Below are 57,671 nucleotides of genomic sequence, written 5' to 3' on the forward strand. Positions count from 1 at the left end.
CGTCATCATCAGCGGAGCCGTCGGCGCCGATGCGATCGAGAAACTGTCCAGTGGTGGGTTCAACGACCCCGGATCGGAATCCGTGCACGCCGACCGGCAATTGCGCGACACCTTCGGCATCGCGGTGCCGACCTTCGTACTGCTCGGGTCCGCCGACGCACCGATCGACTCGCCCGAGGTCGCTGCAGCAGGACGTGAACTGGTGGACCGGCTTGCGCACGCGCAAGGCGTCGAGCGGGTCGACTCCTATTGGACGTCAGGTCAACTCGGTTCGACACTGCTGAGCAAGGACGGCCGGAAGGCGCTCATCCGCGCCCAGCTCGCCGGCGACGACAACGAACTCGCCAAACTAGGACGGGCTCTGGCGGCAGAGTTCGGTGGCACACGCGGCCCGCTGCACGTCGAGGCGACCGGCTACGCGGTGTTGCTCGCCGAAACAGAGGACATCGCAAAACAGGACCTGGTCAAGTCGGAGGCCATCGCGATACCGCTCACGTTCATCGCACTGTTCCTGATCTTCCGCGGTGTGGTCGCCGCCCTGCTACCGGTCGGGATCGGCGTCTTGTCGATCGTCGGAACGACATTCGCGATGCGCGTGCTCGGCGAGGTCACCGACGTGTCGATCTTCGCGATCAACCTGGCGTCGGCACTCGGGCTGGCCCTCGCCATCGACTACAGCCTGCTGATCGTCGAGCGCTACCGCGAGGAACTCCAGGAGCGCGACGGCCCCCCCGACAGACCCGGAGCGATTCTCGCCGCGTTGACCACCGCCGGACGTACGGTCGTCTTCTCCGCCGCGACGGTCGCTTTGGCGCTGTCGGCACTCGCGGTGTTCCCGATGTACTTCCTGCGATCGTTCGCCTACGCGGGGATCTGCGTCGTCGCGATCGCTGTCGTCGGCGCCGTCGTCGTCCTGCCCGCCATACTCGCCGCCGTCGGACCCCGCATCGACGCGTTCTCCTTCGCCCGGCAGCGCAGGCGGATGCCACCGGGCACCGGGCGCTGGCACACGATCGCGACGGTGGTGATGCGCCGGCCCGTCCCGATCACGATTGCGTCCGTCGGCGTGCTCGCGGCGCTGGCGGTGCCGTTCGCGGGCGCCAAGTTGGTGTTTCCCGACGACCGCAACCTGCCCGCGTCGTCGGCCGCCGCCAAGGCGAGCAACGAGATCCGGGCGGATTTTGCACTGCCCGAGAATGGCACGCTTGCGGTATTCGCCGACGGATTCACCAGCGCCACAGACGATTATGGGGTCAGGCTGTCTATGGTGCCCGGCGTCACCGCGGTCCACGGTCCGGACGGGACGTTCCAGGACGGTCAGCGCACCGCGCAGCGCTCGTCGCTCGAACGCGCCCATTTCGTCAAGAACGAGCATGCGCGGTTCGCCGTCGAGACCGACGTCGAGCCGTTGTCCCCGCAGGGTGAGGAGCTGGTTCGTGACGTGCGGGCGGTGCCATCGCCGTTCACGACGGCAGTCACCGGGCTGGGTGCGCAGACCTATGACGGCAAGGAAGCAATCGTGCACCGGCTACCGGTGGCCTTGGCGATCATCGCGATCACGACGTTCGTGATGCTGATGTGGCTCACCCGCAGCGTGTTCCTGCCGGTCAAGGCGATCGTGTTGACCACGCTGAGCCTCACTGCCGCCTTCGGCGCGCTCGTGTTCGTCTTCCAGGACGGCCATTTGCGTTGGCTCGTCGGTGATTTCACCGTCACCCACACGCTGAATACGCTCGGGCCGCCGCTGCTGTTCTGTGTCGCCTTCGGCCTGTCGATGGACTACGAAGTCTTCATGCTCGCTCGCATCAAGGAGGAGTACGACCGGCTCGGGGGCGACAGTGCGGCCGACAACACCGCCGCAGTGGCGCGTGGACTCGAGGCGACCGGTCCGATCGTCACCGCAGCAGCGGTCGTCATGGCGATCGTGTTCGTCTCGCTCGCCACCTCCGGACTCACCACGGTGAAGTCGCTCGGCGTCGGGCTTGCGATCGCGGTACTCATGGACGCGACGATCGTGCGCGCCCTGCTGGTACCTGCGTTCATGCGCCTGGCAGGCAGGATCAACTGGTGGGCGCCTCGCTGGTTGCAACAGCGAGAGCGAGAGAAGGTCGCAGTCGCCACATGACCAAACAGCCGACCGCGATGAGGCCGCTGGCATACCGGCTGCTGGCCTGGGGAAATGAGCGGTTCGGGCCCGCACCCATCCTGCTGTACTTCCTGCTGTACCTGGCCGGAATCCTGTACGCCCGAGCCATTGCCGGTGACCCGAACCCCTCGGTCTCGACGCTCGATGTCGTCGCCTTCAGCGCGGTCTTCGGCTACTTCCTGCTGGTTCGGGTGCTCGACGAGCACAAGGACTACGACAAGGACTGCATCAATTTCCCCGACCGCGTCCTGCAGCGCGGCCTGGTCACGCTCGACCAGTTGAAAGTGATCGGCGCACTCGCCCTGGTACCGCAGATTGTGGTGTCGATACTGGTGGACGGCGGGATCGGACCGGTCACGCTTGCCTGGCTCGTGCTGTTCGGTTGGACGATGTTGATGTTGAAGGAATTCTTCGCGGGTCAGTGGCTCGAGCCGAAGCTGGTGCTGTATGCGATCACCCACCTCTTCGCCGGACCGCTGGCGCTGATCTGGATCGCCCTGATCGGTGCCGACGGCAAGCACCTGCCTGCGAGCGTCGGGTGGCTGGCGCTGATGGCGTTCCTCGTCGGGGCGACACTCGAGGTCGGACGTAAGCTGCACGCTCCCGAGGACGAGCGGGAAACCGTCGCGTCCTATACGAAGTCGTTCGGCGGACCGGCCGGGGCGGCTGCCGTGCTGACGGTCCTGATCATCGGGACCGTTGCCAACTGTGCAGTGCTGCTGGCGGTAGTTCGTGCGGACACGGTCGTGACGACGACGATCTTCGTCGTCGTCACCGTCGCCGCTGTCGCCATGACGGTGCAATTCGGGTTGCGGCCCAGCGCGAGATTCACCAAGATCGCTGAATTGGCGAGTGCGCTCGCAGTTCTCGTGTCACTCATCGTCGTGATCACCGGCGTGTTGACCGTAGTGCGCCCATGACCGTTCTCGACATGACCGAAGCAGCCGACGCCGAACGCATCGGCGGCAAGGCGGCCGGACTGACCCGACTGGCTGCCGCCGGTGTTCGCGTGCCGTGGTGGATCGTCGTGGTCGCCGAGGAATTCGAGCGCCACATCGCCGGGATTGACCCCTGCCGACCGGCCGCGCAAGTGCGTGCGCAGATCCTCTCCAGGCCGGTCGACGACGAACTCGCTGCGACACTCACCGACCGGCTCGCCGGCCGCGGCCCGTTCGCCGTGCGCAGTTCGGGGGTCGGTGAGGACAGCGACACCCGTTCTTTTGCGGGTGCTTTCGACACATACCTGTATCTCGACGCCGACGCCGTGGTCGACGCCGTGCGCCGATGCTGGGCGTCGGCGTTCAACGACCGGGCCGTGGCCTACCGCCGCAACACTGCCGCAGCCACCGCACCGCCGGCAGTGGCCGTGATCGTCCAGGAGATGGCCGAGGGCGATGTCTCCGGCGTTTTGTTCACCCGGAATCCGTTGTCTGGCCGGGACGACGAGATTGTGGTCAGTGCCAGCTGGGGTCTCGGCGAAGGCATCGTCTCAGGGCAGGTCGACACCGACCAGTACATCTGGTCGCACGCCGGCGTCGAGCTGTCGGCAACGATCGCCGATAAGGCGACGAGGGTGGTGCGGCGTCCGGGCGGGCACCGCACGCACGAGGCGCCGGTGCCGCCGGACCAGCGTTGCGTGCGGTGCTTGAGTCACGACCAGTTGTGCGCATTGACATCTGCCGCAATGCGGGTCTCCCGCTATCTCGATGCGCCGCAGGATATCGAATGGACCGCGCGCGGCACCGACGTCGTGCTGTTGCAGACACGCCCGATCACTGCGTCAGCCACGGCCGATCCTGTCGGCGAATGGCGAATCGTCTGGGACAACAGCAACATCCAGGAGAGTTTCAACGGCATCACCAGTCCCCTGTCGTTCTCCTACGCGGTTGCCGTGTACGACACCGTTCAGCGGCACTCGCTGCGGATGATCGGCGTTCCCGAGGCGACGCTCGAGGAATACCGGCCGGTGCTGCGCAACATGATCGGCCTCGTCTCGGGCCGGGTCTACTACAACATCAACAACTGGTACCGCGTCCTCAAGTTGTTGCCGTCGTTCGACCGCAACAAGGAGGATCTCGAACACATCATGGGCGTCGAGCATCCGGTCGACTTCGTGACCGACATCTCGCTGTCGCGCGGCGAGAAGCTGCGCCGGCTGCCGTACATGTTGCGCGTCGGTGCACGGCTCGGCTGGAAGATCTATCGGCGCCCTGCGCTGGTCGAGGAGTTCCAGACCCAGATCCCGCAACTGATTTCGCAACTACACGTCGAACTCGCCGCGGCGCAGAGCCTGCAGGACGTGCTCGCGCTGGCCGAGCGCGGCCTACGCGTGTTCGACCTCTGGACTGTGCCGACGCTCAACGACTTCTACATGGGCACTCAGTCCGGCCGTGCGCGGCGCATCGTCGCCAAGGTCGCCCGTGACGCCGAACACATCGTGGCCGGACTCCTGGGTGCCGAGGAAGCTGTCGAGTCGCTCGAGCCAACAAGGCATCTCATGACGCTCGCCAAGCACATCCAGGACGACCCCGACCTGACGGAGGCGCTGACGGTCGGCGCCCCGGCGGCGGCGGTGGCGGTCCTGCGCGAGCGCTCGACCTACGTTGCCGCGTCACTCGACGACTACCTGGCCCGTTACGGCGACCGGCTTGCCGGTGAGCAGAAGCTGGAAACCGTGTCGCTGCAGGATGATCCGTCCTTTCTGGCGATCGCGTTGCGCAACTTCGTTGCCGACGAGCACCTGTCGCCGATCGATCTCCAGGATCGCCACCTCGGGCGGCGCGCCGAGTTCGAGCGCGAAGTCATGGACAAGTTGACCGGGCGCGATCGCCGCAAGCTGCGGGGCGTGCTCCGCCGGGTCCGGTCGGCGGTCGAGGCTCGCGAGAACATGCGGTTCACCCGGACGCGGTTGCTCGGTGCGATGCGGGCGATCTACACCGACGCCGGCAGGCGGATGGCCGCTGCCGGATTGCTGGACGACCCGCGGCAGATCTTCTACCTCACCATCGACGAATTGCACGCACATGCCGAGGGCCGTTCCGTCACCGCCGATCTCGCGGCGCTCGCCCGGCAGCGGCACGAGGAGTTCACCGCCTACGCTGCCGAGGAGCCGCCGAACCAGTTCGAGACCTACGGCCTGCCCGGCACCGGACGCCGGGTGACTCCCAAATGCGCACGTGCGACAGCTGCAACGGCGGTGCTGCGCGGAATCGGTTGCAGCCCGGGCGTCGCCGAAGGCGAGCTGTGCGTGATCCGAGATCCGAACGACGACGTCGACGTGAAGGGCAGGGTCATCACGGCGATCCGCACCGATCCCGGATGGGGGCCGTTGTTCCCCAGCGCCGCAGCCATTCTCGTCGAGCGTGGGAGTCCGGTTTCGCATTCGGCGATCCTGGCGCGCGAACTGGGAATCCCTGCGGTGGTGGGGATTCCGGGGCTCATCGACGCCGTGCGCAACGGCGAGCGGGTTCGCCTCGACGGTCGCACCGGCACCGTCGAACGCCTCGAGGTCCGGCAGTGATCGACACCGCGCTGCCGGGCCCGCCACCGGAGGGATTTCTCGAGCTACCTGAGATGGTCTACGCCGACGATCCCGGATGGTTGCCGGAGGAGCCCGAACGTATCGCGCTGCTGTTCAGTTCGCCCAACCCGTGGCTGGCGCAGGTCGACGCACATGCGTTCTGCGTCCCGGGCGGGGTGCGTGCCGCGGTGTTCGCCCGGCCCGGATATGTGCTCGACGGGCGCAAGGCCGCGTGGTTCGGTTACTGGGAGAGCACGGGCGACCGCGCGGCCGAGGAGCTCGTCATGGCCGAGGTGCGCCGGTGGTCGCGCACAGCGGGCGCGCAACTGCTGCTGGGCCCGATCGATTTCTCCACCGTACTGCACTTCCGTGCATTACTGTCGGCGGAGCCCGGGGCGATGCCGTTCGTCGGCGAACCGTGGAACCCGCTGCGCTACGGGCCGTCCTGGCAGGCAATGGGATTCGAACCCTACGTGTCGTACGTATCGATCGTGCTGGATCGCGACGACATCGTCGCCCTGGTCGCCGACAAGACGCATATTCGACAGAACCTCGCTGCGCGCGGCTACGCGTTCGAAGCGTTCGATCCTACGACGTGGACGCAGCGCACCGACGAACTGTTGGGGCTCGCCAACGCGGTATTCGCCGACAACGTGGCGTTCATGCCCATCAGCCGGCCGGAGTTCGAGCAGTACATGGTCCCGGGCCTGGCCACGACGGTCGATCCCGGCCGGAGCGTACTCGCGTTCGGGCCGCACGGCGACGTGGCAGGGTTCATTCTGATGTACCCGCACTACGCTCCGCTGTGCCGCGGCGCCGACGCAATCTCGGTGAGCAGCTTGCGCTTCGAGAAGCATGCGGTCGCGGCGCCGCCGACGATGGTGCTCAAGACCGGCGGTACAACGCCGATCCACCGGCGGATCGGACTTGCCCACGCAATGGTGTCCGTGGCGGCGGAGCGCGCCCTGGCGGCGGGCGTCGAGCAGCTGTTCGTCTCGACGATGCGCGCCGACAACCGAAGCCGGCTGTTGTTTCCGCGCTATCGCGACCAGCGCTGGTACGGCATTTTCGCGAGTCCGTTGTAGTTAGCGAGATGGAAGGTCACCATGTCCGACGATTTCACTCGATCCGCCCCACTCGACCTGGTTCGATATTCGCAGGTCTGGGAGGATCACTGCCTCCTCGAGCGCGCATTCGAACTCGGCCCTGGGACGGATGCGTTGATCATCGGCAGTGCGGGCGACAATGTGGCGGCTCTGTTGCTCGCCGAGGCCGACCGAGTCGTCGCGGTCGACGTCAACCCCGCGCAGTGTGCGCTGATCGAGCTGAAACTCGCGGCGTTACACGAACTTTCGGCATCGGACACCGCTGTATTGCTCGGCGCGTTACCCGGTGACGCCGCAGCTGTCTACCGACAGATCGCGCCTGCGTTGTCGACGACAGCGCGCGAATTCTGGAATCGCCACGACGATCTGCTCGCGGCGGGACTGGTCGGCTGCGGTCTGCTCGAACGCTACGTCACGGGATTTCGCGACCACTGGTTCGTCCCGCTGGCCGATCCGGTGCGGAGGTTGTTCGAGTGCGCCGACCTCGATTCGCAACGTGCAGTGTTCGAACGCGAAATCTATTCGCCAGCTCTCGAATCGGCGTTCCGCGCGTATTTCGGTGCACGGATGGCGGGCCGTGGCCGCGACGTCTCGCAGTACAAGTACGTCGAGCAGGATCCGGGAGCACATCTCTGGCGAGGGCTTCGGCACGCGTTCACCGAGATTCCCGCACAAGGCAACTTCTATCTCGAATGGTTGCTGACCGGTCGGTTCGGCGACCTTGCGTGCGGTCCGCCGCTGCTGCGGCCGGCCGCAGCAGAACGGTTGCGCGGCTTGGTGGACCGGGTCACCGTCGTGTGCGCAGAGCTGTCGGAATATCTCGGCGCGTGCGCCCCGGGCACCTTCGTCGCCGCGGGCATGTCCGACATCTTCGAGTATCTCGATCCGAAGTCGTCCGACAAATTGTTCGCCCAGCTTGCGCGCGCGATGCGGCCAGGCGGGCGGATCGCACACTGGAACTTGATGGTGGACCGACGGGCACCGGCCACCGTCACCAGGCCGCTGTCGGAGCTGTCCGCCGTCCTCCACGCAGCGGACCGAACGTTCTTCTACAGCGACTTCCTCGTCGACGAGGTGATCTGACTGGGCCTCGAAACCGGCATGGTGTCGCTTTTTTCGGCACGGGCCGGTGAGCATCCCGACCGGCCCGCACTGGTGGTCGTCGAACCCGATAGCGGCATCGTCGAATCCGCGACCTACGGTGAGCTTGCGGCGCGCGCAGCAGCGATCGCCGGCGGCTTGCGCCGAGCCGGGTTGTGCGACCAGGCGCCCGTACTCCTTGCCGGCCCCTTGGCGGTCGATTTCTATGCGCTCGCGCTCGCCCTGGCGGGCTCGGGCGGTGTTGTCGTCTTGCTCGACGGCGCGATGTCGCGAACGCGATTGCTGCGGGCGCTGCGGACCGCTCGGGTGGCCGCGATCGTTGGACCGGCACAGTTGTTGCGGCGGTGGTGGATGATCCCGCCCCTATGGCGGGTTCGCCGCTACGCGGTTGGCGGCAGACCGCGCGGTACGCGTCCGTTCGCGGAACTGGTCGGCGCCGTGACAGAACTACGCGACGGTGCGCCCGATGCGGTAGCGAACATCAGCTTCACATCCGGCAGCAGCGGCCACGCCAAGGGGGCGGTACGCACCAACGCCATCCTGGCGGCGCAAGAGCGCGCGCTGGCCGCGGAGTTGCCTGCTCGCGACGGCGATGTGGACATGACGGCCTTTCCCGCCGCAGTCTTCCCGAATCTGTGCACGGGGGTGACAACCGTGATTCCGCCCGTGGACCTGCGTGATCCAGCCTCGATCGATCCTCTGGCCGTGCTGGCATCGATGCAGGCTCATGCGGTCACGACCGTGTCGGCGGCACCCGCGTTCGCCCGGCGGCTGGCCGCGCACATCCACGCGACCGGGGCGCGGCCGCGATCGGTGCGGCGGGTGATCGTCGGCGGCGCCCCGGTGAGCCGAGCCCTGTGCGGCATGGTCGCCTCGGCGTTCCCGGATGCCGAGACGCTGGTCGTCTACGGCTCGACCGAGGCCGAACCGGTCGCGCACGTGCGGATGGCAGAGGTGCTCGATTCCGTCGGCGACGGGCTGCTCGTCGGCAGGCCGGTCGACGCCGCGGACGTGGCTGTCGTGGAGCTGCCCGAGCGCATCGACGGACCTCTGGCCCGGCGCGCGCTTGAAGCCGCGCACCGCAGCGTCGGTGAAGTGATCGTGCGCGGCGCGCACGTCGGCCGTGAGTATGTCGGCGATCCGGATGCCATGGCAACCAACAAGATTTGCATCGAGGACGGAACGGTCTGGCATCGGCTCGGTGATGTCGCCCGCCGCGACGAGCGCGGGCGCCTGTGGTTGCTCGGGCCTCGCGGCGGCACCGTCGTGCACCGCGGCACCGACGTTTACCCGTTCGTGGTCGAGGAGCGGATTCGTAGGGTAGCGGGTGTGCTGGACGCCGCCTTCGTCGCACACCGCATGGCCCCGGAGGGCGAACTTGCCGTCGTACTCGACGACGAACGCGCGGTCGCCGGTATCGGCGGCGTCCTGCGGGAACTTCGGCTCGACGTGCCGATTCGCCGACTCGGCGCACTTCCCGTCGACGCCAGGCACAACAGCAAGATCGATCGCCCGGCCCTCGCGCGGCAGCTCGAGCGACGACGTTGTTACGAACCCGTTGGGGGATCGAATCGGTGGTCGCCGACAGTGGCCAAGTCACTTGAGAAATGGCACTCAATTTGAGAACAAACCGCGGGAACGGTGCGCAACCAGCAGAGGTGGTGGACGGTTCGGTCGATGAACCCGGGATTCCCGAACTTCTCTCGTTCGCAGTCGGCGACGAAAAGGACCGGCTCAACCACGCTGTTCAGCGATACCGCGAGGAACCCGTTAGGAGGCTTCTCGTCGCCGTCGCCGAGCAGCGTCCGATAGGGATTCTCGGATATCAGTTGACCGACGCCGAGGCCACCGTCCTGCATGTCGCAACGGCGCCCAATGTGCGAGGAACTGGCATCGGGACGAGCTTGTTGAAGGGCTTGCAGCGACGGATCCCGGCCGGTGTGTCGATAGTCGCAGAAACCGACGCGGAGGCCGTCGGCTTCTACCGATCAAATGGTTTCTCGGCTACGTCGTTGGGCGAGAAATACCCCGGCGTAACGCGGTTTCGCGCCACGCTCGACCCGTATTCCACTTCTTGATCACGGCGGCGGGCGCCGACGGTGCCGCCATGCGGCAGGCCGGCGCCGTCTGCGGACTCCTTGTCGTCGTGTCACCCCTCATGCCGATTGCGAAGCTACGGATCCGCAAGACCCACGATTCGCTTGTGCTCACAAGCCGCGCATACTGCGATTTCGAGGTTTTGCGCATTGTGCTCGGCGGGCGGGTACGCTCTCTGCCCATGGCGGGGATCGGCCGTATCGACATCCGTCTCGCGACTCAGGTGCTGGTGCTGCAACTTGTCGTGGTGCTGTTCACGCTGGTTGTCGCGTTCGGCTTGTTCGCCGTGTTCAGCCACCAACGCCTCGCCAACGAGTACGGGATCCGCGCCCTGGACATCGCACGGGTCGTGGCCGCCGCCCCCGCCGTGCGCGCCGACGTCACCGACTACGACGAGACCCCGTTGACGCCGAGCGCGGCACTCACCGATCGACTCGCACGGGGCCCGCTGCAGACGATCGCCTCGGAGGTCCAGAAGCGCACCGACGTCTTGTTCGTGGTGATCACCAACAACCAGGGCATCAGACTCGCCCATCCGCACCGGGACGAACTGGGCAGGCACGTCAGCACCGATCCGTCAGAGGCGCTGGCCGGCCGCGAGGTCGTGCTGCACCAGTCCGGTACCCTCGGTCGGTCGGTGCGGGCCAAAGTTCCTGTCCTGGCGCCTGATTCAGAGCGCGTGGTGGGTGAGGTCAGTGTGGGTATCTCGACCGCCGAGGTCCATGAGCAACTACTGCGCAACCTGCGCACCTCGGCGGTGCTGGGCGGCGTGGCCCTGCTCGTCGGAGCCCTCGGCTCGGTACTGCTGGCGCGGCGCTGGCGCGGGCTGACGCTGGGCCTGCGCCCGACCGAGATGGCTGAGCTGGTGCGCAGCCAGGCCGCGGTGCTGCACGGCATCGGCGAGGGTGTGCTTGCCGCGGACACCTCGTGGAAGACGACATTTGTCAACGATGAGGCGTGTCGACTGCTGGAGATCGGCAACGAACCGGGCAGGCCGGTCGAGGAGATCGGGCTGACCACGCGTGTACTCGAGGTGTTCAAGGCGGCGGACCCGACGCCGACCCTCGCGACCGCGGGCGACCGCATCGTGGTGGTGTCGGCGCGAGCGGTGTCACGGGAAGGGCGGGAGCTGGGCACCGTGCTGGTGGTGCGCGACCGCACCGACGTCGAATCACTCACGCGCCAACTGGATGCCGTCCAGTTGATGAGCACCGTGCTGCGCGCGCAGCGCCATGAGTTCGCCAATCGCCTGCACCTGTTGAACGGCCTGCTGCACAGCGGCCACGTCGAAGAGGCGTCCGAGTACCTGGCGGAACTGCTCGGATCGGGTCCGCTCGGATCGGCACTCCCGGGCATCGACACCATCCGTGACGCCTACCTGCAGGCGTTTCTGGCCGCTAAGGCGGCCGCAGCCCGCGAGGCGGGGGTTTCCCTGACGGTGGGTGAGAACACCTGGGTGTCAGGGCGACTCACCCTTCCCGTCGACGTCACCACCGTGCTGGGCAACCTCCTGGACAACGCGATCGATGCCGCACGCACTGCCGCCGCCACCAACAAAGAGGTGGAAGCCGAACTGTTGCAGGATGGTTCGACGCTGCACATCACCGTTGCCGACAGCGGCGACGGGGTGGCGCCCGGCTTCGTCGACGACCTGTTCACCGAGGGAACGTCGACGAAACCCAATTCCGGCCTTCCGGGTGGACGGGGCATCGGGCTCGCACTGTCCCGCCAGATCAGTCGCTCACTCGGCGGCGACCTCTGGCTGGCCAGCCCCGGCGATCCCGCCGCCAGGCTGTGCGGCGCCGAGTTCATCGCTCGGCTGCCGGGTGTGATGGTTGAGGAGGGAGCGCAATGGCCGGACCGGAGCTGACCGTACTGGTGGTCGACGACGACTTCCGAGTCGCCAACATGCACGCCGGAATCGTCGGAGCGCTACCGGGATTCAGGGTGACCGCCACCGCGAACACCTTGGCGGGCGCACGCAAGGCCGGCCCTGTCGACCTGGCCCTGGTCGACGTCTACCTGCCGGACGGTTCGGGAATCGACTTCGTCCGCGAACTCGACGGCGACAGCATGGTGCTGACCGCGGCAACGGAGGCGGCGACGATCCGCGCAGCGATGTCCGCGGGCGCCTTGAGCTACCTCGTCAAGCCGTTCCCCCCGACGGACCTGGCGGCCCGGTTGGCCGGCTACGCCCGGTATCGAAAGATCCTCGCGGGCACGAACCTCGGTGCGGACGACGTCGACGCCGCGCTGGATGCGCTGCGCCCCAGGCTTGCCGCGTCGCAGGCCGCCACCGTCGCACCATCTCCCACCAAACAGCTTGTGCTGCAGGCCTTGCGGACCTCAGATAGGCCGATGTCATCGGCCGAGGTCTCCGCGGCGATCGGCGTGTCACGGGCGACGGCGCAACGCTACCTCGCCAACCTGGCCGGCTCCGGCGAGGTGACGATCGGCCTGCGCTACGGCACGACCGGCAGGCCCGAGCAGGAGTTCGCGGCGACGGTCGGGCCGAAGGATGCGGGCGCGTGAGCGATATCGTCGTCGTCGGGGCCGGATTCGCCGGGCTGTGGGCGGCGCTGGGTGCCGCACGGCGTCTGGATGAACTCGCCGTGCCCGCGGGTGCGGTGACGGTGACCGTCCTGACCAGCAAGCCCTTTCACGACATCCGGGTTCGCAACTACGAGGCCGACCTGGCCGGTTGCCGCCTCCCGCTTGCGACGATCCTGGACCCCGTGGGCGTCGCACACGTCACCGTCGAGGTCACCCGGATCGACACAGCAGTGCGGACGGTCACCGCGGTTGATGCCGCCGGTCGGTCCACATTCCACGGATATGACCGGCTCGTCCTGGCGCCGGGCAGTCACCTGTTCAAACCGGACATCCCCGGACTCGCGGAATTCGCCTTCGACGTGGACACCTACGACGGCGCCGTCGCACTTGCCCACCACCTGGCCGAACTCGCCGGCGGCGACGTCACGTCCGCCGCGGCCACCGTCGTGGTGGTGGGCGCGGGATTGACCGGCATCGAAACCGCCTGCGAACTTCCGCGCAGACTCGACGCCGCGTTCCGAGGACGCGTCACACCCCGTGTCGTGTTGATCGATCACAGATCACCGGGCTCCGATATGGGCGAGGCGGCACGTCCGGTCATCGAAACTGCGTTGTCGGACAACGGTGTCGAGGTGTTGGCCGGTGTGCGGGTCGCGGAGATCGACGCGCAGGGTGTGACATTGTCGTCCGGTGAACGGTTGGGCGCCCCGACCGTGGTGTGGTGCGCGGGGATGCGGGCCAGCGCACTCGCGGCCCAGCTGCCCGTGACACCGGACCGCCTGGGACGGGTGCCGGTGGATGACTACTTGCGTGTCGTCGACGTGCCCGACGTCTTCGCGGCCGGGGATGTGGCGGCCGCTCGGATGGACGACGACCACCTCTCGGTGATGTCATGTCAGCACAGCCGGCCGATGGGTCGCTACGCCGGCTACAACGTCGTCGGCGACCTGCTGGGTGAACCCATGTTGGCATTGCGAATCCCGTGGTACGTCACGGTGCTCGACCTCGGACCCGCCGGCGCTGTCTACACCGAGGGCTGGGATCGGCATCTGGTCACGCAGGGTGCGGTGGCCAAGGCTACCAAGACCACAATCAACACACAGCGCATCTATCCCCCGCTGACCGGAGATCGGGCAGCACTGCTGGCCGCCGCGGCGCCCGAGTTGCAGGCCCGTCCCGAGGTGGGGCGCTGACGCGGAGCGTTGAGCTCCTCATGCCCCCGAATCGGGTGTTTCCCTATGCTGATCGGCGATGCCCGCCATTCGCCTGCCGAGTTCGGCCCGGGAGCGGATGCCGAGTTTTCGGTAGGCGCGGGACAGATTCACCTCGACGGTCTTCGGGCTGACGAACATTGCCGCGGCCACCTCGCGGTTGGTCATTCCCGATGCGGCGAGTTCCGCCACCCGTTGCTCGGTGGGCGTGAGTTCGCATGCCGAATCGGCACCGGCGTTGATCCTGGCAAGTTCGTTGCGAGCGCGGTCGGCCCACAGCGGAGTTCCCATCTCCTCGAACGCATTCAGCGCCGAGTTCAGAGTCACCGATGCTGCCACCTTGCGGCGGCGGCGTCGCTGTAGCTGCCCGAGGAACAGTTCAGTTCGTGCCCGCTCGAACGGCATTGGCAGCCGGTCGTGGTGAATCATGGCCTGAGTCGCGGCGCCGTGGGCCGCCTCGAAGTCCCCACACGCGGCCAGTTGCATTGCGCGGCAACGGGCCCCGACCGCCTGTAGCCATGCCCGCTCCAGGCGGTCGCCGTGGTGTTGTAGACGTGAGATCAGCGGCTCGGTTTCGTCGAGGCGTCCAAGCGCGATCAGTGCCTCAACCGCGTCCGGGAGAAATGAAGCGAGCATGAACTCGCAGGCGTTCGGCATGGCCTCCAGGCCTGCCCGCAACGGCTCGATGGTGGCCACCGCGGCCGCGTGATCGCCGACCGACAACTCGAGAAACCCGAGATTGGCGATCGTCATCGGGAGCAGGGTGGTTGAGCTACACCGCTGGGCTGCGGAGATCGCATCAGCGGTGTCACGACGTGCCTGCTCCACCCGGCCCACATAGCTTGCCGCAGTCGCCCGGGCCGTCAGCGCCGCAAACAAAGAGACGTCCCCACCGAGTTGCCTCGCCCTGTCGACGATATCGTCCACCTGCCGCACAGCATCGGTGAAGCGGCCCCTCCACACGTCGATGAGGACGTCGTAGACCTCCGCGAAGAACTGCTCGCTTTCCTCGCCGCGCTCCAGACAGCCCTGAAGCACCACGGCCATTTCCTCGTGGGCTTGGTCCACCTTCCCAGTCCACGCCAGCAGCAGCGGCTTCTGCATGCTCGGCCGAAACGCCGACGGCATCGAAACTGCGGGATCCTCCAACTCCACCGCACGCTGCAGGCTCACCTCGTCGAGGCCGTCTCCGCGTGTGAAACGTTCAAGAACACGGATTCCCAGCGCCTGACTGAGGAGCTGAGGCCGGTCAATCTGTTCTGCGAGAGCGATCGCATCGTCGACGTGTCGTGCGGCGGCATCGAGATCACTGGAATTCAGACATGCGATGGCCAGCCCGATCAACATCCGAGTGCGCAACAATCGATCGTCACCCGACTCCGTCAATGCGCGCGTCAACACGTCGATGGCTTCCAAATAGTTGTTGTCCCACATCGCCACCGTGGCCAAGAGATTCAACGCCTGACCCCGTAGCGAATCGGCGACCGGGCCGGCGATCACGTCTGTGACCAGGGTTCGGGACTGCTGGACATTGCCCGCGTCGAAATTGTATCGCGCGCAACGGATTCGACGCTCCGCTGTGTCACCACCCAATCTGAGCGCCATGTCAGCCAGTTCCGCCGCGGCGGCGGGCGCACCCCGAAACCTCGCGGCTGCCGCGGCATCGTCGAGGGCCGACAGCGTCACGGGATCACCGAATACCCCGGCTTGCGCCAGGTGCCGGGCTCGAAGCTCTGGATTGTCAACGATTGCCGCGAACCGTCGGTGCATCGTCCGGCGCAGCGCTGAATCGGCCCGGTCGTACGCACCCTGCGCCAGGAGCGGGTGCGTGAACCGAAGGCGGTTGCCTTCGATCGTAACGATCCCCTGGCGTTCGGCAGACTCAAGCTGTCGAACAACCTCCTCGCCGTCGACTTGGAGGACGCCTGCGACCATATCCACGGTGGGTGTCGCGGAACAGGCCATGGTGAACAACGCGGTATGCGTTTCTGGGCTCAAGTCGCCGATTCTGGCGCGCACCACGTCGCTGAGCGTGTTGGTCAGCTCGATGGTCACACCGCTGTCGGCGGTCACCGCTCGAGCGAGTTCGAGAGCATACAAAGGGTTTCCGGCCGAGACCTCAAGGATGCGATGCAGCGTCGGCCGCGGAAGGGACCGGCCCAAATGTTCCGAGATGACCGCGTGCAACACTCTCAGGCTCAACGGCTTTACGCGAGTTCGGCGCAGCCCCTCGGGATGTCTCAACTGCAACCACGATGCGGACTCCGTACTCTGCTGGTCGCTGCGGACCGTCCCAAGCACGCCGACACGGCTCGACAGTCGGCGCGCGACGAAGCCCACCACAAAGGCGCTGGACTCGTCGACCCACTGCAAATCGTCGACGGCGACCAGCACCGGAGCGCCGGCCGCAAGATGGCCGAGGACGGCCAGGATCGCGGCACTGACCGCACGCCGATCGCTCGGCACACCGTCATCGTTGGTGCGCAACATAATTCGGTCGAGCGCCTGCCGTTGCGGCTTGGGTAGCGCCGGATAGTCCGCGTCGTCCAGCGCGCTGAGCAGATCGGTCAGTCCTGCGTACGCCAAGACGGACTCGGACGCGGCCGCTCGTGCGGACAAGACACGAAAGCCCCGCGCTTCCGCAATCGCGATCGCGGCTTCCCACACGGTGGTCTTACCGATGCCCGGGTCGCCTTCCACCACCAGGGCGCACGGCCCATCAACGGCGGCAGCCAGGAACCGGTCCACCCCGACCTGCTCAACCTGATGGTGCCGAACGATACCGCTCCCCACAGGGGAAGGATGTCAGTGGTTTGGTCGTGGCGCGACCGCAGATGGACCCGATGGACCCCTGGGGTCACCCGCGTCGTCGCAGGCGCATGCGGGCGCGGGCCGGTGCGGGGAGCGGCGACGGGAAGAATGCGGGTACTTCGGCGGCGTAGGCGCGGTAGGCGGCTCCGAAGCGAGCGATCAGGTCGCGTTCCTCGAGGAACGTGCCCAGCACGATGTAGCCCGTCATTCCGGCCGCCCACAGCAGATGCCCGGCCGTCATGGTGCTGGTGCTCCAGAAACACAGCAGCAGACCCGTCATCAGCGGATGCCGCACCAGGCGGTAGGGGCCGTGCACCTGCAGCCGATCGGAGGTTGGATCGGGCACCTGGATCACGTAGGCGCGGTAGGCCTGGGAGAGTCCAAGCAGGTGAAAGTGATTCAGCAGCAGGGTCGCCGCGTACACCAGCACGAAGCCGAGCCAGAATCCGGCGTCGAGTGCCACCCCGAGCGGGCCGTCGGCAAACCAGATCCGTTGCGGGAGCGGTTGCCAGCCCAGGCACAGAACCCACACCGCCAGGCAGACCATGGCGATGTACACGGTGCGTTCGAGCGCGTCGGGCACGCGCCGGGTGAGGAACGCCTTGAACGACGGCCGGGCCATGCCCGAGTGCTGCAGCCCGAAGAGCGCGAGCAGCGCCACATTGATCACGATCGACGGGCCCGTCGACAGATGCGGCCCGGTGTCGACCGTCTTCGGCAACCACCAGCCCCCGGCGAACAGCAACAGCAACGGCACCGTCACCCCGGCGAACGCATACACGGAGAATGCCGCGAGGACAGGGACGAGCCGACGGCGGTCCGTCACCGTCTCCCGAACATGCTGTGCCTTAATCACACCCACACGAACCAGGGCAGAAATCGTGCGCGGACGTCACCCTGGTCGAGGCGCGTCTCCAGCTTGGCTTTCCAGCGCTCGCCGTACGAGGTGTCGAGGAACCCGTCACGCACGAACAGCCGCCATGTCGAATTCAGCGTCATCCAGTACGGCACGACGACGCCGGCGTCGACCTGCCGCATGAAGTCGAGCTTGTCGGGAATCTGGCTCCAATGGATGCCAGGATAACGGTGGTGCACGCTGTGGTAGCCCTGGTTGAAGATCCAGAAGTTGAGCCAGTTTCCCACGGTGTTGATCGACTTGCTCGGGTCGTTGTCGAAGACCCGAGCAGGCGCGTGGGTCATCCAGGCGAAGTAGCCCGAGTTCACCTGGGTGAGCGCGAACGGAATCACGTAGAACAGCACGAACCGGATGTTGTCGGCGAAGTAGGCGGTGACGCCGAGGAACGAGATGAGCAGCGTGACATCGAGCAGGTGCTGGTGGCGTCGTTTGCGCCGGTCGGCCGACGGGCGTGGGGCGAAAACCGTTCGCAGCGTATGGATATGGATGATCGTGGTGTACCGCAGCCAATACCAGACCGCGGGTAGCCCGTGTTCTCGCCCCTCGGTGGAGGTGACGTCACGGGGGCCATCGTTGAAGCGATGGTGGTTGAGGACATGCGCCTCGCGCATGACGACCCCGGTGAGCGCGCCGGGAAGGCAGCAGAGCAGGTCGGTCACCCGGTTCATCCGGCGCGATACGAACAACGGCCGGTGGGTGTGCATATGGAGCACGCCGATGGTGATCGACAGGTTCAGCAGCGAAAGCAGGATGATGAGCGGCGCCGCCACGAACCAATTCGTGGCGGCGGGCACCAGCAGACCGACGGCCAGCAGTGCGCACCACAGCGCTATGTGAATCAGCGGGCCGACGTTCGCCGGGTGTTCGAGCTTCAACACCCTTCTGCTGAACGGTGGCCGTTCGGCCCGACCGACGGGTGTTCGGCTTCCCGAGCGGGTCGGTTGGGCGGTCATCGGTGGTCCCCTCGGGTGGCGGCGTGCTGGAACTGGGCGGCAAGAGCGGCAAGACCGTCGGCGTCGCGGGGCCGCAACCATTCGACTGCGCCGAAGGCCAGGTGGTCGGCGAACATCATGCTGCGAACCTGGGCGACCGGCAGTTCGCCGGTCAGTGGTGCTTCGGGCAGGGATTCAACGAGATCGGTTGTGGTGCCAACGATCAGAGGGCTCAGCCGCGGCGCCATCGGCCGTGCGAGCCCCATCGTCCGGCCGTCGGCGGATCCTTCGGATCTGGCCACCAGGCGCGGGTCGGACAACAGCGGCGGAGAATCGGCGAGCACCTGGCCTATCGCCCCGTCGACGGAACGCCGCACCCGGTTCATCATCGCCGTCCAACGTGCGGGCGAGCTCGCGGCTAGCATGGCCGCGCCCAGCCGCAACCGGCGATGGTAGGCGGCGGACGCGCCAACCGCGGTACACAGGAATGCGGTGGTGGTGATCGCCATGTGCGCCATCGCCGCGCGGGCACCCCAACTCGGGGTACGTGACCCGAGTTGGGTGAGTAGCGCGAAACCGCCGAGCGCAGGCGCCAGCAGCCGCACCGTCACCGCATGGGTGAGTTCCTCGCGGTCCCCGACACCATAGAGGCCCAGTTCCCGGTCGCGCAGATCGTTGGCCAGTTGCGCGATGACACCCAGACATCCGGCGAGCTCCGCCGGATCGGTTTCGTCACAGGCGTCTTCGGCGATCAGCCTGCACACGTAGAGCACCACCCGCCCGAGGACCCCCCGTCCGTACACAGCCCTCGGCAGGGGCGAATCGACGTTGTGGGCCATCACGCCGCCGACGTCGACGAGCATCTCGCCGACGCGTCGCCGACCGTCGCCGGGTAGCGCTGACAGCAGCGCCCGTACGTCCTGGATGCGCTCGGCCAGGACCAGGTCGACCGCTTCGCTGTCGCGCACCGCGATCGCCTCCGGCGGTGGCGGAGGTGTGTCGACGTCACCGTTGAGGTACGTCACCGCGGTCAGCACCGCCCCCGCCGCCAACGACCGGTCGGCAAGGTCCTCGTAGGCATCGAGCACCCGGCAGGCCAGCAGCGCGGCGGTCACCTCAGACCGTAGCTTCACGGGCAGGAATCCCGCTGAGAGGCCGAGGTTCCTGGCCGCCGGGATTATCGCCAGCCGCGCGAGTTCATCGGGTGTACCGGCCGCGCGCAGCGCGGCGAGATCCGGCGCCCGGCGAAGATGGCGCAGCCCGTGAAGCACCGCGGCGGGCCGTGCGGTCATCGCGCCACCGTCTGCATCGCGAGATCACACAGGTGTTCACGCGCAGGCGTGGAGGGAAAGGCGTCCAATGTCGCGCACGCCGTTTCGGCGGCGCGGACCGCCGCCGCCTTCGCCTTGCGGGTGGCGCCGCTGCGCACCAGGTCATCGAGCAGGTCGCTGCCTGTGGTGCTCTCGGACCACCACAGGTGGCGGGAGCCTGGGCGCAAGGCCAGCCATTCGATCACCGGCCAGGTCGGTACCCGGCGGTCGAGGTCACCACCGGCGTCCTTGCCCAACGCGGGGCCGCCCTCGACGTCGCGCACGTCGTCCATGATCTGGAACGCCAGCGAGAGCTGATCGGCGAAACCCATCAGCGCCCGAAGCCGGTCGTCGTCGACGCCGCCAGCCGTACCGCCGTACGAGCAGCACAGCCGGAACAGGGTGCCGGTCTTCGCGCCGACCACGAGTTCGTAGTGGCGGCGCAGGGCGGCATCGTCGGCCGCCGGCGGCAACGTCTCGACCAACTGGCCGAGGGACAGATCCGCGAGCTGGTCCAGATACGTCACGCCATGAGCCTCGCCGAGTCGCGCAAACACCACCGGATTGTCGGAGATCACCCGCGCGAGCACGTGAAAAGCGTTGCCGGCCAGGTGGAATCCCGCCCGGGCGGCGGTACGCACGCCGAACCTGGCAGCCACCGACGGGGCGCCGCGACGCAACAGCGAACCGTCGCAGATGTCGTCGTGGACCAGCGACGATTCGTGGATCATCTCCAGCGCACAGGCCAGGTCGAGGGCATCGGCTGGCGACACGGTCGGACTGGACGGAAGCAGATCTGCGCAGGCGAGCACCAGACGGGCCCGAACCCGCTTGCCGGGGACGGCGAGGATGTGGCGGTTGACGGCATCGAATGGGCCGCCGGTCATGAGGTCGGCCAGCCGGGTGCCGACGCGCGTGACGACATGATCGGGCAGTGCCGACGCCGACGGTCGCTCAGCCAGCATGGGCATCCCCGGACATCACGCCCGCACTGTTGCCGGTCTCATGGGACGCCGTCATGTGCCCTGCAAACCCGGGCGGTGCGCCAGCGAACTCGGCCACGGACGTTGCCCGCCATCCCGTCGGTGCGGAGTACGGGCTGGCGATTCGCGCATAGCAAAAGAATGGCATAAAGCCAACGATCTCGCCTGGCAATGTCGTTGAAACAGGCTCCAGCAGGTCAACGGTCCAGAATGGCAAGCCGAGCATTTGCATTTGTAACGACAAGAGAAGTTTCGGCGAATAATGTACACCGCGGTGATCAACGCGTCGGTCGTTAGCACCGCCGGGTGTCGGCAGCGACATCAGAATAGGGTTCACCCGTGGCTAGCCGCATCTCGAATCGTCCTGGCGATAACCGCGCGCGACATTGCCACGCCGTCGCCGTCATCGTTCACGAGTCGATCGTGAGGGAGATCAGGGCTCAAGCCGTGCGGGTGCGCTGCCGGCCCACCGGAGCGTGATCGCTGTCGCGCGCGATCATGGTGGTCACCCGTGGACGGCCGGGAATGGTGAATACTTCCGCTATGCGGCAGCGCCTCCCAGCAAATGGATGCAGGCGTGTGATTGCCCTCGGCGCGCTGCGCGCGCTCGCCCTTCGGGCCACCTGCATGACATTCTGGGCCTCCACGGCCTCCGTGGCCTTGCTGGCCGGCTGCAGCATGTCCATCTCGACCGGCGCGGTGGATTACGGAGAGCTGGAACGGGAGATCGCCGAGAAGCTCAACGGCACCTACGCCGGGATCTCACGGCAGGTATCCGGCGTGGACTGTCCCGACCGGTCGGAAGTCCCCAAGGCCGGCGACACGTTCGTCTGCGACGCCGACGTCGAAGGCCGGACGGTGCGCGTCCAGGTGCATGTGAAGGACGACGAATACAACGTCGACTTCAGTACCCTCGACGTCGTCTACGATCTGCCATCGACCGCCGAGGGTCTGTCCCGTCAGATCTCCGAGTATGAAGGCACTCCCGTGACCGTGACGTGCGGCGAAGGCATCGAGGTGGTCGAGATCGGGAAGTCGTTCGACTGCACCACCACCGGTGCGGACGGGCGTACCCGCACGGTCAGGCTCACCGCGGGCGCGGTGGGCGAGGACGACCACTGGGAAATCCCCGGTGAATAGCGTGCGACCCCAGAACGCGTTTTCCGCAAGGTGTTTGACTCGTCGGCGGCCGGCGCAGACCTCCTCGTCCGGTGCCGGTCAGCGGTTCACGCCGATGTGCCCCCTGGTACACGCTGTGGGTAGATTTGGCCCAACCTTGCCCCCGACGAATGAAACGACATGCCGGTAGACGTCGACAGTGCGCATTTCCCAGCCCCCTTCCTACTCCTGTCGATCCGCGCCGAAGACGAAGCGGCGGACGACGAGTATTTGGCGATCATGCGCTTCGCCGGGCTCGACGAACACGGACTGCGCCGCATCAGGCTCACCGAGGAGCCGCTTGGGGCGATCGACCTTGAGCGCTGGTCCGGCGTCATCCTGGGTGGCGGGCCATATAACGTCAGCGACACGGCCGACTCGAAATCGGCGACACAGCAACGCGTCGAGTCCGAACTGCTCCCCCTGATCGGCAGGATCGTCGAGGCCGACCATCCGTTCCTGGGATGCTGCTACGGTATCGGCACACTCGGTGCCGTCGTCGGGGCGACCATCGACCGCACGTACAGCGAGCCGGTGGGTGCCGTAACGGTCACGCTGACTGCCGCCGGCCGCGCCGATCCGCTGTTCGCCGACATGCCAGATGTTTTCGACGCCTATGGCGGACATAAGGAGGCAGCGGCCGGGCTGCCGTCCGACGTGGTGTGCCTCGCATCCTCGCCGAGCTGTCCCGTGCAGGCGTTCCGCGTGGGCGAGAACGTGTATGCGACCCAGTTTCACCCCGAACTGGATGCCGACGGGATCTGCACCCGCATAGATGTCTACAAGGACCACGGCTATTTCGCCCCCGACACGGCGGAGGAACTGAAACTGGCTGCCAGGGAACGTGATATCGAGCACCCGCCTGCGATGCTGCGGCGGTTCGCCGCCCGTTATGCCAAGCGGCGGTGACCGGGTGCAGGCCATCGCCGCCGTCGAAGAACTGCGGTTCCTCGCCCAGTCAATGCACCGCATAGACGCCGCGGCCGCCGCCGCCGAGTGGGGCGACGACGCCGCGCTGGCGGGCGCGGCCGCCGGGGCGCGGGCCGAGTTGGCCTCGATGACCGAGGCGGCCGGGCGTGACCTGGCGGCCGCCGGTGCGTCGCCGCCCTGGCTGCACCGCGCCGAGGAGCATGCGCAGGGTGTCGCGCTCACCCGCGATCTGACCCCCGCCGCTCCGGAAGCGGCTGCCAACGCCGCGGTCGCCGTCGCCCTGGCCAGGGCGGCAGTCGCCGAAGCAGTCGTGGCGGTGGCGCAGGCGCGCGCCATTGCCAGCAGGTGCACTCCCCCGCCGTCCGGACGTTCCGCCGTGGCGCGACGGGCGGCTCCGCTGTCCGAACTCGCCCGGCGCGTCGGCCACGAGGTGCGACACGTCGTCGTCGAACGGCCACGATCCATCCTCATGCGGCTGGTGATCACGCTGGGGATCAGCATGTCGCTGGTCGTCTTCTATCACTTCAGCGGGATCACCCGGTACGACGCGGGCAGGCTGACGCTCTACCTATTCTCGGCGGTCGTCGGCAGCGTGGTCTGCACCAACGCCCTGTGTTTCGAAGCCGAACGGGTGCGGGCGGCGCTCTCCGGCGGCGACCGGATCTGGCGGATCCTGGTGGCCAAGAACCTCGCGATGGCGATTCTGGTCACCGTCGCCGGGATGCCCGTGATCGCGTTCCTCACCATCACCGCGAAAGCCAACCCTGTCGCGTTGATCGACCAGCTGGTGACCATGGTGTTCATCTGGTTGGGCGTCGGCAACGTGCTGTCGGTGGTCTCCCCGCTGCGTCAGGAACCGGTGTCGGCCCGAGTCCACGACGGAACGTGGAAGCCGTTCCTGCTGTCGTTCGCGGTGTCCTACGGTGTCGGCCTGACGGTCAACCTGATGATCTACTGGCGGCTGTGGGCAAGGCAGGCGGCTACCACCGAACTCGCCGGAGGTGCGTGGGCGGCGTTCGCGCTGGTGCTGGCCAGCGCGTTGAGCCTCTGGGTGCTGCTGACCGTGTTCGCGGTGGCCTGCAGCCGTGAACCCCGGATTCGCCGGGTGCTGTCGCGGGAGATGGTCGTTTACCACAAGACCCGTAAGACCGCCGAACGCTCCAGCGGCGCGTAACGACCGGGGGTGGGAGAAGCAGTGCCGCAGGGCCACGTCGAGGCGGGCGTGCCGTGAACGCGTCGCCGTCCTTCCCGCGGGGTATGGCGCTGCTGGTGGCCGGGGCCTTCTTCATGGAAATCCTCGACGCGACGATCATCAGCCCCGCGATTCCGCGCATCGCCGAATCCTTCGGTGTCGACCCCGTCGACGTGAACGTCGCGATCTCCGCGTACTTGGTGACCGTGGCCGTCTTGATCCCCGCCAGCGGATGGATGGCAGATCGATTGGGTGCCCGCCGGGTGTTCCCCGCGGCGATCGCGATCTTCACCGTCGCCTCGATCGGGTGCGCCGCCAGCACCTCACTGCCGATGCTCGTGGCGATGCGAATCCTGCAGGGGGTGGGCGGGGCGATGATGGTGCCGGTCGGACGGCTGACGGTGCTGCGGTCCAGCACGAAGGCCGACCTGGTGCGCGTCATCGCCATGCTGACCTGGCCGGCCCTGGTGGCCCCTGTGGTGTCCCCGGCGATCGGCGGCGCCATCGCGACGTTCTGGTCGTGGCAGTGGATCTTCCTGGTGAACATCCCGATCGGCATCGCCGGGTTCCTGCTGTCGCTCAAGCTGATCCGCGGCGAGCCCCACCCCGATCCGAATCCGCTGGACTGGCGCGGGCTGGCCGCGCTCGGCGCGGGCATCGCCGCGGCGCTGATCGGGCTGGAGGGCATCCGGGTGACCGGCACCGACTGGCCGCAGGTGGCCGTCGGCGGCGCGGTCGCGGTACTCCTGCTCGTCCTGGCGGTGGTCCACCTGCTGCGGACCCGGCACCCGCTGGTGCAGCTGCGCGTGCTGCGGACACGCACGCTGCGCATCACAGTCTCCGCCGGTGCGCTCTATCGACTTGTCATCACCGCTGTACCGTTCCTGCTGCCGCTGCAGTTCCAACTCGTTTTCGGCTGGACCCCGCTGACGGCCGGCCTGGTCGTTGCGGCGTTGTTCCTGGGCAACATCGCCATCAAGCCCGCCACCACCCCGCTGATGCGACGGTTCGGTATCCGCCGCCTCCTGCTGGGCAATGCCCTGCTGTCGGCCTGCTGGTTCGGCCTGCTCGCCGTCGTCACACCCACCACACCCATTCCGGTGATCCTGGCGATCCTGTTCGTCAGCGGAATGCTGCGCTCGGTGGGCTTCACGGCCTACAACAGCCTGGCCTTCGCCGACGTGGACAGCGCCGACCTGACCCACGCCAACACCCTCAACGCCGCCGTTCAGGAACTCGCCGCTGGCGTCGGCATCGCGGTCGGTGCGTTGACGCTCGGGCTGTTGACCCCCCTGGCCGACGCGACGGGCGGCGGAGCGGCGGCCGCATATTCATGGACCTACCTGGTGCTGGGCCTGCTGATGCTGTCGACCGCCGTGGAGACGGTGCGATTGCCGCCCGACGCCGGCGCCGCTGTCACCGGCGCGCCGCAGGGGCGCAGATGAGCCCGCCCAGCGGTGGCGATGAGCGCGACCCGGCGGATCCCAGGTATCAGGGCACCTCGAACTGCGTCCGCGCGATCTGGTCGACCATCGGTGCGAGCACAGCGCGCAGGCGGTTGTGCTCGGCGTCTTCGTCGTAACCGCGGTAGGCGGCCTCGTCGGTGAAATCGGCGACGATCGCGAAACTCCAGTTCCCGTCGCGCAGGCCGAGGTCGTTGCCGATCGTGTAGCTCACCGTGCCCGGGCAGTTCAGATTGCTGAACCCCTCCTGGACGCCGGCGAGCTCGGCGGCGTCATGACCGGGTTTGAGCTTGACCATCACCACATTGCGGATCACGCCCGAACACTAGCAGCGGTCGCGCCCGCACCCCCGCCGATTCACGCCGCGGATCGGCTCGGGTCCGTTTGTGCATTGAGAAACGTTGGGCAGCAATACCTTTAGAGGGCTGCGCCCACCGTGGGACCCGACTCGCCGCACGCCAGGCACTGGACAGCTCGATGGTCTACAGTTCGGCGCGTGGCTCAGACCGCGGTGACCGGCCTGTCGGCATTCGCACGGCGCAGGTCGGTGCTGTCGTTCTCTCGTGCCGGCCAACAGTTCCTGCTGCCGGGAATCGTGCCGGGTGTCTGCTGTTGATGATCCTGCTACACGGTTCGGTGGATGCCTGCTCGCACGATCGTGCTCATCGCGGCGACCAGGGGTCGAGCCGACCTGAATGCAGTCGTGAATGCCGTCTTGAATTGAGACACGGCACCTTTCGCGCGGGGTTCACGATGTCACCACCGCAGCTGGTCCGGTCGGCCCACGAGTTACAACAAGATCACCGCAAACTCTTGACTGATTCCAGAAAAGTGGGTCACTATGTCTGGGTGGTTTCGACACCGGACTACGCGGAGCAACTGCGTACGGCGGCCCTGCGGGTTACCCGGCCCCGGGTCGCGGTGCTGGAAGCGGTCAGCCGGCGTCCGCACGCCGACACCGAGACGATCTTCGGTGCGGTGCGCGGTGTCCTTCCCGATGTGTCGCGGCAGGCGGTCTATGACGTGCTGAACGCACTGACGGCCGTCGGCCTGGTCCGCCGGATCCAGCCATCCGGTCTGGTCGCCCGCTACGAGTCGCGGGTCGCCGACAACCACCACCACATGGTGTGCCGCGCCTGTGGCGTCATCGCCGACGTCGACTGCGCGGTAGGTGAGGCGCCATGCCTGACCCCCGCCGAAGGTGGAGGCGAGCAGGACGGCTTCGTCGTTCACGAGGCCGAGGTCATCTACTGGGGCCTGTGCTCCGATTGCTCGGCATCCGAATCCTCCCGATCACCCCGGTGATCACAGCCCGATTCACAACTCCCGAAAGGAAATGCGGTGCCTGAATCAACCGAAACCCCGCCCATCGGCGAGGCTCAGACCGACCCGGTCGCCAGCGGTTGTCCGATGACGATCAAGCCGCCCGTCGAGGGCGGGAGCAACCGTGACTGGTGGCCCAACGCCGTCAACCTCAAGATCCTGCAGAAGAATCCCGACGTCATCAACCCGATGGATGAGGGCTACGACTACCGCACCGAGGTCCAGACTCTCGACTTCGACCAGCTGGCGGCGGACGTCGACGCGATCATGACGACCTCGCAGGACTGGTGGCCCGCCGACTTCGGCCACTACGGTCCGTTCTTCATCCGCATGTCATGGCACGCCGCAGGTACCTACCGCGTGCAGGACGGCCGCGGCGGCGGCGGCAGAGGCATGCAGCGCTTCGCCCCGCTGAACAGCTGGCCCGACAACGCCAGCCTGGACAAGGCCCGTCGCCTGTTGTGGCCCGTGAAGAAGAAGTACGGCAAGAAGCTGTCCTGGTCGGATCTCATCGTGTACGCGGGCAACCGCGCGATGGAGCACATGGGCTTCAAGACCGCCGGCTTCGCGTTCGGCCGCCCGGACTTCTGGGAGCCCGAGGAGGACGTCTACTGGGGCGCCGAGCACGAGTGGTTGGGCTCCCAGGCACGCTACGCGGGCAGCGACCGCACCAAGCTGGAGAATCCGCTGGGTGCGACCATGATGGGTCTGATCTACGTCAATCCCGAAGGCCCCGAAGGCAAGCCGGATCCGGTGGCGGCGGCCATCGACATCCGCGAGACGTTCGGCCGGATGGCGATGAACGACGTGGAGACCGCCGCGCTCATCGTCGGCGGACACACCTTCGGCAAGACTCACGGCAACGGCAACGCCGACCTGATCGGCCCCGAACCGGAGGCCGCGCCGCTCGAGGAGCTGGGTCTGGGCTGGCACAACCCGCAGGGCACCGGCGTCGGCAACGAAGCCGTCACCAGCGGTCTCGAGGTGATCTGGACGCACACGCCGACCAAGTGGGACAACAGCTTCCTGGAGATCCTGTACGGCAACGAGTGGGAGCTGACGAAGAGCCCGGCAGGCGCCTTCCAATGGAAACCCAAGGACAACGGCTGGGCCAACACCGTGCCGATGGCGCAGGGCGAGGCCAAGACGCATCCGTCGATGCTGACCACCGACCTGTCGATGCGGATGGATCCGATCTACGAGAAGATCACCCGCCGCTGGCTGGATCATCCCGACGAGTTGGCCGAGGCGTTCGCCAACGCCTGGTTCAAGTTGCTGCACCGCGACATGGGTCCCGTGGTCCGCTATCTCGGCCCGCAGGCGCCCACGCAGACCTGGGTGTGGCAGGACATCGTCCCCGCGGGCAACGACCTGTCCGCCGAGGACGTCGCCAAGCTCAAGAGCGCGATCGGCGACTCGGATCTGACTGTGCCACAGTTGGTTTCGACTGCGTGGAAGGCCGCGTCGTCGTACCGCGGCAGCGATATGCGCGGCGGCGCCAACGGCGGCCGGATCCGGCTGCAGCCGCAGCTCGGCTGGGAGGCCAACGAACCCGACGAGCTGGCCCTGGTGATCCGCAAGCTCGAGGAGATCCAGGCCGCGTCCGGCACCAACGTGTCGTTCGCCGATCTGGTGGTGCTGGCAGGCAACGTCGGCGTGGAAAAGGCTGCCAAGGCAGCCGGCGTCGATGTCGAGGTGCCGTTCACGCCGGGCCGCGGCGATGCCAGCCAGGAGCAGACGGACGTCGATTCGTTCTCCTACCTGGAGCCCAAGGCCGACGGCTTCCGCAATTACACCGGCAAGGGCCTGAGCATCCCGGCGGAGTACCAGCTCATCGACCGGGCCAACCTGCTGGGCCTGTCGGGGCCGGAGACGACGGTCCTGGTCGGTGGCCTGCGCGTGCTGGACACCAACTTCGGCGGCACCAAGCACGGAGTGTTCACCGACACTCCTGGCGCATTGACGACCGACTTCTTCGTCAACCTGCTCGATATGGGCACCAAGTGGGGGCCCTCACCGGACGACGACGGCACTTACGTCGGTAAGGACCGGGCGACCGGCGTTCAGAAGTACACCGCCAGCCGCGTGGACCTGCTGTTCGGGTCCAACTCGCAGCTCCGCGCGGTGGCCGAGGTGTACGCCGAGGACGATTCGAAGGAGAAGTTCGTCAACGACTTCGTCGCGGCGTGGACCAAGGTGATGAACGCCGACCGGTTCGACGTCTGATCTCGGCCCGATCCACTATGCGGCGCCCCGCGAGCGGTTATCGCTTGCGGGGCGCTGTCACGTCGGCATCCACGTGATAGTGGTCAGGTGAGCGACCTGCCGGTCGAGGTGCGCGCCATGGCCGCTCGCGGGCCCGACTGGGCGGCGTGGGTCGAGCAGCTTCCCGAAACGATGCGAAACCGGTTGGCGGCGTGGGATCTTCGTCACGATGGGGATGCGCTGCACGGTTGGTGCTCGCTGGTGTTGCCGGTTCGCACCGCCGACGGCGCCGCGGCGGTCCTCAAGATCGGCTTCCCCGACGAAGAATCCGAACACGAGCACCTCGCCCTGCGGCGGTGGGGTGGGCACGGTGCGGTTCGCCTCCTCAGTGCCGACCCACCCCGTCGCGCGCTGCTGCTGGAACGCGTGCGCCGCGACGACCTCACCACGCTGGGAGACATCGAGGCGTGCGAGGTGGTCGCCGGGCTGTATCGCCGATTGCACATCGGCGCGCTGCCGCAGCTGCGCACACTGGACTCGTACATCGAGCGTTGGTCGGCCGGGCTCGGCGCCCTGCCACGAAGTGCGCCGATCCCCCGCAGGCTCGTCGAGCAGGCGATCACGCTGGGCCGCGACCTCGCGGGCGGGGCGGACGGCAACACGGTCAACACCGTCATTCATGGCGACCTGCACTACCAGAACGTGCTGGCTGCCGACCGCGAGCCGTGGGTCGCCATCGACCCCAAGCCGGTCAACGGCGACCCGCACTACGAGATCGCCCCGATGCTGTGGAACCGGTGGGACGAACTCGCGGGTCAGGTCCGCGACGGGGTGCGGCGCCGGTTCTACACGCTGGTCGACGCGGCAGGATTCGACGAGGAACGCGCCAGGGGGTGGGTGATCGTGCGGATGGTGCACAACGCGATGTGGGCACTGGAGGACGAACCCGACGCCGACCCGGGCTGGTTGACGACCTGTGTGGCCATCGCCAAGGCCGTCCAGGACTGAACCGCGACACCGCGGTGCGCCTGACCGGTCGAACGCCCTGCAGCAGCTAGACTCTGGCGGGATGAGGATGGGCATCGACTTCGGTACCACCCACACCGTCGTGGCGGTCGTCGACCGAGGCAACTATCCGGTCGCGTCGTTCGACGGGGAAGACACCTGGCCTTCTGTTGTGGCCGCGAACGCCGCAGGGGAGCTGCGCTTCGGTTTGGATGCCGTCGCGGTCCGCCACGAGGCGGGTTGGTCGGTACTACGGTCCTTCAAGCGTCTGCTCAACGACGCCGGGCCTCTGTCCGCTGTGAACCTGGCCGGGCACACCTACCTGTTGGCCGACCTTCTTACGAGCTTCCTTGCCCAGCTGAAAAGCGACCTCCAGCATCGCTCGAACGCGGGCCTCGCAGCGGGCGAACGCGTCGAGGCCGCGATCAGTGTGCCGGCCAACGCCTCGAGCGCGCAGCGCTTTTTGACGTTGGACGCCTTCGTCAGAGCGGGCTTCGACGTCGTCGCGCTCCTCAACGAACCGTCGGCTGCGGGCTTCGAGTATGCCCACCGGTACCGCTCCACCATCACTGCCAACCGCGAGTACGTCCTCATCTACGACCTCGGCGGTGGCACGTTCGATGCCTCGCTGTTGAAGATGACCGGACGCCTGAACGAAGTCGTCACCAGCGAGGGCATCCGAAGCCTCGGCGGCGACGACTTCGACGAGGCGATCCTCAAGCTCGTCCTTGACGGGTCGAATGTCGACGGACCCGACGCCTCCACGCGTGACCTTCTGCTCGAGGAGTGCGCCACCCGGAAGGAAGCCGTCGGCCCCAACACGCGCCGTTTCGTGGTCGACCTCTCCGCGGCCGATAATCCCCCGTTCTCCTGCGGGATCGACGAGGTCTACGCGGCCTGTGCGCCGCTGGTCGAGAAGACAGCCGAGCTGCTCCCCCGCGTTCTGCGTGACCGGGCCCGGGGCGGCGACGGCGTGGACTGGTCCGAGGTGGCGGGAATCTACGTGGTCGGGGGCGCCGGAGGTTTCCCGCTCGTCGCTCGGATGCTGCGCAAGTCCTTCGGTGAGAAGCGTGTGAAGCGCTCACCGCACCCGTTTGCGGCCACGGCCATCGGCCTGGCGGCCTTCCTCGACAAGGAGGCCGGCTTCGCGCTGTCCGAGCGCCTCTCGCGCCACTTCGGGGTCTTCCGCGAGGCCCACGGCGGCGCGGACGTCGTCTTCGATCCGATTCTGCCGAAGGGTATCCCGCTCCCCGTCGATGGCCAGCCTCCGCTCGTCGTCACCCGGACCTACAAGGCGGCGCACAACATCGGACATTTCCGATTCGTGGAGTGCAGCCGCCTCGAGGAGGGCCGCCCCGACGGTGACGTCATGCCCTACGGTCCGGTCCTCTTCCCGTTCGATCCGGACCTGAGCGACGAGGACCTGGTGCGCCAGCCGGTTGGCCGGCGTGAGGACGGGCCCGACGTCGAGGAGCGTTACGTCGTCGCATCCAACGGTGCGGTGGAGGTGACCCTCACGACTCGGCCCACCGGTCTGATGCGCACCTTCCGGCTGCATGACACGTCTTCGCCAGTGTCCGAGGGATCGCTGTGCGACGCCATGCGGTCGGATTGACCGCTACGCCGAACCCACCCGGTGCAACACGTCGGCGAGCTCGTGCGGCCGCGACAGGAACGGTGAGTGACCGCCGGGCAGTTCGACGATGTCGGCGCACAGCCTGGCGGGGGCGACGCGCCTGGACCAGCCCGGCCCGACCATCCTGTCGTCGGTGCAGACCACGTACGTCGCGGGTACCGGCGGGAACGCCGCCAGCGAGAACGGCTGGATGTACGGGTAGGTGGCCTGCGGCCGCAGTCGCTGCAGTGCGGCAAGCGCTGTGGGCTCGTCGCAGTCGGCGAAGAACAGCGCCCTGGCCAGGCCGAGATCGGTCCACGCGCGGCGGCGCTGCGCGTCGGGGGCGCTGAGTCCGCTGTCGATGTCCGGGTTCAGCATGTCGGCGTCGGCGCGGATCTGGTCGAGCATGCTGCGCCCGACGTCGGGCAGCAGGGCGCACAGATAGACCAGGTGCCGGACCGGTCGGCGCGCGGCAACCAGCGGAATCGTGTTGCCCGCCAGCGAATGTCCGACCACCACGACATCGCTTCGATCCCCGCCGGCGCCCTCGAATGCGGCGTCCAGGGCGGCGCAGACGACGTCGGCGTAGGTGTCGAAGGTGGCCGTCGGGTCATCGGCGGGCAGGTCCACCGCCACCGCGTCGTGGCCGAGGTCGCGCAGTGGGGTAACCACCGACTCCCAACACCACGCACCGTGCCACGCCCCGTGCACGAGTGCGAAGGTCGTCATCCGGCCATCGTCGCCGATCACCGCAGCTGGCTGGCGATGAGGGGTGCGATCTTGTCCGCCATGTAGGCGTGCCCGGCGTCGGTGGGGTGGACGCCGTCCGCGCCGATCAGGCCGGGTTGTCCGACGAACCAGCCGAGGGCGATCGGATCGACGAATGCGGCGTCGGCGAGCTGGGCCTGGTATGCCAGCGTGTCGCGGATCCGCAGCACCTCGGGGGGCGGATCGGCCGTCGGCCACGGTGGCCCGATCACCAGGAACCGTGCCCTCGGCGCCGACTTGCGGGCGAGCTGAAACGTGCTGTACATCATCGCGGGCAGCAGAATGGGGTTGGCGGCCTGGTCGTTTCGCGAACCGTAGAGCACCACCAGCACGTCGTCGGGCTTGACCGCCCTCGCCGTCAGATCCTCGAAGGAGTCGCCGTGATCGCCGCGCGCCCCGTAGCCCGATCCCCGCTGGGCGGCCACGTCGAAGGTCAGCGGCAATCCCTGCTGCAGCAGCGATTGCCACGCGTGCGTCGTCCATCCATTCGTCCCGAGTCCGCCTTCATCACCCCCGGTGGTGTAGGAGTCACCCACGACCGCGACGGGGTTCATGCGCCAGTCCAGGGTGTGGGTGGGGTGCTGTCCGAGCGGTGCCCGCGTGGCGCCGGGAATGCCCAGCACGACGGCGAGCGCCAGGACGAGCGTGATCACCCGGGTCACCCCGCACTACCTCCACGGCCGTCGGCGCCGGCGGGTCCGGCGCCGCGAGAACCGCACGACTATGACGCGGCGGGTGCATCGGCCGGCGCCGACGCGCCGACGGTTCGCCGTCTTGTTATCCGGCGCCGATCCGCTTGCGCGCGGTGTTCTTGGTCTCCGCGGGCAGGGCGTCGATGTCGACGAGTGCAGCCAACAGGTCCGGTTCCAGGGTCAGGGCGCGGAACACCAGACCGACGGTGACGCTGTGATCGGGGCGGTCCAGCACCGTGATCGCGTCACCGGCGCTGACCGGTCCGGCCGAGGCGACGCGCAGATAGGCACCCGGGATCGCCGCGGCGGTGAAGGTCTTGATCCAGCCGCGGATCTCCAGCCACGCCGCGAACGTCCGGCACGGGATTCTGGGTGCGGACACCTCCAGCACCAGTCCCCCCGATCCGATCTGCCACCGCTCACCGATGCGGGCGCCGGTGACGTCGATCCCACGCGTGGTGAGGTTCTCACCGAACACGCCGTTGCCGAGGTCCCGATTGACGGTGCGCTGCCAGGTATCGAGGTCCTCGCGGGCGTAGGCGTACACGGCCTGGTCATCCCCGCCGTGCACATTGGTATTGCCGATGACGTCGCCGACCAGGCCGCTGCCGAGGCCGCCGTGCATGGGTCCCGGAGCGCGCACCGTGACTGCGCCGTCGGCCGGCTGTTTGTCGATGCCCGTCACCGACTCGCCCCGGTCGGGGTTGTCCCGTGGATGAGCGAGGTTGACCGTCAGAACGGTGGCCATATCGTCCACACTAGATGGCGGTCGGCATCTGCACCGGCCGTGCGGAACGTCCGCAGAGGAGGTCACGGTGGAGTACCGATCACCGTCGACGGGGCGCCGGATCCGGGCGGTGCTCTTCGACACCTTCGGGACCGTGGTCGACTGGCGGACCGGCATCGCCCGGGTGGTCGGCACATTCGCCGAACGGCACGGTATCGAGATCGACGCCACCACGTTCGCCGTGGCCTGGCGCGCGCAGTACCAGCCGGCGATGGAGAGGGTTCGGTCGGGCGCGCGCGCCTATGTCAGCCTGGACACCCTGCACCGCGAGAACGTCGACGTCGTGCTGCGGCACGCCGGATTCGACGCGGGCGACTTCTCCGGCGACGCTCTGGACGAGCTGGCGAGGTCATGGCGCCTGCTCCCGCCGTGGCCGGACAGTGTGGCCGGAATCGCCTCGGTGAGAAGCGATTTCATCGTCGGCCCGCTGTCGAACGCGAATACGTCGCTGCTGGTGGAGATGGCCAGGTTCGCCGGCCTGTCCTGGGATGTGGTCCTCGGCTCGGATGTCAGCCGCGCGTACAAACCCGATCCCGCAGCCTATCGCGCGCCCGCCGCGCTGCTCGGGCTCGACGTCGGCGAGGTCATGCTGGTGGCGGCCCACAACTCTGACCTCGCCGCCGCGCGTCTGGTCGGCATGGCCACCGGGTTCGTGGCTCGCCCGTTCGAACACGGGCCGGGGCAAACCGTCGATCTCACCCCGGCCTCGGACTGGGATATGTCGGCGTCCTCGATCACCGAATTGGCGGGACTGCTCGGCTGCGCCGTTCAGTTGCCAAGGACGGTCACGTAATTGGCGACGGCGAGACCGCCCATGTTGTGCACCAACCCCAGGTGCGGCCGCCGAACCTGCATGTCCCCGGCGCGACCCGACAGCTGCAGCGCCGCGAGGACGTGCTGGGACACCCCGGTCGCACCGACGGGGTGTCCCTTGGCCTTTAGTCCGCCCGACACATTGACCGGCAGCTTGCCGTCAGGAAGGACCCAGCCTTCCTCGATCGCCCGGCGCCCCTCGCCTGACGGGGTCAGTCCGAGCATCTCGTAGCACAGCAACTCGGCGATAGTGAAGCAGTCGTGAACCTCCGCGAAGGACAGATCGCCGATGTCGGCACCGGCCATGTCCAGCGCGATGTTCACGGCCTTGCGCCCGCCGGCGAATTCGAGCGCATCGCGGCGGTCGGTCTCGAGATAGTCGTTGGCGTGGCCGAAGCCGCGCACCACGGCGAGGGATTCGGCCGAATCCCGGCGCAGGATCAGGGCGGCGGCACCATCGCTGACCAGTGAGCAGTCGGTGCGCCGCAACGGATCCGCCACGATCGGATTGCGTTCGGACACCGTGGAACAGAACTCGACGCCCAGATCCTTGCGGACCTGGGCCCATGGATTCGCGCAGCCGTTGCGGTGGTTCTTGGCGGCGACGGCGCCGAGAACGTCGCCCAGCCACGCGTGCCCGTCGTAGCGCTGCGCGTACTGCCGAGCGATATCGGCGAACACCCCCGCGAACCCCGTCGGGGAGTCGGTTCCGGCGAGTACCGGGTCGGCGCCCAACAGCGCCCGCGCCACCTGCGCACCGTCGGCATGGGTCATCTTCTCCACGCCGACGACCAGCACCGTGTCGGCCAGCCCCGACAAGATGGAGCGTAAGCCCTGGTGCACCGCGGCCGAACCCGATGCGCACGCGTTCTCGACCCGGGTCATCGGGATGCCGTACAGGGCGGATTCGGCGCTCAGCGGTAACGAGGAGGGAAATGCGAAGGGTGTGAGGCCACTGTTGAACTGCGAGACGAAGACCTCGTCGATCTCCGCCGGATCGATGCCCGAATCCTTGATGGCGCCGATCGTCACCTGCTCGACAAGGCTTGTGACGGTCTCGTTTTCGAGCTTTCCGAACGAGGTATGAGCGACACCGATGATGCCGATGTTCGAAGTGGCTGATGGGGTCATCGACTGCTCCTCAAGTTGGCGGTGACCTGACGCTAAGTGGTGGCCGTGCGCGCGGCGTGTCCCATCTTCGGACAGTGCTCAGGCGGTGATGCCGTAGGTCTTGAGCTTTCGGTACAGGCTGGAACGCGACATGCCCAGGTGTGCCGCGGCCGCCACCCTGTTGCCGGCGGCCTCCTGCAACGCGGTGACGATCGCGTCGCGCTCGGCCACCTCCAGCGGAGTGAGCGTGTGCCGCGAAACCGTCTGGCAGTACGCGGGCAGATCATGGTCCTGTATCTCGCCGACCGGGCGGCGGCGCACCGCATGGACGAGCGCCTCCCGCAGCTGGGAGATGTTGCGCGGCCACGAGTATCGGCAGATGAGACGCTGCGCGTCGGGGCTGATCCTGACCTTCCGATCGGGCGCGATGCCGCGTAACAGCGCCAAGGTGATGGCAGGCAGGTCGTCGGTGCGACATCGCACCGGCGGCACCGTGATCGACGCTTCGAAATGGTAGAGCAGTTGGCGGAACGGCAGGTCGGATGTCGCCGCCGACTCCGAGGCGGTCGCTACCACCCACACCGGACCGTCCATCGACTCGACCGCGGAAAAGTAGGCCTCGAGACGCTCGACGCCGTCGGTGTTGGCCTGGTCGATGTTGCGCACGATGTGCACGGCCGGCTCATCCGGGTTGCCCAGCAGCGAACTGATGTCCGACGGCGGCCCCTCGGCCCCAAGTTGCGTCGCGTCGAGTGAGACGCTGCGCACCCCTGGATAGACCGCATGCACGAGTTCGGCCACCAGGGTGAACTTCCCGGCGCCGGGCTCCCCCACCACCAAGGCGGGCCGCTGGTGTTCCAGCGCCTCGCGGAGTTCGTCGCAGGCGCGCAGCCACGCGGGCGCTCGCCCACCGGTCAGGCTGTCGCGCGAGCGCGACAGGCCGTCGGCGATTCGCGAGGTGTGCAACGTCGTGAACACGATCTGCGGGAGGTGCTGCTCGCTGAACTCGGCCGGCGTTGCGCGGCGTTCCGCCCGCGCCCGGTCGGCGGTCACCACCATGCCCGCGACCTCCGAACCCGCCAGGATGCGGGTGCCCCGGATATGCACGAGGCGGCCACCCGGCAGGGGCAGGGTATCGCTGGCACGGTCCTTGCTGGCCATCAGGAAGGTGGCGTGCTCGCGCAGTATGCGCTGTTCGTCGGCGTCGAACTGCTGCTGGGCGGCGGTGTTGGCGATGAACACCGAGTCGCCGAACGCGAAGACGGGCTGTCGCGCGGAGCGGGCCGTCACGCGCAGGTAGGTGTCGAAGATCGCGCGCTGCGATTGGCCACGGTCGAGCAGCAGGTTGCTGCTGATGTCCTTGGCGGCGCTCTTGACCAGCGTGTGCATCAGCGGGCTCCAGGCGTGCGACAGCGTCGACACGTCCAGCACACCTTCGACGCGACCGGTCACCGGGTCGATGATCGGGGCGCCGGTGCACGCGAAAAGGTGCAGGTTCTCGCTGAAATGCTCGGGCCCGACCACGCTGATCGGCTGACCGGCTTCGAATACGGTGCCGATCCCGTTGGTGCCCATCGTCGATTCGGAGTAGTCGAATCCGGGCGCCAGGTAGACCCGGTCGAGCAGCCGGGCGACTGCGGCCGAGCTGTCGATGCGTTCCACCACCCGTGCCTTGTTGTCGGTCAGGGCGATCACCAGCGGCATGTCGGCGGTGTCGATTTCCAGCTGCTCCAGCACCGGGCGCGCGCAGCGGACCAGCAACGAGCTGGTGTCGACCTCCCCGGCGAACTCGCTACTGGGGTGGGACACATCAACCCCCGCGGCCTGGCTGCGCTCCCACGACGCCGCCACCACGTCGGACACCCCCGCCGCGCCCGACCCTCCGTACTCGAGGAAGTCCGCGCGGGCAGCGGCCACTCGAAGCATCCGGGCTGGGCTGTTGGGCATCGCGGCTCCTGGGTCGCACAGGTCGGTCACGCACCGGTCACTTACATAGTGAACGAGACATGAATCACATCCAAGGCGAAGGGTGTCCGATCTTGGGACACGCCGACCCGGTGAGACTTCGCCAACGTTGTGGGCAGCGATGTGGCACAGGGCACATGCACCGAGCACGCCACGTCCGAGCGCTCATTTCCGACGGAGCCAGGCCATGAACGGAGCGATATGGGAACCCTCATCAACATCGACAACGGTGGAACCCTCACCGACATCTGCGTGTGGGACGGCAGCGCCTTCACCTTCACCAAGACGCTGACCACGCCACACGACCTGTCCGAATGCCTGTTCACCGGGATCGAGAAGGCGTCGCAGGCACTCTACGGCGACGCGGACATCACCCGGCTGCTGCACGACGCCGAACACATCCGCTATTCGACCACCCAGGGCACCAATGCCCTGGTGGAACGCCGGGGGCCGATGATTGGCATCCTGACCTCGATACCGGGTCTCGAGGCGGCGATGCAGCAGAGTGCCGCGGAGCAGAAGCTGTTCTTCGGTCTGGTCGCCGACCGGATCCTAAGCATCGAACCGGACGGCAGCGACGTCGATGCCGACCTCGACTTCGACGCCGTGCAGAAGATCAACCGCCTCACCACGCTGGGCGCCGCACGGGTGGTGGTCGCCGGGTCGAGCCCCGAGGACGAGCGCCGGCTGCGCCATGTCCTGCTGCGCAAGTTCCCCCGGCATCTGCTCGGGTCGGTTCCGCTGATCTACAGCTGGGAACTCGCGGGCGACCGCAATGATGCGCGCCGGGTCTGGTCGTGCGTGGTGAACTCCTTCCTACACCCGACGATGGAGCGCTTCCTCTATAGCGCCGAACGCCGGCTTCAGGCCTTTAAGGTGATCAACCCGCTGCTGGTGTACCGCAACGACGGCGCATCTTCTCGGGTCGCGAAATCGATTGCCCTCAAAACGTATTCGTCGGGTCCGCGGGGCGGGCTGGAGGGCACGGCGGCGCTGGCGAAGGTGTACGGCCTCGACCACGCGCTGATGATGGACATCGGGGGCACCACCACCGACGTCGGCGTGGTCGAGAGCGGCGCGGTGGCGGTCGCCGACCGCGGCGGTATCGCGGGCGTGCACATCTCGTACGCGATGAGCGACGTCTCCTCCGCAGGCGTCGGCGGTTCCTCGGTGATCCAGGTCCTCGACGGAACGATCGTGGTCGGACCCCAGTCGGTCGGTGCGGCGCCCGGTCCGGCGTGCTTCGGTTTCGGCGGGAAGCAGGCCACCATCACAGATGTCAACCTGCTGCTCGGTGTACTGGACGCCGACACCTACCTGGACGGCACGTTCACCCTCGACCCCGCCCGATCGCGCGCCGTGATTACCGAATCGATCGCCGAACCACTGGGAATCTCCTTGGAAGAGGCGTTGATCCGGATGGAGAGCGCCTACTTCCAAGCCTTGTCGGCGTCGTTCGCTTCGCTCGTCGCAGACAGCACGACGCTGCTGGCCTTCGGCGGTGCCGGGCCGATGAGCGCCACCGGGGCGGCCAGGCTGGCCGGTGTGACGCAGGTCCTGATCCCGCGGACCGCGGCGGTGTTCTCGGCGTTCGGGATCTCGTTCTCCGACATCGGCAAGACCTACGAGGTGATCGTCGCCGAACCCACCACCGAGTCGGCACGGCAGACACACGACGCGCTGTTGACCCGCGCCGAGCGGGACATGTTCCAGGAGGGATATTCGCTGGACGAATGCGAAACGTCCTGGCGGCTGCTCGTCGAGGGTCTCGACGGCGGCAGGGTTTCACATCTGCCGTACCAGCCCGGTGACGAGGTCGACTACCCGGGCAGCGTGGTGTCGTTGCAGCTGACCGCCGCCGCACCTCTCCCCCACCCGGTACTGTCGCCGGACGCGTCGGCGGATGCAGACCCGGCTCCGACGGTGGGACGCCGGCGGGTGCGCTCGGCGGCCGATCGCGTCGACGATGTGCCGGTGCACGTGCTCGACGAACTCAAGCCCGGCCACCGCGGCGAAGGGCCCGCGATCATCGAGGGCCCGTTCTTCACCGCGCGGGTGCTGCCGGAGTGGTCGTTCCGGGTCACCGCCGCGGGCGACCTCCTGCTCACCGACACCGCATCCTGATCCGCCGTCTACCGGTATTTCCGACCGCCGACCGACCCGATTTACTGACAGAAAGGAAGACTCCCGTGCGAGTCCCCATGACCGAATACCTCGTCATCGACCTGGACACCGAACGCTGGGTCTGCCGCGTGTGCGCCCACGACATGGGTTCGGCACACGGCAACTACAAGCCGGGAACCCTGGTCTTCGACCGCGATCCCCGTGAGATCCACCAGCCGGTCATCGATCCCGAACGCTACGAGTACACCTTCAGCCCGGATCCCGCGTACTGCCGGATCCTGGAGTACTACTGCCCCGGCTGCGGCACCCAGATCGAATGCGAATACCTGCCCCCGGGTCACCCGCCGAGTATTGACATCGCCGTCGACATCGCCGCGCTGCGCAAGCAGTGGGAGGAGCGCGGCGTGGACGCCGAAGCCGTGCACAACTACGGGCCGGGCGAGGACGCCCAGAAGTACACCGCCGCGCTCCGCGCGAAGACAACCACCGCGCTCCGCGCGAAGACAACCACCGCGCCCAAGGCCGCCGGCCATCCGCATTGATCCCTCGACAGACCTGTACAGGAGAACACAAGAGATGAAACGTATTTCGGTCGACATCGGTGGAACCTTCACCGACTGCTTCTTCGTCTGGGACGACATCTATATCGACGCCAAGGCACTGACCACCCACCACAACCTCGCCATCGGGTTCAACGACGCACTCGATCTCGCCTGTAAGCGGGCCGGGTTGGACCGCTCCACGGTGCTCTCCGAGGTGGATTCCGTGCGCTACGCCACGACGCTGGGCACCAACGCGCTGATCGAGCGCAACGGCCCCAAGGTCGCGGCGATCGTCACCCACGGCTTCGAGGACACCATCCCGTTGTCCCGCGGCCGCGGCTACGGCGAGGGCCTGGATTACGCGATGCAGCAGAACCTTCCGGCCGCCGAACGACCGGAACCGCTGGTGCCCCGGGCGATGATCCGCTCGGTCAAGGAGCGCGTGAACTCTGCGGGAAAGGTGGTGGCGCGGCTGGATCCCGACGACGTCCGCACCGTGGTGCGCGAACTGGTGGACGCCGGCGCGGAGGCGATCGTGGTGTCGCTGGTCAACGCGACCGAGAACGCCGAACACGAGCTGGCGATCCAGGAGATCATCCTCGACGAGTTCCCGCCGCACGAACTGGGCGCCATCCCCGTGCTGCTCGGCCATCAGGTGTCGGGCCGCAAGGGTGAGTACGTGCGCGCCACGTCGACGATCATCGACGGCTACCTGCACGAGATCATGTTCCACGCGCTGGCCCAGCTGTCGAGCAATCTGCGCGACTTCGGCTACGACAAGCCGATGCTGGTCATCCACAACTCCGGCGGCATGGCGCAGATGAACTCCACCGATGCGCTGCAGACCATCCACTCCGGCCCGATCGCCGGTGTCGGTGCGGCCGAACACCTCTCGAACGAGACGGGAATCGGCCACGTCATCGCCACCGATATGGGCGGCACCTCGTTCGACATCGGTCTGGTGCCCGAGGGCGGGGTGAAGCACTACGACTTCCTGCCCACCATCGACCGCTGGCTGGTGTCGGTGCCGATGGTGCACCTGGACACGCTGGGCGCAGGTGGCGGCTCGATCGCCAGCTACGACCGCATCCACAATTCCGTCAAGATCGGCCCCAAGTCGGCGGGTTCGAACCCGGGCCCGGCGTGCTACGACCGAGGCGGGCTGAAGCCCACCGTCACCGACGCCGACCTGCTGCTCGGCTACCTCGACCCGGACAACTACGCCAACGGCTACATCAAGCTCAACCCGAAGCGCTCGCTGTTCGCCATCGAGGAGGAGCTGTGTGACCACCTCGACATGGACCCGATCGACGTCGCCAGGGTGATCAAGGACGGTGTCGACGAACAGATGGCCATCGGCATCGGCAAGGAACTGCGAGTGCGCGGCTACCTGCCCGAGGACTTCACGATGCTGGCCTACGGCGGCAACGGCCCACTGCACGCCTGCGGCATCGCCCGCCACGCCGGTATCAAACGTGTTCTGGCGCCGCCATTCTCATCAGTGTTCTCGGCGTGCGGCGCGGGCAACATGAAGCAGCTGCACTTCCACGAGCGCGGTGTGCACGTCACGATGTACAACGCCACTACCCGGGCGCTCTACGACGACTACGACGAATTCAATGCCGTCGTTGAGGAACTGGAGGCCCGCGGCCGCGAAGACCTGATCCGGCAGGGCTTCTCCGGTGAGGATGTCCGCTACCGGCTGGAGCTGGACATGCGCTACGGGAACCAGCTGCTGACCCAGGCCGTCGCGCTGAGCGACATCCGCCGCATCACCGGCGTCGGTGACGTGCTGGGGATCATCAAGACCTTCGGTGACGTCTACAGCCACCGCTTCGGAGCGTCGTCGGCCGCACCGGAGGCCGGAATCCGCTGTAACACCGTGCGGGTCGCCGCCTACGTCGACGGCGACGTGGTGAACTTCGACTCGCTGGGGCACGGCGGCGCGCGGACCGCACCCACGCCGGTGGGCAGCCGCAAGGCGTACTTCATCGGCATCGACACCCCGATTGACACCCCGGTGTACGACCAGGGCGCGCTCGGTCCGGACCGCGTCATCGCCGGCCCCGCGATCGTCACCACCGAGAACACCACCTTCCTCGTCGAACCCGGTTGGCGGCTGGAACCCACCGCCCAGGGCGCCGTGTGGTTCCTGCAGGACTGAAAACCCCAGAGTTAAGGACAACAAGACATGACCGCAGTCAACGACCGCCCGGCCGCCAGCCTCACCGCCGAGGAGCAGCAGTGGGTCGATCAGTTCATGGACGAGACCACGCTGTTCCTCGGCCCCGACCGGGAGATCATGCGCAGCCACAGCATCTCCGAACGCTCACTGCACGAGGAGGTGGCCATCGCCGCCGGCGTGGACCGTCTGCAGGTGGAACGGATCCGCAAGCGCATCGCCGGCGCCCTGGACGAGGGGTACGAGATGTGCGAGGCCCAGGGCGCCGCCCCCGGCGCCAAGTGGGGTGACCTCACCACCGCGATCTACACCGCCTCCGGGGACGTGTCCTACCTGTCGTGCCACGGCGTGATCGCGTTCAGCGCCATCCTGCACCACCCGATCCGGTACGTGATGAAGTACTGGAAGGACGAGCCGACCGTCGGCATCAACCCGGGCGACGGGTTCATCCACAACGACGCCCGGTTCGGCAACGTCCACAACACCGATCAGTCGATGATCATGCCGATCATCCGCGACGACGAGATCATCGCGTGGGTGGCGGCCACCATCCACGAGGGTGAGAACGGCGCCTGTGAACCCGGCGGCATGCCGTCGGGTTCGGAGACGGCGTTCGACGACGGCCTGCGGATGAGCCCGTTCAAGATCGTCGAACGCGGTGAGCTGCGCCGGGATCTGCTGACCTTCCTGCAGCATTCGGTGCGCGACCCCAAGCTGCAGCTGGCGGATCTGAAGGTGAAGATCACCGCGGTGCGCAAGATCATGGAGCGCATCGACAAGGTGATCGACGAGGTGGGGGTCGACACGTTCGTCGCCGCCCTGCGCACCACCGTCGAGGACGTCGACGCCGAGGTGCGCAGGCGCATCGCCGAACTGCCGGACGGCACCTACCGTTTCGACCAGTTCATGGACAGCACGCTCAAGGAGAACATCCTCATCAAGTTCGCCTGCAAGATCACCGTCAAGGGCGACCACATGACCGTCGACCTGCGCGGAACCGGACCGGAGATCCTCAACCGGGCCATCAATTCGCCGCTGTGTTCGGTGAAATCGATGATGATGCAGGCGATCTTGGCGTTCTGGTGGCCGGACCTGCCGCGCTGCACCGCCGCGATGAGCTGCATCGAGATCGTCTCCGACGAGGGCACCTGGGCCGACGCGTCATACGACGCCCCGATGGGGCAGTCGCTGCAGGCCTCCTTCCGCGGCTTCTCCTGCATGCAGGCGCTCTACAGCCGGATGTCGTTCTCCACGCCGCACAAGTACTCCAACGTGGTGTCCAACTGGTTCAACCAGATCAACACGTTCCTGTGGGGCGGCATCACCCAGCACGGCGACATGGTGGGCAACCTGTGCGCCGATCTGAACGGGATGCCAGGTGGCGCAAAGCCGTTCCGCGACGGCGAGGATGCCGTGTCGCCGCTGTTCTGCGCGATGGCCGACACCGCCGAGCAGGAGGTGATGGAGGAAGAGGTGCCGTTCATGCAGCTGGTGGCCAAGCGGCTGGTGCGCGACAACATGGGCTTCGGCAAGTTCACCGGCGGGATGGGCTACGAGATGATCGTCGCCGCCGAGGGCACCCCGCAGTGGGGTTTCATGACGGTGACCTCCGGCGCCAAGTTCTCGTCGATCTACGGGATGTACGGCGGCTACGGGTGTGGCACCTATCCGCTGGCCATGGTCAAGGGCACCAACGTCTACGAGCATTTCCGCCGGGACAACAAGAAGTTCGACCTGTCGATGGAGAAGGTGATGAACGAGCGACCCTTCCCGGACGGCCGCTACTCCACCTACCACATGGGCCTGCAGTTCGACCTGGCCAAGGACGGCGAGCTGTACATGATCAGCCAGGGGGCGGGCGGCGGTTACGGCGATCCGCTGGAGCGGCTGCCCGAGTCGGTGGTGCGCGACGCCGAACTCGGCCGGATCAGCCAGAAGGTGGCCGAGGAGATCTTCGGGGTGCGCTATGACCCCAGGACGTTCCGTCTCGACGTGGCAGGCACCGAAGCCGCGCGGGCCGGTGCCCGCGCGGCCCGGCTGCAACGCGGTAAGCCGTTCGCCGAGTTCTACGAGGAGTTCGTCACCCCGGAGCCGCCGAAAGACCTGGCCTACTACGGATCGTGGGGCGCCTGGACCGAGGACAACCAGGACATCACGGCCACGGTCTACACCATCGACGGCCCGGATCGGGTCACGGCGCCGCTGGCCGAACTGCCGATCGTCATGGTGCCCGACCGCCGCGAGGTCAAGATCGGCAAGCTCGAGGCGCGCATCGCCGAACTGGAGGCCAAGTACGGCGAGAACGTCGACCGGCTCACCTGAAACCGGTGGCGGTCCCGGAGGGGGCCCGGGGCCGCCACCGTCCCTGCGATGTTGAAGGACTTCCATGAGTGTGAAATCGCTTGTCGCCGCCGCGCCCACCGGGCGCATCCGGCCACTGCTGATCGACGACGCCGACTACTCCACCGCGGTGATCCGCCAGGGCGCACCCATCCCGTGGACCGACACCACCCTGATGGCCGGGCATTTCGGCCAGGTCAGGGGTCTGCTGGATCCCGATGCCCTGTGGATCGACGTCCGGCGGATGCACGCCGCACACACCGGCGCACGGCCGGAACTGGCCACGGCGATGGGTGCGCGGAGCCGCACCGGCTACCCGCTGCGCACCCTGCTGGCCGACGGCCCGCTGCTGGCGGCGACCGTCGAGGTGCTCGAGACTGTCGCGAAAACCGCACGGCGGCAACTGATCCTGCATCTACCGTCGCCCGCGTCCTGGCTGGTGTCGGCGCATCAGGTGGCGGGTACGCCACTGGACGGTGTAGACGCCGACCGAGCGGACGGCGCGTCGATGTACATGGCCGAATGGCTCGGCAGGCTGGGGACGCTGCCGGTGGCCCTGGTGCTGCTCGACAGCAGGGACGCGCAACTGCCCGAGGCGCCCTACACCGCCCTGGCCAACGTGACATCGCACTTCGACTGGTCGCTGGCCGTCTGGGATGCCGACGGAATCCACACGGCCACCGGCGATCCCGCCATCGGGGTCATCGCGCCCGAATTCTGGACCGCGGGTACCGCCGACATCCCCGAAGCCGAGGTTCTCGTGACGACCATCCCGTCGACGGCGCCGCCCGAACTCGTCCTCGACCAACTCGCGAAACTGAACTGAAAGGCGGCCATGGACAAGACCGTTGCGACCGCGACCGAGGCGGTGTGCGATATCGGCGATTCGGTGCTGCTGGCCACCGGGGGGTTCGGCGTCTGCGGCATCCCCGCGACACTGGTGGCCGCGCTGGCCGAGCGGGGCAGCCGGGACATCACCCTGGTGTCCAACAACTGCGGCATCGTCGGCGTCGGAAACTCATTGTTGTTGGAGAACAGGCAGATCCGCCGCCTCATCGCGTCCTACGTCGGAGAGAACAAGGAACTCGAACGCCAGTACCTCGCCGGCGAGGTGGAGATCGAGCTGATCCCGCAGGGCACACTGGCCGAACGCCTGCGCGCAGGCGGCGCCGGCATCGCTGCGTTCTACACCCGAAGCGGCGTCGGCACCCAGATCGCCAGCGGCGGCTTGCCCATCCGCTATGCACCCGACGGCACCGTCGCGATCGCCTCACCGCCCAGGCCGGAGGGGCGGTTCAGTTGGGACGGAGCCGCCCAGACATTCGTCCTCGAGGAAGCGCTGCGGCCGGACTTCGCGCTGGTCCACGCCTGGAAGGGCGACCGCCACGGCAATCTGATGTTCCGCAAGGCGGCGCGGAACTTCAATCCGTTGTGTGCCATGGCGGCGAAGGTCACCGCGGCTCAGGTCGAGGAACTCGTCGAGCCGGGTGAGCTCGATGCCGATGCCATCCACCTGCCCGGCATCTACGTGGATCGGGTGTTACCGCTGACTGTGGCCGATATCGCGGCCAAGGGCATCGAACGGCGCACGGTGCGGGCGCGCGACCTGGGAGCGGCCTGATGGCCTGGACCCGAGATGAAATGGCCGCTCGGGCGGCCGCCGAGCTGCGTGACGGCGACTACGTGAACCTGGGCATCGGCCTGCCGACCCTGGTCCCGGGGCATGTCCCCGACGGTGTGCACATCGTGCTGCAGTCGGAGAACGGCATTCTCGGGCTGGGCCCCTACCCCTATGAGGGTGACGAGGACCCGGACCTGATCAACGCGGGCAAGGAAACCGTCACGACCACGACCGGCGCGAGTTTCTTCGACTCCGCGGCGAGCTTCGCGATGATCCGCTGCGGCAAGGTCGATGCGGCGATCCTGGGCGGGATGCAGGTGAGTGCGCGCGGCGACCTGAGCAACTGGGTGGTCCCGGGCAAGCTGGTCAAGGGCATGGGCGGAGCGATGGACCTGGTGCACGGCGCTCGCAAGGTGATCGTGCTGATGGAGCACTGCGCCAAGGACGGCTCGCCGAAGATCCTTACCGAGAACACCTTGCCGCTGACCGGGCAGGCGGTGGTGGACCGCATCATCACCGATCTCGGCGTCATCGATGTCACCGTGGACGGCCTGCGCCTGGCGGAGCGGGCGCCGGGAGTGACCGTGGCCGAGATCCGCGGCCGCACGGGTGCGCCCCTGGCGTCTTGACAGGGATTCATGCGAGATCCACGTTTTGCAGACGTCCATTCGCACGTTGTCTGCAGAAGGTGGATCTCGTGGCTGCGGGAGGCGATGATTGTCTCATCGCGGTGCCGGGGCACAGTGGGTGTCGCAGTGGGTATTGTCGAGTCATTCTCACTCGACGAGGGACGTGTTAAGTGATGCGGGCGCCCCGTGACCCTTGGCGCGCAATGTCGCCGAACCCCGGCGACGCCCGCGGTCCACACTCCGAGCCGCTAGCGGTCCTGCTCGTCGAGGACGATCGCGCCGATGCGTTGCTCGTTGAGGAGTTGATCGCCGACGCCGCGGTCGACATCCGCACGGTGTGGGCGCAGACGATGGCGGAGGCCGAGCGTCAGCTCGCGTCCGCGCACCCGGACTGCGTGCTTCTTGACATCCACCTGCCCGACGCCGACGACGTGGAGGCGATCAAGCGGATCGCAAGGCAGGACGCAACGGTCCCGATCGTCGTACTGACCGGCCTCAGCGATGAACACTTCGGCGTCTCCGCGCTGGCTTCCGGTGCCCAGGACTACCTCGTCAAAGGCCGGGTCGAACCGGACATGCTGCGCCGCGCACTGCTGTACGCGATCGAGCGAAAGCGCGCCGAGCTGACCGCGGTGGACCTGCACGCCAGCCAGCTGCGGGCGGTGGAGAACGCCCGCCTGGAGCGGGGCCTGCTGCCCTCCCCCCTGCTGCTCGAGAACCCGGGCGTCGACATTGTCGCCCGCTACCGACCCAGCCGGGAGAATGCGCTGCTCGGCGGGGACTTCTACGACTTCGTCCAGACTCCGGACCGCACCGTGCATGTCATGATCGGCGACGTCGCCGGCCATGGACCCGACGAGGCGGCCCTCGGCGTCGCACTGCGCATCGCCTGGCGCGCGCTGACGTTCGCCGGCCTGCGCGGACCCGACCGGATGCGTGAGCTCGACCGGATCCTGCGCACCGAACGCGCGGGCAGCGGAATATTCGCCACGGTGATGAGCCTGGCGATACCACCGGAGGGCCCGCAGATCACCGCGGTGCGGGCCGGTCACCCTGGTATGTTGCTGCACCACCGCGGCAAGGTCGAATGGGTCGAGCCGCCCGGCGCGCCGGCGCTGGGACTGAATTCCGGGGACTGGGTGGCCGACCACGTCGACCTGCCCGTCGGTGCCGGGCTGGTTCTGCTGACCGATGGCGTGTTCGAGGGGCACACCGGCGCGGGCAACGAGCGCCTCGGCGAACAGGGGCTGCTGGAACTGGCCCGCTCGATCGCGGACCTGCCGGGCGCGGCTTTCGTCGATGCGCTCATCGACGCGGCCGAGCGCCTGGCACAGGCCCACGGCGGGATCAGCGACGACATCGCCGTCGTGCGGGTGGAGCGGACGGGTACGTGACGTCATCTGCGGGGGCGCCGCGCGGTTCGCAGCTCACCGTTGCCGGTTGGCTCGTCGCCGTCCTCTCGGTGATGGGCGCCGTGGTGCTCGCCGGAGCGGTGGCCGCAGCGATCCTGCTCAATCACACCGACGACGTGTCCAGGCAACTGATCGATGAGATACAGCCGGCGCGAGTCTCGGCGTATCAGCTGCAGGCGGCGCTGCGGGACCAGGAGACCGCCGTCCGGGGTTATCTTATCGCCGCCGACCGGCAGTACCTCGGCCCGTACTACGACGGGCAGCGGGCCGAACGCCAGGCTTCCGACGAGATCAGGCGACGGATCGGCGACCGGGACGAGCTGATCGCCGATCTGCAGCGCATCGAGGAGGCCTCGGCGGAGTGGCGGCGGGCCTATGCCGAACCACTGATCGCCGGTGTGGTCCCCGGCAGGCCCAACATCGTCGCCAGCGGGACCGCGGTCCGGGGAAAGGCCGAATTCGACAGTATCCGTGAGCTTTTCGACAGGCAGAACGAGGATCTCGCGGCGGCGCGCAACGCCGATATCGCCAAGCTCGAACGGGCGCGCGCCTGGCGGGACGCGGTTCTGGTCGCCATAGGGGTGACCGCAGCGCTCACCGCCATCCTGCTCGCGATCCTGGTCCGCAGCGCCGTCACCCGGCCGCTCGGTGCGCTGGCTGCGGCGTGCAGGCGCATCACACAGGGCAACTTCGACACCAGGATCACCCCGCGGGGCCCCAAGGACATCCGGGCCATCGCCGCCGATGTGGAGGACATGCGGCAGCGGATCGTCGACGAGCTCGGCGCCTCCAGGGAAGCCGCGCAGCAGCTGGCCGAGCAGACCCAGGTGCTCGACGAGCAGGCGGTCGAATTGCGAAGATCCAACGCCGAACTCGAGCAGTTCGCCTACGTCGCCTCGCACGATCTGCAGGAACCGCTGCGGAAGGTGACCGCGTTCTGCCAGCTTCTGGAAAAGCGGTACCGCGACAAGCTCGACGATCGCGGCGTCGAGTACATCGCCTTCGCCGTCGACGGCGCGAAGCGGATGCAGGTACTGATCAACGACCTGTTGGCCTTCTCGCGCGTCGGCCGGCTCAACGTGACCCAGGCCGATGTGGAGTTGGACGCGGTGCTCGACGACGCCCTGGCCAATCTCGACACCGTGCTGGCCGAGGCGCGCGCCGAGATCGTGCGTCCCCCGGCTGGTCTTCCGCACACGGTCGGCGACCCCACCCTGCTCGGGATGCTCTGGCAGAACCTCATCGGCAACGCTGTCAAATTCCAGCGCGGTGACACCGCGCCCCGCATCGTCATCGACTGCCAGGCCGGCACCGGCGATCACGACGGACAATGGCTGATCACCGTGTCCGACAACGGTATTGGCATCGGTGAAGAGTTCGTCGACAAAGTATTCGTGATCTTCCAGCGGCTGCACGGACGCGATGCCTACCCTGGGACGGGCATCGGTCTGGCATTGTGTAAGAAGATCGTCGAATATCATGGCGGCACCATCTGGATCGACACGACCTACACCGCCGGAACCCGCTTCCGCTTCACCGTGCCAGCCCGCATCGATGAAACACCGAAGGCCTTCTTGGAGGGAACACACCAATGAAATCGGGTGGTCGCGCCATTGACGTGCTGCTCGTCGAGGACGATCCCGGGGATGAGTTGATCACGCGGGAAGCCTTCGAGCACAACAAGATCAACAACAATTTGCACGTTGCCCACGACGGCGAGGAGGGGCTGGATTTCCTGTACCGGCGCGGCGAGCACAAGGATGCGCCGCGGCCCGATCTGATCCTGCTCGATCTGAACCTGCCCAAATACGACGGGCGCCAGCTGCTCGAACGCATCAAGTCCGACACCGAACTGTGCCACATTCCCGTGGTGGTGCTGACCACGTCCTCGGCCGAGGAAGACATCCTGCGTAGCTACAAACTGCATGCCAATGCCTATGTGACCAAACCCGTCGATCTCGATCAGTTCATGATCGCGGTCCGGCAGATCGACGAGTTCTTCGTCCAGGTGGTTCGGCTGCCGCAGCCCTGAGCGTCACGGGCGTTCGAAATGCTGGTAGTCGATGGGTGAGCGCCAGTGGCCGCCCCAGCGCCAACCGCGATCGGTGAATGCGAGGATCGCTGGATCTCCATCGTGTAGCAGCCCCGGGTCGATGCGGTCACGGTCCACGTAGGGGCCAGCGTTGGCGGGTTGGAAGGCGCCGCGCGCGTCGATGTAGGGGTTGAGCTGAGGGTTGACGTCGATCGCGCGGCCGTAGGCATGTTCGGACCACCGACCGGTTCCGGGGATGTCCCTGCAGTTGAACGCCGATGTGTTGTTGTCCCTCATCGACAGCTCATCGTCTGCGCCGGGATAGTGGTCGGCGGTCTGCATCCGCTCGATCGGATAGTCGATGGCGCGCAGCTGCGCGAAGATGTCGATGGTCTCGGCCACCAGATCCTCGTGCACGATCAGGCTGCCACGATGGATCTCGGCGTCGAAGCCGAGATGGTCGAGTTCCACCCGTCGTAGACGCTCCGGCCCGAGCGGGCAACCGGGCCGCCACGTCGCACCCAGCTCGGCGGCGGTCACGGGATGGACCGTCGCCGGTAGCGATTCTCGCCGCGGCGGTTCGGCGGCAGGCGGGCTGGTGATTGCCGGCGGCGCCGTCGTGGGCGCCAGTGTCGGGGTCGGGTTCGCCTCGATCGGCGGCGCGGAGGGCGCGGCGCACTGCGGCAGGGCCGCGACCGCTGCGGCGGCGAGTGTCACACGGATCATCTTGCGCGCCAACGGCTCCGGCCGAGCGGCACGCCCGGAATTGACCGGCGAATGTGGATCGGCGGCGGGCCGGCGGGCGATCACGCCGGCCGTTGCGGGTGCGCCTCGCGATTGGCCACGGTCACGATCGAGGTCAGCAGCCCGGGCAGCGCCGCGTTGATCTCGTCGGCCCGCAACCGCTGGTGCGGCAGCCCGTCGACGATGGTCCGCTCGACCAGACCCGCCTCGCGCAGGATCTTGAAGTGATGCGTCGCGGTCGACTTGTTGATTCCGTCGTAGAGCGTCGAGCACTGCAGCGGGGTGCCCGCGTTGCTGAGTCGACGCACCATCTCCAGCCGCACCGGATCCTGGAGTGCGGCCAGTACTTGGTGAAGCGGTACGCGAATCCCGGCGGATTCGACCGCGGATTCGATGTAGCCCGCCGCCGTCGGCCCCGTCATCGCGTGCCCTCCATGGAGTTTGATGATCATCAAACCCGGCGTATGCTCGACAAGGTTTGATTGTTGTCAAACCTACCTCATGGGAGTGGTCGAAGTGGGTGGCGTGGTGGATCATGGGCCCGGCAATGACACGCAGCGCTGGGCTTACCCCCTGCTGCTCGTCCTCAGCGGTGTGGCACTGGGCGTGTCCGGCATGCCCGCGCCGCTGTACGGCATGTATCAGAGGGTGTGGCATCTGACGCCGCTGGCGACGACGATCGTGTTCGCGGTGTACGCCTTTGCCGCGTTGGCGGCGGTGCTCGTCGCCGGCCGCATCTCCGATGTGGTGGGCCGCAAGCCCGTGCTGGTCGGTGCGCTGATCGCGATGATCGTCGGGCTGGGCGTGTTCCTTCTGGCCGACAGCATGGCGCTGCTCGTGCTCGCGCGTGCCATCCACGGCGGCGCGGTCGGCTCCATCGTGGTGGTGGGCGCGGCCGCGCTGCTGGACCTTCGGCCGCATCACGGCCTGCGGACCGGCCAACTCAGCGGCGTCAGCTTCAACATCGGTATGACGGTTGCCGTGATCGGCTGCGCGCTGCTCGCGCAGTACGCTCCGCACCCGATGCGCACGCCGTACGCCGTGGTCGCGGCCGTCTGCGTGCTGGTCGGCATCGGGGTGCTGGCCCTGCGCGAAACCCACACGGAGCGCTCCGGTGGCCCCATCCGCATCGCCAAACCATCTGTGCCGCAGGAGATCCGCGCGGACTTCTGGTTCGCCGCGCTGGGCGCGACGGCATCCTGGTCGGTGCTGGGGGTGCTGTTGTCCCTGTATCCCTCCCTGGCCGCGCGGCAGACCCACATCGACAATCTGGTGTTCGGTGGCGGGGTGGTCGCGATCACCGCGTTCGCCGCCGCGATGGCGCAGCTGGTCGCCACCCGGGTCCCGGCCCGCCGCGCGGCGATCGTCGGTGACCTAGGGATGGCGATCGCGCTGCTGCTGACGGTGCCGGCCCTGATCACCCACCTGTGGGTGCTGGTGTTCGCCGCCGCCGCGGCGCTCGGCGCGACCTTCGGGCTGGGCTTCGGCGGATCGTTGCGGCACCTGTCCGACGTGGTGCCCGCCGGACGGCGCGGGGAGACGATGTCCGCCTACTACCTGCTGGCCTACACGGGCATGGCGATTCCCACCATCCTGGCGGGCTGGGCGGCGACGCGGTGGTCCCTGGCCGCGGTGTTCCCCTGGTTCGCGAGCGCGGTCGCGGTGGCCTGCCTGGCCGCGGCGGCCGTCGGCGCGTCGTCGTCCCGCCGAATAGCCGCCCACGGCTGAGCGGATGTCAGCGGATCGGATGCTCGATTCGGCCGACGCCCTCGATCTCGAGTTCGAGGCTGTCACCGGGGTGCAGCCACCTGTCGCACTCCATGCCGCTGCCGCCGACGAACGTGCCGGTCCCGAACAACTCGCCGGGATGAAGCGATTCGCTGGCCGAGGCGTGCGCGAGCACCTCGCCCAGCGAGTACCTGGCGGTGCCCGCCGCGGGCCGGGCGATCACCTCGCCGTTGATCCGCACCGTCGCACGAAGCTCGCGCCACCTCGGCAACACCGCATCGGCGACCACCGCGGTCTGCGACAGCGACCCGGCGAAGTGTTTGGCCTTCTGCGGACCGAAACCGCTTCTCATTTCCGCGATCTGGACATCGCGGGCACTGAAGTCGCACACCACCACGAACGCCCCGATCGCCCGCTCCGCCTCGGCCGGGGTGGCGTCGCGCAGCGGTGCTTTGAGCACAAAGCCCAGCTCCAGCTCGTAGTCGAGCGCTCGTGAGTAGCCGGGAAACGCGACCGGCACCCCGCTCGGGACGAACGTCAGGGCATTGCCCATGTAATAGATCGGCTGCCGATACCACAGCGCCGCGGGCCAAAACGGGCGAAACGGCCTGCGGGTCACCCGTTCCGCCACGGCGGCCAGTCGTGATGCCGCGGGCAGGAATCGTCGTGCGTAACCGCGGCTCGCGTCGACAGTGTGCTGCTCGAACAGCATGAAGTCGCGAAACGACAAGGGCTGAAACGGAAGAACGACATCCCCGTCGGTTGCTCCCGAAGCGGTGGCGTGCTGCCACTCGAACGCCTCGGTGAAGGGCGACGCATATCCCGGCGTCGATTCGGGATCGGCTGATTCCCACGGCGCATCAGGATTCACACGGGATTCGGTGCGCAGGCCGGAACCCGCGAGCCTGCGGCGAAACTGCATCGTCAACCCCTCTGCCGTGCCGGACCGGACCGGCCACCAACCTATCCAACCGGGTCCGTGCGCACGGCCACCCGGCCGTGGCAAGCTCGCACCGTGGAGCCACCGCAGCCCGATCCGGACCTGCCGCACCTCGCCGACGTCGTGCCTTCACTGCTGGCCGCGATGGGCGTGGCGGGTTTCGAGCCACGGATCACGCTGCCCGGCGGCGTCGCCGGGGTCTGCGTGCTGCTGATCGATGGCCTCGGCGCCGAGTTGCTCGACACCCACGCCGACGACGCGCCTACCCTTGCCGCGCTGCGCGGCCGCACCCTGCAGGTCGGCTTTCCCTCCACCACCGCCGCCGGCCTGGCCGCCATCGGAACCGGCAGACGCTCCGGTGAGCACGGCATGGTCGGCTACTCCTTCCGCCTGGACGACGCTGGCGTCGTCAATGCGCTGCGGTGGCGGCCCCACCCGTGGGGCGACGATCTGCGTGATGCGTTCCCGCCCGAGCAGGTACAGCCCATTCCCACCACGTTCGAGCGGGCGGCGTCGGCTGGCGTCTCGGTCAGTGTCGTGTCCGGCGCGGAGTTCGCGGGTTCCGGTCTGACACGGGCGGTTCTGCGCGGCGGTCGCTACATCGGCATCGGCGACCTCGGTGATCTCCGGGGCCTGGCCACCGCGGTGCTGTCGGCGGTCGCGGGCCGCGGCTTCTGCTATGGCTATCACGGGGCGCTGGACATGGTGGGCCACCTGCATGGGCCAGGGTCGCCCCCGTGGCTCATGCAGCTTCGGCAGATCGATCGCCTGGTCGAGGTGCTGGTGAATGGGCTGCCACGGGGCGGGATGCTCGCGGTGGTGGCCGACCACGGCATGGTGGCCGTCGACCCTGCCGACGTCGTCGACGCCGACAGTTGCCCAGCGTTGCAGGACGGTGTGGCGGCGATCGGCGGCGAACCTCGCGCTCGGCACGTCTACACCGTCGACGGCGCGGCCGCCGATGTGCTGAATGCGTGGCGGGAGACGTTGTCCGGACGCGCGTGGGTGCTGCCCCGGGAGCAGGCGATCGCCGCCGGCTGGTTCGGCGATCGCATCGACGACCGCGTCGTGCGGCGGATCGGCGATGTCGTCGCGGCGGCATGCGGCTCGGCGGCGGTTGTGCGGCGCATCGTCGAGCCGTTGGAGTCGTCGCTGATCGGGCAGCACGGGTCGGTGACCACGGCGGAGCAACGGGTCCCCCTCCTCGTGGCGGCGCGATGACGAGCCTGGTTTCTACTTCCTACACTGAAGCGACTGAAGCGTCGGTCGACGGCAGCGCGCTGAAGGGGGATGGCTGGTGGGAACGCGGTGGCAGAGCACCGGCGCTCCGCGTGGCGATGATTACGACGCCCGCTGGCGCGACCTGATCGAAGCAGGCCAGAACATCCACGGCGAGGCCGATCTGGTCGAGGCGCTGCTGCGCGAGTCCGGCGGGACGCGGGTCATGGACGCCGGCTGCGGAACCGGCCGGGTGGCGATCGAACTGGACCGGCGCGGCTTCGCGGCGGTGGGCGTCGACGCCGACCCGGCAATGCTCGCCGGGGCCCGCGCGAAAGCCCCCGGGCTGTCCTGGGTCGAGGCGGACCTGGCCGAACTGCCCGGCCCGGCAACCGAATTCGACCTGATCCTGCTGGCGGGCAACGTCATGATCTTCCTCGAACCGGGCACGGAGGGCCGCGTGCTGCGCGGGCTCGCGGGCCGGCTGGCCCCGGCGGGTCTGCTGGTCTGCGGGTTCTCGATCCGGCCGGATCGGCTGGCGCTTCAGACGTACGACCGGCTCGCCGAGCAGGCCGGTCTGCGGGCAGTCGATCGGTGGGCGACCTGGGATCGCGAACCATTCACCGGCGGTGACTACGCGGTGTCGGTGCATCACAGGCCGGGGTAGCCCTCCCCTCGCCGGTGCCGAGGCCGTCTACCGTGGTCGCGTGATCGTGCTGCTTCCGCCCTCGGAGACCAAACGTGCCGGCGGCGATGGTCCGCCACTTCGCCTGAGCGACCTCAGCTTCCCCGCGCTTGAGTCGTTGCGCAAAGAGCTCGTGGACGAACTGGTCGAGCTGGCTGCCGACCGCGACGCGAGCAGGCGCGCACTTGGCCTCAACCCGTCGCAGGACGCCGCGATCGAGCGTAACGCCCGGCTGCGTGAATCGCCGACGCTGCCAGCGATCGGCCGCTACACCGGGGTGCTCTACGAGGCGCTGGACGTCGGGTCGTTGCGGCCCGGCGAGGCAGCGCGGGCGGATGCCCGGCTGGTGATTTGCTCTGCGCTGTTCGGGATGTTGCGCGCCGCGGACCCGGTGCCCGCCTACCGGCTGTCGGCGACGTCGAAGCTGCCGGAGCAGCCGACCCTGGCCACCCGCTGGCGGCCGGTCCTCGATCCCCTGCTGGACCGGCTCGGCTCCGAGGAACTTGTGGTCGACCTGCGGTCCGGGTCCTACGGGGCACTGGGCCGGTTGCCCGGCGCGGTCAGCGTCGACGTGCGCGCCGAGCACCCCGACGGAACCCGCACGGTGGTAAGCCATTTCAACAAGGCGCACAAGGGCAGGCTGGCCCGGGTGCTGGCCACGACGCGGTCCGAACCCGGCGATGCCGGCGCGGTGGCCCGGATGGCGCGCCGGGCGGGAATGCGGGTGGAGTGCCACGGCCGTGCACTGACCGTGGTGGTGCCAGCCTGACCCGAGGGCGGGGAATCCGGTCGAGGCTGCACGGAGTAACTTGACGCTCGTGAGTGATGACGCTGACCGTGTTGAGCGCGTTGTTCATGCGAGCCGCAGCATCGAGGTGCCCGCGTCGGAAGTGTTCGAACTGATCGCCGATCCGGCTCAGCAACCGCGCTGGGACGGCAACGACAACCTGGTGGAGGCGCAACCGCACCAGCGGGTGTGCGCGGTCGGCGACGTGTTCACCATGACGCTCACGATGGGCGGTGTCCGGGAGAACCATGTCGTCGAGTTCGACGAGGGCAGACTCATCGCCTGGCGACCCGCCGAGGTCGGGGCCGATCCGCCCGGTCATCTGTGGCGGTGGGAACTGCAACCGCTCGGGGAGCGGCGGTGCCTCGTCACGCACACCTACGACTGGACCCAACTGCGCGACGAGGCGCGGCTGCCCCGGGCGCGCGGCACGACAGCGGAGAAGCTGGCGGCGTCGATCGACAGACTCGCCGCGCTTGCCGAGAGCGTATCGACACCACCGGCGTAACTACTCGAAAGGGACCGCCAGGATCCCTGTCGCGAGTTTGCCTTCCGTCGTTGTGGCGTCGGCCGGGCGAGATAACAGAAAACCTTGTGCGCGTAGGCAACCCAGATTCAGCAGAGCCCTGTACACGGCCGGCGTCTCCACCCCTTCGGCCACGACGTCGAGCCCAAAGGCGTCCCCGAGGGCTAGGATCGCCCGCACGATCGCCAGGTCGCCCGCATCGTCGACGATCTCGGAGACGATGCGCCCGTCGATCTTGACGGAGTCCACCGGCAGCGACTTCAGGTGTGTGAATCCGCTGAAGCCGGTGCCGAAGTCATCGATCGCGATGTTCACGCCGATATCCCGCACCGCGCCGAGGGTCCTGCGTGTCGTGTCGATGTCGAGCACCACAACGCCTTCGGTGATCTCCAGACGCAGTGCGGCAGGGGGTATCTCGAACTCATCGAGGGTGTCGGCCACGGATTCGG

The 57,671-nt window shown here is 67.6% G+C and carries 50 protein-coding genes (2 of these 50 only partly in view); 34 read left to right on the plus strand and 16 right to left on the minus strand.

Features of this window, described 5'->3' with window-relative positions; genetic code table 11:
• From ADBZ6K_RS06295 to ADBZ6K_RS06340, 10 genes are all read left to right on the plus strand, one after another.
• On the plus strand, window positions 1-2,125 hold the 3' portion of the coding sequence (locus ADBZ6K_RS06295; RefSeq protein ID WP_526345026.1) for an MMPL family transporter. It extends 41 nt beyond the left edge of the window; the window shows 2,125 of its 2,166 coding nt (coding positions 42-2,166); its start codon lies off the left edge, out of view; the stop codon is at window positions 2,123-2,125.
• Window positions 2,122-3,066 (plus strand): hypothetical protein, encoded by a 945-nt coding sequence (locus ADBZ6K_RS06300; RefSeq protein WP_526345027.1) that lies wholly within the window; start codon window positions 2,122-2,124, stop codon window positions 3,064-3,066. The genes ADBZ6K_RS06295 and ADBZ6K_RS06300 overlap by 4 nt, the downstream gene beginning before the upstream one ends.
• Window positions 3,067-3,077: 11 nt before the next feature.
• Window positions 3,078-5,666, plus strand: coding sequence for a phosphoenolpyruvate synthase (locus tag ADBZ6K_RS06305; RefSeq protein ID WP_526345028.1), 2,589 nt, complete (start codon window positions 3,078-3,080; stop codon window positions 5,664-5,666).
• Window positions 5,663-6,751, plus strand: coding sequence for a hypothetical protein (locus tag ADBZ6K_RS06310; protein ID WP_526345029.1), 1,089 nt, complete (start codon window positions 5,663-5,665; stop codon window positions 6,749-6,751). Before ADBZ6K_RS06305 ends, ADBZ6K_RS06310 begins: the two co-directional genes overlap by 4 nt.
• Before the next feature lie 21 nt (window positions 6,752-6,772).
• Entirely contained in the window at window positions 6,773-7,855 is a 1,083-nt protein-coding gene (locus tag ADBZ6K_RS06315) for a DUF3419 family protein (protein ID WP_526345030.1), read from the plus strand.
• Window positions 7,856-7,873: 18 nt separating this feature from the next.
• The gene (locus ADBZ6K_RS06320; protein WP_526345031.1) at window positions 7,874-9,496 is read left to right on the plus strand and encodes a class I adenylate-forming enzyme family protein; all 1,623 of its coding nucleotides are present in this window, start codon (window positions 7,874-7,876) and stop codon (window positions 9,494-9,496) included.
• Window positions 9,481-9,951 carry a GNAT family N-acetyltransferase gene (locus ADBZ6K_RS06325; protein ID WP_526345032.1) on the plus strand — a complete coding sequence of 157 codons (471 nt, stop codon included), beginning with the start codon at window positions 9,481-9,483 and terminating at the stop codon, window positions 9,949-9,951. Before ADBZ6K_RS06320 ends, ADBZ6K_RS06325 begins: the two co-directional genes overlap by 16 nt.
• Before the next feature lie 200 nt (window positions 9,952-10,151).
• Window positions 10,152-11,840, plus strand: coding sequence for a sensor histidine kinase (locus tag ADBZ6K_RS06330; protein ID WP_526345033.1), 1,689 nt, complete (start codon window positions 10,152-10,154; stop codon window positions 11,838-11,840).
• Complete coding sequence (locus ADBZ6K_RS06335; RefSeq protein WP_526345034.1) at window positions 11,822-12,502, plus strand: response regulator; 681 nt, start codon at window positions 11,822-11,824, stop codon at window positions 12,500-12,502. The genes ADBZ6K_RS06330 and ADBZ6K_RS06335 overlap by 19 nt, the downstream gene beginning before the upstream one ends.
• Complete coding sequence (locus tag ADBZ6K_RS06340) at window positions 12,499-13,716, plus strand: NAD(P)/FAD-dependent oxidoreductase (RefSeq protein ID WP_526345035.1); 1,218 nt, start codon at window positions 12,499-12,501, stop codon at window positions 13,714-13,716. The genes ADBZ6K_RS06335 and ADBZ6K_RS06340 overlap by 4 nt, the downstream gene beginning before the upstream one ends.
• A gap of 18 nt (window positions 13,717-13,734) precedes the next feature.
• Here ADBZ6K_RS06340 and ADBZ6K_RS06345 read toward each other — a convergent pair whose 3' ends face one another.
• From ADBZ6K_RS06345 to ADBZ6K_RS06370, 6 genes are all read right to left on the minus strand, one after another.
• A complete protein-coding gene (locus tag ADBZ6K_RS06345; RefSeq protein WP_526345036.1) occupies window positions 13,735-16,527 on the minus strand; it encodes a helix-turn-helix transcriptional regulator in 2,793 nt (930 codons plus the stop codon).
• A gap of 64 nt (window positions 16,528-16,591) precedes the next feature.
• Window positions 16,592-17,371 carry a methyltransferase family protein gene (locus ADBZ6K_RS06350; RefSeq protein WP_526345037.1) on the minus strand — a complete coding sequence of 260 codons (780 nt, stop codon included), beginning with the start codon at window positions 17,369-17,371 and terminating at the stop codon, window positions 16,592-16,594.
• A gap of 26 nt (window positions 17,372-17,397) precedes the next feature.
• Window positions 17,398-18,414, minus strand: a complete 1,017-nt coding sequence (locus ADBZ6K_RS06355; protein ID WP_526345038.1) for a fatty acid desaturase family protein — start codon at window positions 18,412-18,414, stop codon at window positions 17,398-17,400.
• Window positions 18,411-19,685, minus strand: a complete 1,275-nt coding sequence (locus ADBZ6K_RS06360; protein WP_526345039.1) for a hypothetical protein — start codon at window positions 19,683-19,685, stop codon at window positions 18,411-18,413. Before ADBZ6K_RS06360 ends, ADBZ6K_RS06355 begins: the two co-directional genes overlap by 4 nt.
• The gene (locus ADBZ6K_RS06365; protein WP_526345040.1) at window positions 19,682-20,668 is read right to left on the minus strand and encodes a polyprenyl synthetase family protein; all 987 of its coding nucleotides are present in this window, start codon (window positions 20,666-20,668) and stop codon (window positions 19,682-19,684) included. The genes ADBZ6K_RS06360 and ADBZ6K_RS06365 overlap by 4 nt, the downstream gene beginning before the upstream one ends.
• A complete protein-coding gene (locus tag ADBZ6K_RS06370) occupies window positions 20,658-21,008 on the minus strand; it encodes a hypothetical protein (RefSeq protein ID WP_526345041.1) in 351 nt (116 codons plus the stop codon). Before ADBZ6K_RS06370 ends, ADBZ6K_RS06365 begins: the two co-directional genes overlap by 11 nt.
• A 257-nt stretch (window positions 21,009-21,265) precedes the next feature.
• Here ADBZ6K_RS06370 and ADBZ6K_RS06375 point away from each other — a divergent pair, with 257 nt between their 5' ends.
• The 4 genes from ADBZ6K_RS06375 to ADBZ6K_RS06390 all read left to right on the plus strand — a co-directional run bounded on the left by ADBZ6K_RS06375 (window position 21,266) and on the right by ADBZ6K_RS06390 (window position 25,411).
• Entirely contained in the window at window positions 21,266-21,826 is a 561-nt protein-coding gene (locus ADBZ6K_RS06375; RefSeq protein WP_526345042.1) for a DUF4333 domain-containing protein, read from the plus strand.
• Between the two features lie 159 nt (window positions 21,827-21,985).
• Window positions 21,986-22,753 (plus strand): glutamine amidotransferase, encoded by a 768-nt coding sequence (locus tag ADBZ6K_RS06380; RefSeq protein WP_526345043.1) that lies wholly within the window; start codon window positions 21,986-21,988, stop codon window positions 22,751-22,753.
• Window positions 22,737-23,948, plus strand: a complete 1,212-nt coding sequence (locus ADBZ6K_RS06385; protein ID WP_526345044.1) for an ABC transporter permease — start codon at window positions 22,737-22,739, stop codon at window positions 23,946-23,948. Before ADBZ6K_RS06380 ends, ADBZ6K_RS06385 begins: the two co-directional genes overlap by 17 nt.
• 83 nt (window positions 23,949-24,031) lie before the next feature.
• Window positions 24,032-25,411: an MFS transporter gene (locus tag ADBZ6K_RS06390; RefSeq protein WP_526345267.1), complete on the plus strand. Its 1,380-nt coding sequence runs from the start codon at window positions 24,032-24,034 to the stop codon at window positions 25,409-25,411.
• Window positions 25,412-25,457: 46 nt separating this feature from the next.
• Here ADBZ6K_RS06390 and ADBZ6K_RS06395 read toward each other — a convergent pair whose 3' ends face one another.
• Window positions 25,458-25,745: a Dabb family protein gene (locus ADBZ6K_RS06395; protein WP_526345045.1), complete on the minus strand. Its 288-nt coding sequence runs from the start codon at window positions 25,743-25,745 to the stop codon at window positions 25,458-25,460.
• A 533-nt stretch (window positions 25,746-26,278) separates the two neighbouring features.
• Between ADBZ6K_RS06395 and ADBZ6K_RS06400 the strand changes: the two genes are divergently transcribed.
• The 4 genes from ADBZ6K_RS06400 (at window position 26,279) to ADBZ6K_RS06415 (ending at window position 31,577) form a co-directional block, all read left to right on the plus strand.
• Window positions 26,279-26,734: a Fur family transcriptional regulator gene (locus ADBZ6K_RS06400; RefSeq protein ID WP_526345046.1), complete on the plus strand. Its 456-nt coding sequence runs from the start codon at window positions 26,279-26,281 to the stop codon at window positions 26,732-26,734.
• Between the two features lie 105 nt (window positions 26,735-26,839).
• Entirely contained in the window at window positions 26,840-28,978 is a 2,139-nt protein-coding gene (gene katG / locus ADBZ6K_RS06405) for a catalase/peroxidase HPI (RefSeq protein ID WP_526345268.1), read from the plus strand.
• 87 nt (window positions 28,979-29,065) lie between these two features.
• On the plus strand, window positions 29,066-29,965 hold the full coding sequence (locus tag ADBZ6K_RS06410; RefSeq protein ID WP_526345047.1) for an aminoglycoside phosphotransferase family protein: 900 nt from the start codon (window positions 29,066-29,068) through the stop codon (window positions 29,963-29,965).
• A 61-nt stretch (window positions 29,966-30,026) separates the two neighbouring features.
• Entirely contained in the window at window positions 30,027-31,577 is a 1,551-nt protein-coding gene (locus ADBZ6K_RS06415) for an Hsp70 family protein (protein ID WP_526345048.1), read from the plus strand.
• Between the two features lie 3 nt (window positions 31,578-31,580).
• Here ADBZ6K_RS06415 and ADBZ6K_RS06420 read toward each other — a convergent pair whose 3' ends face one another.
• From ADBZ6K_RS06420 to ADBZ6K_RS06430, 3 genes are all read right to left on the minus strand, one after another.
• Complete coding sequence (locus ADBZ6K_RS06420) at window positions 31,581-32,306, minus strand: alpha/beta fold hydrolase (RefSeq protein WP_526345049.1); 726 nt, start codon at window positions 32,304-32,306, stop codon at window positions 31,581-31,583.
• Between the two features lie 17 nt (window positions 32,307-32,323).
• Window positions 32,324-33,007 carry an Rv0518 family GDSL lipase gene (locus tag ADBZ6K_RS06425; protein WP_526345050.1) on the minus strand — a complete coding sequence of 228 codons (684 nt, stop codon included), beginning with the start codon at window positions 33,005-33,007 and terminating at the stop codon, window positions 32,324-32,326.
• 115 nt (window positions 33,008-33,122) lie between these two features.
• Entirely contained in the window at window positions 33,123-33,785 is a 663-nt protein-coding gene (locus ADBZ6K_RS06430) for an MOSC domain-containing protein (protein WP_526345051.1), read from the minus strand.
• Between the two features lie 67 nt (window positions 33,786-33,852).
• On the opposite strand from ADBZ6K_RS06430, the gene ADBZ6K_RS06435 reads away from it, so the two are divergent.
• Window positions 33,853-34,617 carry a haloacid dehalogenase type II gene (locus tag ADBZ6K_RS06435; RefSeq protein ID WP_526345052.1) on the plus strand — a complete coding sequence of 255 codons (765 nt, stop codon included), beginning with the start codon at window positions 33,853-33,855 and terminating at the stop codon, window positions 34,615-34,617.
• Here ADBZ6K_RS06435 and ADBZ6K_RS06440 read toward each other — a convergent pair.
• Both ADBZ6K_RS06440 and ADBZ6K_RS06445 read right to left on the minus strand, forming a co-directional pair.
• Window positions 34,593-35,768, minus strand: coding sequence for a thiolase family protein (locus ADBZ6K_RS06440; protein ID WP_526345053.1), 1,176 nt, complete (start codon window positions 35,766-35,768; stop codon window positions 34,593-34,595). The two genes, ADBZ6K_RS06435 and ADBZ6K_RS06440, sit on opposite strands and share 25 nt — an antisense overlap.
• Window positions 35,769-35,846: 78 nt before the next feature.
• Window positions 35,847-37,694 (minus strand): sigma-54-dependent Fis family transcriptional regulator, encoded by a 1,848-nt coding sequence (locus ADBZ6K_RS06445; RefSeq protein WP_526345054.1) that lies wholly within the window; start codon window positions 37,692-37,694, stop codon window positions 35,847-35,849.
• 219 nt (window positions 37,695-37,913) lie between these two features.
• On the opposite strand from ADBZ6K_RS06445, the gene ADBZ6K_RS06450 reads away from it, so the two are divergent.
• From ADBZ6K_RS06450 to ADBZ6K_RS06495, 10 genes are all read left to right on the plus strand, one after another.
• Window positions 37,914-39,836 (plus strand): hydantoinase/oxoprolinase family protein, encoded by a 1,923-nt coding sequence (locus tag ADBZ6K_RS06450; RefSeq protein WP_526345055.1) that lies wholly within the window; start codon window positions 37,914-37,916, stop codon window positions 39,834-39,836.
• 65 nt (window positions 39,837-39,901) lie between these two features.
• Window positions 39,902-40,378 (plus strand): acetone carboxylase subunit gamma, encoded by a 477-nt coding sequence (locus ADBZ6K_RS06455; protein ID WP_526345056.1) that lies wholly within the window; start codon window positions 39,902-39,904, stop codon window positions 40,376-40,378.
• A gap of 34 nt (window positions 40,379-40,412) precedes the next feature.
• Window positions 40,413-42,542 carry a hydantoinase/oxoprolinase family protein gene (locus ADBZ6K_RS06460; RefSeq protein ID WP_526345057.1) on the plus strand — a complete coding sequence of 710 codons (2,130 nt, stop codon included), beginning with the start codon at window positions 40,413-40,415 and terminating at the stop codon, window positions 42,540-42,542.
• 27 nt (window positions 42,543-42,569) lie between these two features.
• Entirely contained in the window at window positions 42,570-44,882 is a 2,313-nt protein-coding gene (locus ADBZ6K_RS06465; protein ID WP_526345058.1) for a hydantoinase B/oxoprolinase family protein, read from the plus strand.
• 64 nt (window positions 44,883-44,946) lie between these two features.
• Entirely contained in the window at window positions 44,947-45,726 is a 780-nt protein-coding gene (locus ADBZ6K_RS06470) for a hypothetical protein (protein ID WP_526345059.1), read from the plus strand.
• A gap of 9 nt (window positions 45,727-45,735) precedes the next feature.
• Window positions 45,736-46,521, plus strand: coding sequence for a CoA transferase subunit A (locus tag ADBZ6K_RS06475; RefSeq protein ID WP_526345060.1), 786 nt, complete (start codon window positions 45,736-45,738; stop codon window positions 46,519-46,521).
• A complete protein-coding gene (locus ADBZ6K_RS06480; RefSeq protein WP_526345061.1) occupies window positions 46,521-47,150 on the plus strand; it encodes a 3-oxoacid CoA-transferase subunit B in 630 nt (209 codons plus the stop codon). Before ADBZ6K_RS06475 ends, ADBZ6K_RS06480 begins: the two co-directional genes overlap by 1 nt.
• Window positions 47,151-47,353: 203 nt before the next feature.
• A complete protein-coding gene (locus ADBZ6K_RS06485; protein WP_526345062.1) occupies window positions 47,354-48,544 on the plus strand; it encodes a PP2C family protein-serine/threonine phosphatase in 1,191 nt (396 codons plus the stop codon).
• A 71-nt stretch (window positions 48,545-48,615) separates the two neighbouring features.
• The gene (locus ADBZ6K_RS06490) at window positions 48,616-50,157 is read left to right on the plus strand and encodes a sensor histidine kinase (protein ID WP_526345269.1); all 1,542 of its coding nucleotides are present in this window, start codon (window positions 48,616-48,618) and stop codon (window positions 50,155-50,157) included.
• Window positions 50,154-50,594 (plus strand): response regulator, encoded by a 441-nt coding sequence (locus tag ADBZ6K_RS06495; RefSeq protein WP_526345063.1) that lies wholly within the window; start codon window positions 50,154-50,156, stop codon window positions 50,592-50,594. The genes ADBZ6K_RS06490 and ADBZ6K_RS06495 overlap by 4 nt, the downstream gene beginning before the upstream one ends.
• Before the next feature lie 3 nt (window positions 50,595-50,597).
• On the opposite strand, the gene ADBZ6K_RS06500 is transcribed toward ADBZ6K_RS06495, so the two are convergent.
• Together ADBZ6K_RS06500 and ADBZ6K_RS06505 are read right to left on the minus strand one after the other, a co-directional pair.
• A complete protein-coding gene (locus ADBZ6K_RS06500) occupies window positions 50,598-51,320 on the minus strand; it encodes a M15 family metallopeptidase (RefSeq protein WP_526345064.1) in 723 nt (240 codons plus the stop codon).
• An 80-nt stretch (window positions 51,321-51,400) separates the two neighbouring features.
• Window positions 51,401-51,790 carry an ArsR/SmtB family transcription factor gene (locus ADBZ6K_RS06505; RefSeq protein WP_526345065.1) on the minus strand — a complete coding sequence of 130 codons (390 nt, stop codon included), beginning with the start codon at window positions 51,788-51,790 and terminating at the stop codon, window positions 51,401-51,403.
• 49 nt (window positions 51,791-51,839) lie between these two features.
• Between ADBZ6K_RS06505 and ADBZ6K_RS06510 the strand changes: the two genes are divergently transcribed.
• Entirely contained in the window at window positions 51,840-53,066 is a 1,227-nt protein-coding gene (locus ADBZ6K_RS06510; RefSeq protein ID WP_526345066.1) for an MFS transporter, read from the plus strand.
• A gap of 7 nt (window positions 53,067-53,073) precedes the next feature.
• Here ADBZ6K_RS06510 and ADBZ6K_RS06515 read toward each other — a convergent pair whose 3' ends face one another.
• Window positions 53,074-53,988: a fumarylacetoacetate hydrolase family protein gene (locus ADBZ6K_RS06515; RefSeq protein WP_526345067.1), complete on the minus strand. Its 915-nt coding sequence runs from the start codon at window positions 53,986-53,988 to the stop codon at window positions 53,074-53,076.
• A gap of 93 nt (window positions 53,989-54,081) precedes the next feature.
• Here ADBZ6K_RS06515 and ADBZ6K_RS06520 point away from each other — a divergent pair, with 93 nt between their 5' ends.
• The 4 genes from ADBZ6K_RS06520 (at window position 54,082) to ADBZ6K_RS06535 (ending at window position 57,204) form a co-directional block, all read left to right on the plus strand.
• Complete coding sequence (locus ADBZ6K_RS06520) at window positions 54,082-55,227, plus strand: alkaline phosphatase family protein (protein WP_526345068.1); 1,146 nt, start codon at window positions 54,082-54,084, stop codon at window positions 55,225-55,227.
• A 76-nt stretch (window positions 55,228-55,303) separates the two neighbouring features.
• Window positions 55,304-55,891 (plus strand): class I SAM-dependent DNA methyltransferase, encoded by a 588-nt coding sequence (locus ADBZ6K_RS06525; RefSeq protein ID WP_526345069.1) that lies wholly within the window; start codon window positions 55,304-55,306, stop codon window positions 55,889-55,891.
• 40 nt (window positions 55,892-55,931) lie between these two features.
• Complete coding sequence (gene yaaA / locus ADBZ6K_RS06530) at window positions 55,932-56,678, plus strand: peroxide stress protein YaaA (RefSeq protein WP_526345070.1); 747 nt, start codon at window positions 55,932-55,934, stop codon at window positions 56,676-56,678.
• Between the two features lie 49 nt (window positions 56,679-56,727).
• The gene (locus ADBZ6K_RS06535) at window positions 56,728-57,204 is read left to right on the plus strand and encodes an SRPBCC family protein (protein WP_526345071.1); all 477 of its coding nucleotides are present in this window, start codon (window positions 56,728-56,730) and stop codon (window positions 57,202-57,204) included.
• On the opposite strand, the gene ADBZ6K_RS06540 is transcribed toward ADBZ6K_RS06535, so the two are convergent.
• Window positions 57,205-57,671 carry the 3' portion of a putative bifunctional diguanylate cyclase/phosphodiesterase gene (locus ADBZ6K_RS06540; protein WP_526345270.1) on the minus strand. It continues 1,366 nt past the right edge of the window, so the window shows 467 of its 1,833 coding nt (coding positions 1,367-1,833); the start codon falls outside the window, past its right edge; its stop codon occupies window positions 57,205-57,207.

Origin of the sequence: Mycobacterium sp., assembly GCF_044223235.1 — a bacterium.
Classification (GTDB): Bacteria; Actinomycetota; Actinomycetes; order Mycobacteriales; family Mycobacteriaceae; genus Mycobacterium.

Coding starts and splice junctions, on each gene's coding strand:
- ADBZ6K_RS06300 (WP_526345027.1), top strand. CDS start 2,122: ATGACCAAACAGCCGACCGCGATGAGGCCGCTGGCATACCGGCTGCTG.
- ADBZ6K_RS06305 (WP_526345028.1), top strand. CDS start 3,078: ATGACCGAAGCAGCCGACGCCGAACGCATCGGCGGCAAGGCGGCCGGA.
- ADBZ6K_RS06315 (WP_526345030.1), top strand. CDS start 6,773: ATGTCCGACGATTTCACTCGATCCGCCCCACTCGACCTGGTTCGATAT.
- ADBZ6K_RS06320 (WP_526345031.1), top strand. CDS start 7,874: ATGGTGTCGCTTTTTTCGGCACGGGCCGGTGAGCATCCCGACCGGCCC.
- ADBZ6K_RS06325 (WP_526345032.1), top strand. CDS start 9,481: ATGGCACTCAATTTGAGAACAAACCGCGGGAACGGTGCGCAACCAGCA.
- ADBZ6K_RS06330 (WP_526345033.1), top strand. CDS start 10,152: ATGGCGGGGATCGGCCGTATCGACATCCGTCTCGCGACTCAGGTGCTG.
- ADBZ6K_RS06335 (WP_526345034.1), top strand. CDS start 11,822: ATGGCCGGACCGGAGCTGACCGTACTGGTGGTCGACGACGACTTCCGA.
- ADBZ6K_RS06355 (WP_526345038.1), bottom strand. CDS start 18,414: ATGACCGCCCAACCGACCCGCTCGGGAAGCCGAACACCCGTCGGTCGG.
- ADBZ6K_RS06360 (WP_526345039.1), bottom strand. CDS start 19,685: ATGACCGCACGGCCCGCCGCGGTGCTTCACGGGCTGCGCCATCTTCGC.
- ADBZ6K_RS06365 (WP_526345040.1), bottom strand. CDS start 20,668: ATGCTGGCTGAGCGACCGTCGGCGTCGGCACTGCCCGATCATGTCGTC.
- ADBZ6K_RS06370 (WP_526345041.1), bottom strand. CDS start 21,008: ATGTCGCTGCCGACACCCGGCGGTGCTAACGACCGACGCGTTGATCAC.
- ADBZ6K_RS06380 (WP_526345043.1), top strand. CDS start 21,986: ATGCCGGTAGACGTCGACAGTGCGCATTTCCCAGCCCCCTTCCTACTC.
- ADBZ6K_RS06385 (WP_526345044.1), top strand. CDS start 22,737: ATGCCAAGCGGCGGTGACCGGGTGCAGGCCATCGCCGCCGTCGAAGAA.
- ADBZ6K_RS06390 (WP_526345267.1), top strand. CDS start 24,032: ATGGCGCTGCTGGTGGCCGGGGCCTTCTTCATGGAAATCCTCGACGCG.
- katG (WP_526345268.1), top strand. CDS start 26,840: ATGACGATCAAGCCGCCCGTCGAGGGCGGGAGCAACCGTGACTGGTGG.
- ADBZ6K_RS06415 (WP_526345048.1), top strand. CDS start 30,027: ATGAGGATGGGCATCGACTTCGGTACCACCCACACCGTCGTGGCGGTC.
- ADBZ6K_RS06420 (WP_526345049.1), bottom strand. CDS start 32,306: ATGACGACCTTCGCACTCGTGCACGGGGCGTGGCACGGTGCGTGGTGT.
- ADBZ6K_RS06430 (WP_526345051.1), bottom strand. CDS start 33,785: ATGGCCACCGTTCTGACGGTCAACCTCGCTCATCCACGGGACAACCCC.
- ADBZ6K_RS06440 (WP_526345053.1), bottom strand. CDS start 35,768: ATGACCCCATCAGCCACTTCGAACATCGGCATCATCGGTGTCGCTCAT.
- ADBZ6K_RS06445 (WP_526345054.1), bottom strand. CDS start 37,694: ATGCCCAACAGCCCAGCCCGGATGCTTCGAGTGGCCGCTGCCCGCGCG.
- ADBZ6K_RS06450 (WP_526345055.1), top strand. CDS start 37,914: ATGGGAACCCTCATCAACATCGACAACGGTGGAACCCTCACCGACATC.
- ADBZ6K_RS06460 (WP_526345057.1), top strand. CDS start 40,413: ATGAAACGTATTTCGGTCGACATCGGTGGAACCTTCACCGACTGCTTC.
- ADBZ6K_RS06465 (WP_526345058.1), top strand. CDS start 42,570: ATGACCGCAGTCAACGACCGCCCGGCCGCCAGCCTCACCGCCGAGGAG.
- ADBZ6K_RS06470 (WP_526345059.1), top strand. CDS start 44,947: ATGAGTGTGAAATCGCTTGTCGCCGCCGCGCCCACCGGGCGCATCCGG.
- ADBZ6K_RS06475 (WP_526345060.1), top strand. CDS start 45,736: ATGGACAAGACCGTTGCGACCGCGACCGAGGCGGTGTGCGATATCGGC.
- ADBZ6K_RS06480 (WP_526345061.1), top strand. CDS start 46,521: ATGGCCTGGACCCGAGATGAAATGGCCGCTCGGGCGGCCGCCGAGCTG.
- ADBZ6K_RS06485 (WP_526345062.1), top strand. CDS start 47,354: ATGTCGCCGAACCCCGGCGACGCCCGCGGTCCACACTCCGAGCCGCTA.
- ADBZ6K_RS06490 (WP_526345269.1), top strand. CDS start 48,616: ATGGGCGCCGTGGTGCTCGCCGGAGCGGTGGCCGCAGCGATCCTGCTC.
- ADBZ6K_RS06495 (WP_526345063.1), top strand. CDS start 50,154: ATGAAATCGGGTGGTCGCGCCATTGACGTGCTGCTCGTCGAGGACGAT.
- ADBZ6K_RS06500 (WP_526345064.1), bottom strand. CDS start 51,320: ATGATCCGTGTGACACTCGCCGCCGCAGCGGTCGCGGCCCTGCCGCAG.
- ADBZ6K_RS06505 (WP_526345065.1), bottom strand. CDS start 51,790: ATGATCATCAAACTCCATGGAGGGCACGCGATGACGGGGCCGACGGCG.
- ADBZ6K_RS06510 (WP_526345066.1), top strand. CDS start 51,840: ATGGGAGTGGTCGAAGTGGGTGGCGTGGTGGATCATGGGCCCGGCAAT.
- ADBZ6K_RS06515 (WP_526345067.1), bottom strand. CDS start 53,988: ATGCAGTTTCGCCGCAGGCTCGCGGGTTCCGGCCTGCGCACCGAATCC.